49 protein-coding genes (1 of these 49 only partly in view) are annotated in these 56826 nt (G+C 66.7%); 26 read left to right on the top strand and 23 right to left on the bottom strand.

Going from position 1 to position 56826, the window contains the following annotated elements:
• Positions 1-1021 precede the first annotated feature (1021 nt).
• The gene (locus ACYUME_RS23165) at positions 1022-2638 is read right to left on the bottom strand and encodes a diguanylate cyclase (protein WP_460417080.1); all 1617 of its coding nucleotides are present in this window, start codon (positions 2636-2638) and stop codon (positions 1022-1024) included.
• A gap of 250 nt (positions 2639-2888) precedes the next feature.
• Between ACYUME_RS23165 and ACYUME_RS23160 the strand changes: the two genes are divergently transcribed.
• The 5 genes from ACYUME_RS23160 to ACYUME_RS23140 all read left to right on the top strand — a co-directional run bounded on the left by ACYUME_RS23160 (position 2889) and on the right by ACYUME_RS23140 (position 7911).
• On the top strand, positions 2889-3956 hold the full coding sequence (locus ACYUME_RS23160; RefSeq protein ID WP_279882634.1) for a DUF2333 family protein: 1068 nt from the start codon (positions 2889-2891) through the stop codon (positions 3954-3956).
• Position 3957: 1 nt separating this feature from the next.
• Entirely contained in the window at positions 3958-4494 is a 537-nt protein-coding gene (locus ACYUME_RS23155; protein WP_279882632.1) for an NUDIX hydrolase, read from the top strand.
• Positions 4495-4806: 312 nt separating this feature from the next.
• Positions 4807-5178, top strand: a complete 372-nt coding sequence (locus ACYUME_RS23150; RefSeq protein ID WP_050703605.1) for a translation initiation factor Sui1 — start codon at positions 4807-4809, stop codon at positions 5176-5178.
• Between the two features lie 152 nt (positions 5179-5330).
• The gene (gene speA / locus ACYUME_RS23145) at positions 5331-7244 is read left to right on the top strand and encodes an arginine decarboxylase (RefSeq protein WP_279882630.1); all 1914 of its coding nucleotides are present in this window, start codon (positions 5331-5333) and stop codon (positions 7242-7244) included.
• A 211-nt stretch (positions 7245-7455) separates the two neighbouring features.
• Positions 7456-7911, top strand: a complete 456-nt coding sequence (locus ACYUME_RS23140; RefSeq protein ID WP_460417078.1) for an REP-associated tyrosine transposase — start codon at positions 7456-7458, stop codon at positions 7909-7911.
• A 134-nt stretch (positions 7912-8045) separates the two neighbouring features.
• Here ACYUME_RS23140 and ACYUME_RS23135 read toward each other — a convergent pair whose 3' ends face one another.
• Positions 8046-9383 (bottom strand): MATE family efflux transporter, encoded by a 1338-nt coding sequence (locus ACYUME_RS23135; RefSeq protein ID WP_460417076.1) that lies wholly within the window; start codon positions 9381-9383, stop codon positions 8046-8048.
• Positions 9384-9616: 233 nt separating this feature from the next.
• Between ACYUME_RS23135 and ACYUME_RS23130 the strand changes: the two genes are divergently transcribed.
• A complete protein-coding gene (locus ACYUME_RS23130) occupies positions 9617-14521 on the top strand; it encodes an alpha-2-macroglobulin family protein (protein ID WP_460417075.1) in 4905 nt (1634 codons plus the stop codon).
• Between the two features lie 148 nt (positions 14522-14669).
• Here the strand turns inward: ACYUME_RS23130 and ACYUME_RS23125 are convergent, their stop codons facing one another.
• Positions 14670-14963 (bottom strand): hypothetical protein, encoded by a 294-nt coding sequence (locus ACYUME_RS23125; protein WP_460417074.1) that lies wholly within the window; start codon positions 14961-14963, stop codon positions 14670-14672.
• 68 nt (positions 14964-15031) lie between these two features.
• Between ACYUME_RS23125 and pbpC the strand changes: the two genes are divergently transcribed.
• The 3 genes from pbpC (at position 15032) to ACYUME_RS23110 (ending at position 21514) form a co-directional block, all read left to right on the top strand.
• The gene (gene pbpC / locus ACYUME_RS23120; protein ID WP_279884582.1) at positions 15032-17380 is read left to right on the top strand and encodes a peptidoglycan glycosyltransferase PbpC; all 2349 of its coding nucleotides are present in this window, start codon (positions 15032-15034) and stop codon (positions 17378-17380) included.
• Positions 17381-18204: 824 nt separating this feature from the next.
• Positions 18205-19752, top strand: a complete 1548-nt coding sequence (locus ACYUME_RS23115; protein ID WP_460417072.1) for a collagen-like triple helix repeat-containing protein — start codon at positions 18205-18207, stop codon at positions 19750-19752.
• 91 nt (positions 19753-19843) lie between these two features.
• Positions 19844-21514, top strand: coding sequence for a ShlB/FhaC/HecB family hemolysin secretion/activation protein (locus ACYUME_RS23110; RefSeq protein ID WP_460417070.1), 1671 nt, complete (start codon positions 19844-19846; stop codon positions 21512-21514).
• A gap of 47 nt (positions 21515-21561) precedes the next feature.
• Here the strand turns inward: ACYUME_RS23110 and ACYUME_RS23105 are convergent, their stop codons facing one another.
• Both ACYUME_RS23105 and ACYUME_RS23100 read right to left on the bottom strand, forming a co-directional pair.
• The gene (locus ACYUME_RS23105) at positions 21562-21969 is read right to left on the bottom strand and encodes a response regulator (RefSeq protein ID WP_279884577.1); all 408 of its coding nucleotides are present in this window, start codon (positions 21967-21969) and stop codon (positions 21562-21564) included.
• A gap of 47 nt (positions 21970-22016) precedes the next feature.
• A complete protein-coding gene (locus ACYUME_RS23100) occupies positions 22017-22199 on the bottom strand; it encodes a Flp family type IVb pilin (protein ID WP_279884575.1) in 183 nt (60 codons plus the stop codon).
• 288 nt (positions 22200-22487) lie between these two features.
• Here ACYUME_RS23100 and cpaB point away from each other — a divergent pair, with 288 nt between their 5' ends.
• Genes cpaB through ACYUME_RS23060 form a run of 8 tightly spaced genes read left to right on the top strand, consistent with a single transcriptional unit; the run spans position 22488 to position 29966 of the window.
• Positions 22488-23435, top strand: a complete 948-nt coding sequence (gene cpaB, locus ACYUME_RS23095) for a Flp pilus assembly protein CpaB (RefSeq protein ID WP_279884573.1) — start codon at positions 22488-22490, stop codon at positions 23433-23435.
• A 19-nt stretch (positions 23436-23454) separates the two neighbouring features.
• Positions 23455-24744: a type II and III secretion system protein family protein gene (locus tag ACYUME_RS23090; protein WP_460417068.1), complete on the top strand. Its 1290-nt coding sequence runs from the start codon at positions 23455-23457 to the stop codon at positions 24742-24744.
• Positions 24741-25931 (top strand): pilus assembly protein, encoded by a 1191-nt coding sequence (locus ACYUME_RS23085; protein ID WP_279884569.1) that lies wholly within the window; start codon positions 24741-24743, stop codon positions 25929-25931. The genes ACYUME_RS23090 and ACYUME_RS23085 overlap by 4 nt, the downstream gene beginning before the upstream one ends.
• Positions 25928-27184 carry a CpaF family protein gene (locus ACYUME_RS23080; RefSeq protein ID WP_460417066.1) on the top strand — a complete coding sequence of 419 codons (1257 nt, stop codon included), beginning with the start codon at positions 25928-25930 and terminating at the stop codon, positions 27182-27184. The genes ACYUME_RS23085 and ACYUME_RS23080 overlap by 4 nt, the downstream gene beginning before the upstream one ends.
• On the top strand, positions 27181-28062 hold the full coding sequence (locus ACYUME_RS23075; RefSeq protein WP_460417064.1) for a type II secretion system F family protein: 882 nt from the start codon (positions 27181-27183) through the stop codon (positions 28060-28062). Before ACYUME_RS23080 ends, ACYUME_RS23075 begins: the two co-directional genes overlap by 4 nt.
• Positions 28063-28064: 2 nt before the next feature.
• A complete protein-coding gene (locus ACYUME_RS23070) occupies positions 28065-28952 on the top strand; it encodes a type II secretion system F family protein (protein WP_460417062.1) in 888 nt (295 codons plus the stop codon).
• 38 nt (positions 28953-28990) lie between these two features.
• Positions 28991-29692, top strand: coding sequence for a tetratricopeptide repeat protein (locus ACYUME_RS23065; RefSeq protein ID WP_460417061.1), 702 nt, complete (start codon positions 28991-28993; stop codon positions 29690-29692).
• A 13-nt stretch (positions 29693-29705) separates the two neighbouring features.
• Complete coding sequence (locus ACYUME_RS23060; RefSeq protein ID WP_460417059.1) at positions 29706-29966, top strand: DUF3613 domain-containing protein; 261 nt, start codon at positions 29706-29708, stop codon at positions 29964-29966.
• Positions 29967-30138: 172 nt separating this feature from the next.
• Here the strand turns inward: ACYUME_RS23060 and ACYUME_RS23055 are convergent, their stop codons facing one another.
• Both ACYUME_RS23055 and ACYUME_RS23050 read right to left on the bottom strand, forming a co-directional pair.
• Positions 30139-30921 carry a response regulator gene (locus ACYUME_RS23055; protein ID WP_460417057.1) on the bottom strand — a complete coding sequence of 261 codons (783 nt, stop codon included), beginning with the start codon at positions 30919-30921 and terminating at the stop codon, positions 30139-30141.
• 113 nt (positions 30922-31034) lie between these two features.
• Positions 31035-31505 (bottom strand): A24 family peptidase, encoded by a 471-nt coding sequence (locus ACYUME_RS23050; RefSeq protein WP_279884554.1) that lies wholly within the window; start codon positions 31503-31505, stop codon positions 31035-31037.
• A gap of 75 nt (positions 31506-31580) precedes the next feature.
• Here ACYUME_RS23050 and ACYUME_RS23045 point away from each other — a divergent pair, with 75 nt between their 5' ends.
• A complete protein-coding gene (locus ACYUME_RS23045) occupies positions 31581-32024 on the top strand; it encodes a TadE/TadG family type IV pilus assembly protein (RefSeq protein WP_460417054.1) in 444 nt (147 codons plus the stop codon).
• The gene (locus ACYUME_RS23040; protein WP_460417052.1) at positions 32021-34651 is read left to right on the top strand and encodes a PAS domain-containing sensor histidine kinase; all 2631 of its coding nucleotides are present in this window, start codon (positions 32021-32023) and stop codon (positions 34649-34651) included. Before ACYUME_RS23045 ends, ACYUME_RS23040 begins: the two co-directional genes overlap by 4 nt.
• Here the strand turns inward: ACYUME_RS23040 and ACYUME_RS23035 are convergent.
• The 7 genes from ACYUME_RS23035 to ACYUME_RS23005 all read right to left on the bottom strand — a co-directional run bounded on the left by ACYUME_RS23035 (position 34636) and on the right by ACYUME_RS23005 (position 41409).
• Complete coding sequence (locus tag ACYUME_RS23035; RefSeq protein ID WP_460417050.1) at positions 34636-36585, bottom strand: pilus assembly protein TadG-related protein; 1950 nt, start codon at positions 36583-36585, stop codon at positions 34636-34638. The two genes, ACYUME_RS23040 and ACYUME_RS23035, sit on opposite strands and share 16 nt — an antisense overlap.
• Positions 36586-36854: 269 nt before the next feature.
• Positions 36855-37415: a DUF4136 domain-containing protein gene (locus ACYUME_RS23030; protein ID WP_279884545.1), complete on the bottom strand. Its 561-nt coding sequence runs from the start codon at positions 37413-37415 to the stop codon at positions 36855-36857.
• Between the two features lie 19 nt (positions 37416-37434).
• Positions 37435-38067, bottom strand: coding sequence for a DUF4136 domain-containing protein (locus tag ACYUME_RS23025; protein WP_279884543.1), 633 nt, complete (start codon positions 38065-38067; stop codon positions 37435-37437).
• A 20-nt stretch (positions 38068-38087) separates the two neighbouring features.
• Positions 38088-38837, bottom strand: coding sequence for a methyltransferase (locus tag ACYUME_RS23020; RefSeq protein WP_279884541.1), 750 nt, complete (start codon positions 38835-38837; stop codon positions 38088-38090).
• A complete protein-coding gene (locus tag ACYUME_RS23015; protein WP_279884540.1) occupies positions 38834-39139 on the bottom strand; it encodes a MazG-like family protein in 306 nt (101 codons plus the stop codon). The genes ACYUME_RS23020 and ACYUME_RS23015 overlap by 4 nt, the downstream gene beginning before the upstream one ends.
• Before the next feature lie 63 nt (positions 39140-39202).
• Positions 39203-40054, bottom strand: a complete 852-nt coding sequence (locus tag ACYUME_RS23010) for a MaoC family dehydratase (protein WP_460417047.1) — start codon at positions 40052-40054, stop codon at positions 39203-39205.
• Between the two features lie 2 nt (positions 40055-40056).
• Entirely contained in the window at positions 40057-41409 is a 1353-nt protein-coding gene (locus ACYUME_RS23005; protein WP_460417046.1) for a 3-oxoacyl-ACP reductase, read from the bottom strand.
• Positions 41410-41524: 115 nt separating this feature from the next.
• Between ACYUME_RS23005 and ACYUME_RS23000 the strand changes: the two genes are divergently transcribed.
• Entirely contained in the window at positions 41525-42802 is a 1278-nt protein-coding gene (locus ACYUME_RS23000; RefSeq protein WP_279884534.1) for an acetyl-CoA C-acetyltransferase, read from the top strand.
• A 112-nt stretch (positions 42803-42914) separates the two neighbouring features.
• Positions 42915-43691, top strand: coding sequence for an AraC family transcriptional regulator (locus ACYUME_RS22995; protein ID WP_460417045.1), 777 nt, complete (start codon positions 42915-42917; stop codon positions 43689-43691).
• 15 nt (positions 43692-43706) lie between these two features.
• Here ACYUME_RS22995 and cueR read toward each other — a convergent pair whose 3' ends face one another.
• The 3 genes from cueR to ACYUME_RS22980 are packed head-to-tail and all read right to left on the bottom strand — an operon-like array spanning position 43707 to position 46939.
• Positions 43707-44111 (bottom strand): Cu(I)-responsive transcriptional regulator, encoded by a 405-nt coding sequence (gene cueR / locus ACYUME_RS22990; protein ID WP_279884528.1) that lies wholly within the window; start codon positions 44109-44111, stop codon positions 43707-43709.
• Complete coding sequence (locus ACYUME_RS22985; RefSeq protein ID WP_460417043.1) at positions 44108-46507, bottom strand: heavy metal translocating P-type ATPase; 2400 nt, start codon at positions 46505-46507, stop codon at positions 44108-44110. The genes cueR and ACYUME_RS22985 overlap by 4 nt, the downstream gene beginning before the upstream one ends.
• 54 nt (positions 46508-46561) lie before the next feature.
• The gene (locus ACYUME_RS22980) at positions 46562-46939 is read right to left on the bottom strand and encodes a hypothetical protein (RefSeq protein WP_460417041.1); all 378 of its coding nucleotides are present in this window, start codon (positions 46937-46939) and stop codon (positions 46562-46564) included.
• Positions 46940-47085: 146 nt separating this feature from the next.
• Here ACYUME_RS22980 and ACYUME_RS22975 point away from each other — a divergent pair, with 146 nt between their 5' ends.
• A complete protein-coding gene (locus tag ACYUME_RS22975; RefSeq protein WP_460417039.1) occupies positions 47086-47283 on the top strand; it encodes a heavy-metal-associated domain-containing protein in 198 nt (65 codons plus the stop codon).
• 215 nt (positions 47284-47498) lie between these two features.
• Positions 47499-48680 carry a multidrug effflux MFS transporter gene (locus ACYUME_RS22970; protein WP_279884520.1) on the top strand — a complete coding sequence of 394 codons (1182 nt, stop codon included), beginning with the start codon at positions 47499-47501 and terminating at the stop codon, positions 48678-48680.
• Here ACYUME_RS22970 and ACYUME_RS22965 read toward each other — a convergent pair.
• On the bottom strand, positions 48631-48828 hold the full coding sequence (locus ACYUME_RS22965) for a hypothetical protein (protein ID WP_279884518.1): 198 nt from the start codon (positions 48826-48828) through the stop codon (positions 48631-48633). The two genes, ACYUME_RS22970 and ACYUME_RS22965, sit on opposite strands and share 50 nt — an antisense overlap.
• Positions 48829-49223: 395 nt before the next feature.
• On the opposite strand from ACYUME_RS22965, the gene ACYUME_RS22960 reads away from it, so the two are divergent.
• Entirely contained in the window at positions 49224-49934 is a 711-nt protein-coding gene (locus tag ACYUME_RS22960) for an ArsR/SmtB family transcription factor (protein ID WP_279884515.1), read from the top strand.
• Here ACYUME_RS22960 and ACYUME_RS22955 read toward each other — a convergent pair.
• The 5 genes from ACYUME_RS22955 to ACYUME_RS22935 form a co-directional block, all read right to left on the bottom strand.
• Positions 49931-50881 (bottom strand): adenosine deaminase, encoded by a 951-nt coding sequence (locus ACYUME_RS22955; protein WP_460417036.1) that lies wholly within the window; start codon positions 50879-50881, stop codon positions 49931-49933. The two genes, ACYUME_RS22960 and ACYUME_RS22955, sit on opposite strands and share 4 nt — an antisense overlap.
• Before the next feature lie 86 nt (positions 50882-50967).
• On the bottom strand, positions 50968-51654 hold the full coding sequence (locus ACYUME_RS22950; protein ID WP_460417035.1) for an SDR family oxidoreductase: 687 nt from the start codon (positions 51652-51654) through the stop codon (positions 50968-50970).
• Between the two features lie 447 nt (positions 51655-52101).
• Positions 52102-52686 (bottom strand): IMPACT family protein, encoded by a 585-nt coding sequence (locus ACYUME_RS22945; protein ID WP_279884508.1) that lies wholly within the window; start codon positions 52684-52686, stop codon positions 52102-52104.
• A 9-nt stretch (positions 52687-52695) separates the two neighbouring features.
• Positions 52696-53358 carry a TetR/AcrR family transcriptional regulator gene (locus tag ACYUME_RS22940; protein WP_279884505.1) on the bottom strand — a complete coding sequence of 221 codons (663 nt, stop codon included), beginning with the start codon at positions 53356-53358 and terminating at the stop codon, positions 52696-52698.
• Positions 53359-53443: 85 nt separating this feature from the next.
• Positions 53444-54361 (bottom strand): LysR family transcriptional regulator, encoded by a 918-nt coding sequence (locus ACYUME_RS22935; protein WP_279884503.1) that lies wholly within the window; start codon positions 54359-54361, stop codon positions 53444-53446.
• Positions 54362-54480: 119 nt separating this feature from the next.
• Between ACYUME_RS22935 and aptA the strand changes: the two genes are divergently transcribed.
• Both aptA and ACYUME_RS22925 read left to right on the top strand, forming a co-directional pair.
• Positions 54481-55827 carry an omega-aminotransferase AptA gene (gene aptA / locus ACYUME_RS22930; RefSeq protein ID WP_050703640.1) on the top strand — a complete coding sequence of 449 codons (1347 nt, stop codon included), beginning with the start codon at positions 54481-54483 and terminating at the stop codon, positions 55825-55827.
• Positions 55828-55897: 70 nt separating this feature from the next.
• Positions 55898-56826, top strand: partial view of a CoA-acylating methylmalonate-semialdehyde dehydrogenase gene (locus ACYUME_RS22925; protein ID WP_279884499.1) — the 5' portion only. Its footprint extends 565 nt past the window's final position; 929 of the gene's 1494 nt are visible here — the first part of the coding sequence; the start codon lies at positions 55898-55900; its stop codon lies beyond the right edge, outside the window.

The following is a 56826-nucleotide window of genomic DNA, read 5'->3' as shown; positions in this document are numbered from 1 at the left end:
CAGTTCGCCGGGGTAGCGCCCGAGCAGGCTGTGCAGCTCGCGCTTCAGGCCCACGGCGATGTCTTCCTGCTGGCTGCTGGCCTGGGATTCCAGACCCATCATCGCGGCGAAGTCGTCGGCGTTGGATTCGGCGGCGCGGGTCACCCCCAGCAATGGCAGGCTGTCGATGGCCTGGGCCTGGGCGGCGATCAGTTGCAGTTCGCGCTGCACCTCGTCGGCCAGCTCGGCGCGCCCGCTGCTGACCAGCTTGTCGCGAGCCAGGGACAGCCGACCCAGGTGCAGGGAGGCCTCCAGCAGCGGCGCCAGGTAGCGGCCGGCGTCGCTGCTGGCGCTGTCGCGGGCGTAGCCAACCAGTTGCTCGAGGTTCGCTCCCAGCTCCCGCTCGGCCTGCAGCAGCAGGACCTGGGGATCGCCGGCCAGCTTGCCGGCGGCGAGCAGTTCGTTGGCGGTGAAGCCTTGCAGGTTGTCCAGGCTCGGACGCAACTTGGCCGACAGGTCCTCGGGCCAGTCGGCCAGGGCGGCCTGCAGCTGCTTGTTGGCCTCCATGGCCGCGGCATGGCGCAGGGCATCGCCGCTGCCCAGGTACGCCTGGATATTGCGCGCGGTGTCGTTCTGGAACTGCTGGGACAGGCCCAGATAGCGCTCCATCAGTTGGTAGGGACGTTCCAGGGCGCGTTGCGACCACCACAGGGTCGCGCCCAGGGCGATACACACGGTCACCAGCAACAGGGTGTTGAAATTGGTCAGCCACTTCAGGCGCATAGCCGCGAACTTCCTGCGGAGGGGGAGTGGAGAGGTCGGGGCCTGAAGTTATTGCGATTTTGTGACGAGGTGATGACGCCGGAGGGTTGGCGCCATAAAAAAGTGGCACAGTGCCGGTATTGTTTGATGGTTGCTCTCTGTAGGAGCGGCCTTGCCGAGGCGTCGGACCGGTCGGAAAGGGCTGCGCAAGGCCGCTCCTACAGGGTCGAGTTAAATCAGTGGATTACGAGTTTTCCATTAGAGCGGCCCATGTCGGCGGCTACGGCTCGACCCTGACCACGCAGTTACGCCCGGCATGCTTGGCCCGGTACAGCGCCTCGTCGGCGGCGCTGGCCATGGTCAGCGCATCGAGGCTGTCGTCCAGCTGCACCACACCGCCGCTGAAGGTGCACTGCAGGTCGTGGGGCTGGGCCGGGTAGTGGATTTCGGCGAAGCGCCTGCGGATTTCGTCCAGCACCTTGTGCGCGGCCTCGAGCCCGGTGCCGGGCATGACGATGGCGAATTCCTCGCCGCCGTAGCGGCCGATGAAGTCGGTCTTGCGCAGGCGTTGCTTGAGGAACAGCGCCAGGCTCTTGATCACCCGGTCGCCCATGGGGTGCCCGTGGCGGTCGTTGATCTTCTTGAAATGGTCGATGTCGAGCATGGCGAAACTCAATGGCTGCGCTTCGCGGCGGGCGCGGAAACTGCAGTCTTCGAGCAGTTGCAGGATATGGGTGTGGTTATACAGCCCGGTAAGGCTGTCGCGGACCATCCGCGCCTTGAGGTGGCGGGCGCGGGCGGCGCGGTTGCGCACGGTGGTCACCAGGTGCCGCGAGCGGATCGGCTTGGTGAGAAAGTCGTCGCCGCCTTCGCTCATGGCATCGAGCTGCTTGTCCAGGTCGTCCTCGGCCGACAGGTAGATGATCGGCACGCTGACATAGCGATCGTTGTGGCGGATCACCTTGGCCAGCTCCGGACCCGTGCACTCGGGCATGTACAGGTCGAGAATGATCAGGTCGGGCTGGAAGTCGGCCAGCTCGCTCATGGTGCGGATCGGCTCGGTCAGGGTGCGGGTAATGATCCCGGCGCCGTTGAGCAGGCGTTCGGTGTGCAGGGCCTGGGCGCGGGAGTCGTCGATCACCAGCACGCGGAACGGGTCGTACTGGGTGGCGCTGGTCAGCAGTTCGAGCTTCTCCAGCAGGCTCGAGGCGTCCAGGGTGCCGGTGAGAAACTCCTGGCCGCCGGCGCGCACGGCGGCCAGGCGGGTCGGGGTGTCGGTTTCGTGCAGGCTGAAGAACAGCAGCGGTACCGGCTGTTCCAGCCCCCGCTGGGCCTGGGCCGCCAGTTGCAGGCCGATGCCGGGGCCGGTGAAGTCGACATCCATGACGATGGCCGAAGGCAGGCGTTCGCTCATCGAAGCCTGGAATGCGTCGGCGCTGAACAGCGCCTGCACCGTCAGGCCGAAGAACTCCAACTGCTGGGCCAGGCGCTCGGCGCGGTCGTGGTCCTGCAGGACGATGTACACCGGCTTGCGCAGCGGTGGCAGGGGCACGTTGTCGAGCTGGTCGCCCTTGCGCAGGCCGGTGCGCGAGAGACGCTGCATCAGGCGGTTGAGCTCGCTGATCAGTTCAGAGTTGAGCCGGGCACTGTTGGCCTCGATGGCGCGCAAGGTCTGGCCGATGGCCGTCGACAGGCTGCGGTGCTCGGGCTGCTCGAACCGCTCGGCATAGCGCTGCAGGCGTAGATTGGCTTCGCACAGCTCGCCCAGGTCGCCGCTGGACCATTGGCCGCGCTGCAGGCGCTGCCAGATCTCGAGCATCTGCCGGGCCTGGTGGATCACCCGCTGGGCAAAGTGCTGCTTGAGGCGTTCGTGGCTCGGCTCGGCTGGCTGGGTCATGTCCTGACTACTTATAGGTGGGCGGGGCGCAGGTTCAATGATGGCTCTATGCTAGCACCGCTTTTCCGACAAGCGAGTGCCTCGGGTCAACAAAGTGTTCAAGGCCCGTTATTCAGTTGCCGACCCGTTGGTCGCTTATACGAATGGCGGTGTCTGCTTTATAGTGCTGCCACCTGGGTTTGTCGTGGCACCCTGGCCGAGGCCTGCGGTCCAAGCCCTGAACCGTTCGTGACTGATTAAGGACACTGCCATGCTGGATTGGAAAAACCGTGAGGCCAAGGCCGAGCCCCGTGAGCGGGTCGATACCCGTGGCGCCGCCACCCGTAGCTACCTTGGCGGCTTGTGGAGCCGCGCCCTGGGCACGCTGATCGGCCTTTACCTGCTGGTGTGCATTGGCCTGGGCTGGTACTGGAGCCAGGAGCCGGATCTGTTCCCGGTGCAGCAGAACGCCCAGGCTGCCGCCGAGCGCAACGGCCAGCAGATGGTGGTCGGCTACACCACCGTCGAGACCCTCAAGACCGTGGCCGGAACCCTGCTCGACAAGCCGGGCGGCTACATTTCCAATGACCGCTTCCCGCCAGGGCTGTGGATGGACAACATGCCGAGCTGGGAATACGGCGTGCTGGTCCAGGTGCGCGACCTGTCCCGCGCCCTGCGCAAGGACTTCGCCCGCTCCCAGTCGCAATCGACCGAGGACGCCGACCTGGCCAAGGCCGAGCCGCGCTTCAACTTCGACAACAAGAGCTGGATCCTGCCGTCGAGCGAGTCGGAGTTCGAGGAGGGCATCAAGTCGCTGAACCGTTACCAGACCCGTCTGGCCAAGGGCGACCAGGGCGCGATCTTCTACACCCGCGCCGACAACCTGAACAACTGGCTGGGCGATGTCGCCACCCGTCTGGGCTCGCTGTCGCAGCGCCTGTCGGCCAGCGTAGGCCGGGTCAAGCTGAACAACACCCTGAAGACCGAGACCGTGGCCCCGGGCCAGGCGCCGCAGGTCGACGAGGAAGTGGTCGAGACTCCGTGGCTGCAGATCGACAACGTGTTCTACGAGGCCCGTGGCCAGGCCTGGGCGTTGTCGCACCTGCTGCGCGCCATCGAGGTGGACTTTGCCGACGTGCTGGCGAAAAAGAACGCCACGGTCAGCGTGCGGCAGATCATCCGCGAGCTGGAAGCCTCGCAGGAAGCGCTGTGGAGCCCGATGGTGCTCAATGGCAGCGGCTTTGGCATGTGGGCCAACCACTCGCTGGTGATGGCCAACTACATTTCCCGAGCCAACGCCGCGGTCATCGACCTGCGCCAACTGCTGTCCCAGGGCTGAGATGCCGGTCAATCCTGCCGAGGTCGCGCACCGCGCGGCCTCCGACGCCGAGCTGGTGGCCTGGGTCGACGAGCATGATCAACTGCTCGGCGCCCTGCCACGGGCCGAGCTGCGCGAGCGAGGCCTGATCGGGCGCTGCACCTTCATCTTGCTGTTCAACGGCGCGGGCGAGCTGTGCGTGCACCGTCGGACCCTGAGCAAGGCGCTGTATCCCGGTTACTGGGACGTGGCGGCGGGGGGCATGGTCGGGGTGCAGGAGTCCTACGCCGATTCGGCGGCGAGGGAGCTTGCCGAGGAACTGGGGGTGAGCGGTGTCGAGCTGCGCTTCCACGAGACGTTCTACTTCGAGCAGCCGGGCAACCGCTTGTGGTGCGCGGTGTATTCGGCGGTGTGGGACGGGCCGTTGCGCTTGCAGCCCGAGGAGGTTATCGAGGCGCGGTTCATCAGTTTGCAGATAATCGAGCAAGAGAGCGTGAAGAAACCGTATTGCCCGGACTCGCTGGTGGCGTTGCAGCGGTACAGGAACAGTCTGATTTAGCGGTGTTGCCTCTTGGGGCGCTTTGCGCCCCTTTCGCGACACAAGGCCGCTCCTACAGGGGATCGCGTTCTCCTGTAGGAGCGGCCTTGTGTCGCGAAAGGGCTGCGCAGCAGCCCCAAGCATCTGAAGGTCGCAAAACTTTCGTAAAATGGCGCAATCCTGTACTTAGCAACAGCCAGATTTATCGTTACACTGCGCGCCCTTTTCGGGCTGTCGCATGACCTTGCGGCAGTAGCGCCGCCCCTGCCAGAGTGGGGCTTCGCGGTCGGCTCCCGCCGACCAGTTTTTTGTCCTCGGCACAGAGGAACAAAAGTGGCCAAGAAAGCTTCTTCCTTCGCCGCCCTTGGCGGTCTCGTATATTCCACCGATGCCGGTCGGCACTGTCCCGACTGTGGCCAGCCGGTGGACGCCTGCATCTGCAAGCAGCAGGTCATCCCCGAAGGCGATGGCATTGCCCGTGTGCGTCGTGAAAGCAAAGGTCGCGGCGGCAAGACCGTGACCACCATCACCGGCGTGCCGCTGCCCCTCGAACAGCTCAAGGAGCTCGCCAGCACGCTCAAGCGTCGTTGCGGCACCGGCGGCGCGCTCAAGGACGGGGTCATCGAGATTCAGGGCGACCACGTCGAACTGTTGCTCGGCGAGCTGATCAAACAGGGCTTCAAGGCGAAAAAATCCGGCGGCTGAGGCTGTCGTGCGACTTTTCGCCCAGCGCTTTCTAAACTCGATGCCGTGGCCAGGGTCTATCCGGGGGCACGGACGATTCGTCATTTTCAGCTTCTACACTGCGCCCGCCACCTGACGGGGCAGTGTCTTGGACTTATCTATAGGGGACTTGAATGTCCGTACGACGCACACGCAAAGACGATGGTAGCCAATGGACCGTGGCCGACAGCCGCAGTGTTTATGGCATCCGCCATTGGGGCGCTGGTTATTTCGCCATCAATGAAGCCGGGCGCGTCGAAGTGCGCCCCAACGGCCCGGACAGCGCGCCGATCGACCTGTTCGAGCAAGTCCAGGAGCTGCGCCAGAGCGGCCTGTCGCTGCCGCTGCTGGTTCGTTTCCCGGACATCCTGCAGGACCGCGTGCGCCAGCTGACCGGCGCCTTCGATGCCAACATCGCGCGCCTGGAGTACCAGAATCAGTACACCGCGCTGTACCCGATCAAGGTCAACCAGCAGGAGGCGGTGGTCGAGAACATCATCGCCACCCAGAACGTCTCCATCGGCCTGGAAGCCGGCTCCAAGCCCGAGCTGCTGGCGGTGCTGGCGCTGGCGCCGAAGGGCGGCACCATCGTCTGCAACGGTTACAAGGACCGCGAGTTCATTCGCCTGGCGCTGATGGGCCAGAAGCTCGGTCACAACGTGTTCATCGTCATCGAGAAGGAATCCGAGGTCGCCCTGGTGATCGAGGAAGCCGCGGAGCTGAAGGTCAAGCCACAGGTCGGCCTGCGCGTGCGCCTGTCGTCGCTGGCCTCGAGCAAGTGGGCCGACACCGGCGGCGAGAAGTCCAAGTTCGGCCTGTCCGCCGCCCAGCTGATCTCGGTGGTGCAGCGCTTCCGTGATGCGGGCCTGGACCAGGGCATCCGCCTGCTGCACTTCCACATGGGCTCGCAGATCGCCAACCTGGCCGACTACCAGCACGGTTTCAAGGAAGCCATCCGCTACTACGGCGAACTGCGCGCGCTGGGCCTGCCAGTCGATCACATCGACGTCGGCGGCGGCCTGGGCGTTGACTACGACGGTACCCATTCGCGCAACGCCAGCTCGATCAACTACGACATGGACGACTACGCCGGCGTGGTGGTCGGGATGCTCAAGGAGTTCTGCGACGCGCAGGGCCTGCCGCACCCGCACATCTTCTCCGAGAGCGGCCGCTCGCTGACCGCGCACCACGCCATGCTGGTGATCCAGGTGACCGACGTCGAAAGCCACAACGACGAGATGCCGACCATCGAGAACAAGGAGTCGCTGCCCGAGACCGTGCAGTGGCTGGCCGACCTGCTCGGCCCCACCGACATCGAGATGGTCACCGAGACCTACTGGCGCGCCACCCACTACATGGGCGACGTGGCCGCGCAGTATGCCGACGGTAAGCTGACCCTGGCCGAAAAAGCCCTGGCCGAGCAGTGCTACTTCGCCGTGTGCCGTCGCCTGCACAACTCGCTCAAGGCCCGCCAGCGCTCGCACCGCCAGGTGCTGGACGAGCTGAACGACAAGCTGGCCGACAAGTACATCTGCAACTTCTCGGTGTTCCAGAGCCTGCCGGACACCTGGGCCATCGGCCAGGTGCTGCCGATCATCCCGCTGCACCGCCTGGACGAAGAGCCGCTGCGCCGCGCCGTGCTGCAGGACCTGACCTGCGACTCCGACGGCAAGATCAACCAGTACGTCGACGAGCAGAGCATCGAGACCAGCATGCCGGTGCACGCGGTCAAGGAAGGCGAGGACTACCTGCTGGGCGTGTTCCTGGTGGGCGCGTACCAGGAAATCCTCGGCGACATGCACAACCTGTTCGGTGACACCGACTCGGTGAACATCTACCAGAACGCCGACGGCAGCGTGTACCACGCCGGCATCGAGACCCACGACACCATCGAGGACATGCTGCGCTACGTGCACCTGTCGCCGGAGGAGTTGATGACCCACTACCGCGACAAGGTGGCCAGCGCCCGGATCAGCGCGCGCGAGCGCACGCAGTTCCTTGATGCGCTGCGCTTGGGCTTGACCCGGTCTTCGTACCTGTCTTCGTAATCCCCGGGGCCGCTTTGCGGCCCATCGCGACACAAGGCCGCTCCTACAGGCGATCGCGCAATAATTGCCATACGCGATCCCCCTGTAGGAGCGGCCTTGTGTCGCGATCTGAGGGCGCAGCCCTCACCGCGTCATACCCGGTAATGATCCGCTTACGCCATCCCTCATCGAGACACCTATCCTGCGAATGCAATGTTCAAAGGAAGTCGACATGGACCGTCACGGCAATCATCGCCTGCGCCAAGGGCGCTTTTCAGAGTCAGGCAGGCTTTATCTGCTAACTACCGCTACCCGCCAGCGTAGCCCACTGTTTCAGAATCTTTGGTTTGCGCGAGCGGCCATCCATCAATTGCGTCTGAATGATCATGAAGGTAGCTGCCGTACATTGGCTTGGGTTCTGATGCCAGACCATCTGCACTGGTTGATCGAGCTTGGGCCTACCAGCCTCGACAAACTCATGTGTGCCTTCAAGTCGCGAAGCAGCTGTGCTCTTTACCGTAAAGGTGCCGAGCGACAGCACATCTGGCAGCCTGGATTTTACGACCGGGCATTGCGCAAGGACGAGGATGTCAGGGCTGCTGCCCGTTACATCATCGCCAACCCGATTCGGGCTGGACTGGTTAGACGAGCCGGCGAGTACCCACATTGGGATTGTGTGTGGCTGTGAGCCCGCAGGTGAGGGCTTCGCCCTCATTTCGCGACACAAGGCCGCTCCTACAGGCGATCGCGCAATAATTGCCATACGCGATCCCCCTGTAGGAGCGGCCTTGTGTCGCGAAGGGCCGCGCAGCGGCCCCGGCGTCACTGAATCCAGCGCTGCTTCTTCTGCAACCGCCACCCCACCCATCCCAGCGTCACCGCCCGCAGCGCCATGAACAGCAAAAAGGCCAGCCACAACCCATGGTTGCCCAACCCGCTCAACCCCAGCGCAAAGGGCAGGGCGATCAGCACCGACACCAGCATCGCATTGCGCATCTCCCGCGCCCGCGTGGCGCCGATGAACAGCCCATCGAGCAGATAACTCCACACCGCCACCAATGGCAGCACCGCCAGATACGGCAGGAACGGATATGCCGCCTCGCGCACGCTGGCGATGTCGGTCTGCAGGTCGATGAACAGGTGACCACCCAGCACGAACAGCACCGCGAACCCCAGGCTGACGATCAGCGACCAGCCACAGGCCACCACCAGCGCTCGTTTCAGGGTACGGCGATCACGGGCGCCGATGGCATGCCCGCACAGTGCCTCGACCGCATGCGCCAGGCCATCGAGGGCATAGGCGGTGAGCATCAGCCCGTTGAGCAGCAGGGCATTGGCCGCCACCGTCGCCTCGCCCAACCGCGCGCCTTGCACGGTCAGCAGCAGGAACACCAGCTGCAGCGCCAGGCTGCGCAGGAAGATATCGCGGTTCACCGCCAGCAAGGGTCGCCAGGCCTGCCAGCGCTTCAGCACGGCCCAGGCGATGTGCCCGGGATAGGCGCGCAGCGCCGGGCGGGTGAGGGCCAGGCCGAGCAGGGCGGCGCTCCATTCGGCGATCACCGAGGCCCGCGCCGAGCCGACCACGCCCCAGTCCAGGCCGAGCACGAACCACAGGTTCAAGGCGATGTTCAGCAGGTTGGTGGTCAGCAGGATCGCCAGCGGCGCCCGGGCGTTCTGCGTGCCGAGGAACCAGCCGACCAGGGCGTAGCTGGCCAGCGCCGCCGGCAGGCCGAGCAGGCGCGTGTGGAAGAACGCCTCGGTGGAGGCATGCAGTGCCTCGCTGGGCTGCATCGCGTGCAGCGCCAGCTGGCTGAAGGGCAGGGCGAGCAGGCCGATCAGCAGAGCGAAGGCCAGTGCCAGCAACAGCCCCTGCACCAGCACCTGACGCAGCGCGGCGCCGTCGGCGCGGCCGGCCGCCTGGGCGGCGAAACCGGTGGAGCCCATGCGCAGGAAGCCCATCAGCCCAACCATGAAGGTGAACAGCGTGGCGCCCACCGCCACCGCGCCCAGCTGGTGAGCGTGGGGCAGGTGGCCGATCACCGTGCTGTCGACCAGCGCCACCAGCGGCACCGAGATGTTGGACAGGATCATCGGCGCGGCCAGGGCCCAGACCTTGTGGTGGGTGGGGCGGTCGCGCCAGGCGGTGGACAGTGAAGACATGCGGGCTCCAGCGGGGATGCAAATTGGGCCATCGCGGGGCAAGCCCGCTCCCACGCAAGTGCACTTCATCACGTGGGAGCGGGCTTGCCCCGCGATGGTCGAACGGATTGTACCGCCCCGGCAACCAATCGGCGCGAACACGGTCTCACTTGCCGCGCATCGCCAGGTAAGCCCCTCGGCGTTGCGCTATAGTTGCCCCCCTCACGTACACGCTGCCGAAGAGTTCTCTCTCAATGCTCAACAAAGGATTGTTGCTGGCCTGCGCGCTGGCCCTGCTCAGTGCCTGTGACTCGTCCACGCCGGACAAGCCATCGGCCCCCGCCGACGCCGCCACCGCCGTCGCGCCCGCCGAAACCAAGGCAGCCAAGCGTGAAGACCCGGCGCTGCTCGCCAAGCGCTACGCCGGCCGCGAGCTGACCGTGCTGGACGTCTCGGAAGTCCAGCTCGACGGCGCCAGCACCCTGTCGGTCAGCGTCTCCGCGCCGCTGGACGCCAACCAGGACTTCGCCGCCAAGCTGCACCTGGTCGACACCGTCAAGGGCAAGGTCGACGGTGCCTGGGAGCTCTCCGACAACCAGATGGAGCTGCGCCTGCGCCACCTGGAGCCGCAGCGCAAGATGGTCCTGACCATCGACAAGGGCCTGCTCTCGGTCAACGGCAATCAGCTTGAGGCCGAATCGGTCAGCCGCTTCGAGACCCGCGACATGCAGCCCACCGTGGGCTTCGCCAGCCGTGGTTCGCTGCTGCCCACGCGCCTGGCCGAAGGCCTGCCGGTGATCGCGCTGAACGTCGACAAGGTCGATGTCGAGTTCTTCCGCATCAAGCCGGACATGCTCTCCAGCTTCCTGGTCAACTGGGGCCGCAACTCAAGCCTCTACTACTACCAGTCCAAGGAAACCCTGGAGATGGCCGAGCTGGTCTACAGCGGCCGCTTCGACCTCAACCCCGCGCGCAACACCCGCGAGACCGTGCTGCTGCCGATCGCCGGGATCAAGCCGCTGCAGGAGCCGGGCGTGTACCTGGCGGTGATGCGCGCCTCGGGTACCTATGACTATTCGCAGCCGGCGACCCTGTTCACCCTGAGCGACATCGGCGTTTCCGCCCACCGTTACCGCGACCGCCTGGACGTGTTCAGCCAGGCCCTGGAAGGCGGCAAGGCGCTCAAGGACGTCACCCTCGAACTGCACGACGACAAAGGCAAGTTGCTGGCCCAGGCCAAGACCGATGGCGACGGCCATGCCCAGCTGCCGATCACCGCCAAGGCCGACACCCTGATCGCCACCCAGGGCGTGAACACCACCCTGCTGCGCCTGAACACCGCCGCCCTGGACCTGGCCGAGTTCGACATCACCGGCCCCCAGGCCAACCCGCTGCAGTTCTTCATCTTCGGCCCGCGCGACCTGTATCGCCCGGGCGAGACCGTGCTGCTCAACGGCCTGCTGCGCGATCAGGACGGCAAGCCGGTCAAGGCCCAGCCGGTGAATGTGGAAGTGCGCCGCCCGGACGAGCAGGTCAGCCGCAAGTTCGTCTGGGAGGCCGACCAGAACGGCCTGTTCCAGTACCAGCTGCAACTGGCCAGCGAGGCCCCGACCGGCCGCTGGCAACTGCTGCTGGACCTGGGTGGTGGGCGCAAGCAGGTCTACGAATTCCTCGTCGAGGACTTCCTCCCCGAACGCCTGGCGCTGGAACTCAAGGGCAGCAGCACGCCGCTGGCGCCGGAGGAGACCGCCACCATCCAGGTCAATGGACGTTACCTCTACGGCGCGCCGGCCGCCGGCAACCGCCTCAGCGGCCAGGCCTACGTGCGCCCGCTGCGTGAAGCGGTCAAGGCGCTGCCGGGCTACCAGTTCGGCGCGGTCACCGAGACCGACCTGAACCAGGACCTGGAGCTGGACGAAGTCACCCTCGATCAGAACGGCAAGGCCCGCATCGATATCGAAAGCCGCTGGGCCGAGGCCCGTTCGCCGCTGCAACTGACCGTGCAGGCCAGCCTGCAGGAGTCCGGCGGCCGGCCGATCACCCGGCGCCTGGAGCAGCCGATCTGGCCTGCCGAACGCCTGCCGGGCCTGCGCGGCCTGTTCGATGGCGAAGAGACCGACGGCGATGGTCCGGTGGAATTCGAGTTCCTGGTGGCCGACCGCGACGGCAACAAGCTCGCCGCCGACAACCTGAAGGTGCGCCTGATTCGCGAGCGCCGCGACTACTACTGGAACTACTCGCAGAGCGACGGCTGGAGCTACAACTACAACGAGAAATTCCTCACCCAGGCCGAGGAGACCGTCAGCGTGAAGGCCGGCTCCACCGCCAAGCTGAACTTCCAGGTGGAGTGGGGCCCGTACCGCGTCGAGGTGGAAGACCCGCAGACCGGCCTGGTTTCCAGCGCGCGCTTCTGGGCCGGCTACCGCGCCCAGGACAACGCCGAAGGCGGCGCCGTGCGCCCCGACCAGGTCAAGATCGCCCTGGACAAGCCAGCCTACAAGGAAGGCGGCACCGCCAAGGTCACCGTCACCCCGCCGGCCGCCGGCAGCGGCTACCTGATGATCGAGTCCGCCGATGGCCCGTTGTGGTGGCAGGAGATCGAGGTGCCCGCCGAAGGCAAGACCTTCGATGTCGAGCTGGACAAGCAGTGGGCGCGCCACGACCTGTACATCAGCGCCCTGGTGATCCGCCCGGGCGAGCGCAAGGCCAATGCCACGCCGAAACGCGCCGTGGGCGTGCTGCACCTGCCTCTGGACCGCGCCGAGCGCAAGCTGGCCGTGTCGCTGCAGGCGCCGGAGAAGATGCGACCCAAGCAGCCGCTGACGGTCAAGCTCAAGGCGGTCAACGCCGACGGCAGCGTGCCGAAGCAGGTGCATGTGCTGCTATCCGCAGTCGACGTGGGCATCCTCAACATCACCGACTTCAAGACCCCCGACCCGTTCGCCAGCCTGTTCGGTCGCAAGGCCTATGGCGCCGACCAGCTGGACATCTATGGCCAGCTGATCGAAGCCGGCCAGGGCCGCCTGGCCAGCCTGGCCTTCGGTGGCGACGCCGCCATGGCCAAGGGCGGCAAGCGCCCGAACACCACGGTGACCATCGTTGCCCAGCAGAGCCTGCCGGTGACCCTCGACGAGAAAGGCGAAGGCCAGGCCACGGTCGATATTCCCGACTTCAACGGCGAGCTGCGGCTGATGGCCCAAGCCTGGACCGAGGAACACTTCGGCATGGCCGAAGGCAAGACCGTGGTCGCCGCGCCGCTGATCGCCGAACTGTCCGCGCCGCGCTTCCTGGCCGGTGGCGACCGCACCAGCCTGGCGCTGGACCTGGCCAACCTCTCCGGTCGCGCCCAGCAACTGACCGTGCAGCTGGCTGCCGAAGGGCAGTTGAGCCTGGCCGCTGGCGCGTCGCAAACCGTTGCCCTCGCCGAAGGCCAGCGCACCACGCTGATGATCCCGGTGCAGGCCCAGGGCGGCCTTGGCCAGGGCAAGGTGCGCGTGCAGGTCAATGGCCTGCAACTGCCGGGCGAGCCAGCCAACACCTTCGAGCGTGAGTGGACCTTGGGCGTGCGTCCGGCCTACCCGGCGATGCTCAAGCACTACCGCGTGGCCCTCAAGGACCAGCCCTGGAGCCTGCCGGACAGCGACCTGGCCGAGTTCGAAGCGGCGGGCCTTGAAGCCAGCCTGGCGCTGTCGAGCCGCCCGCCGCTGAACCTGGCCGAGCAGATCCGCGCCCTGGAAGCCTACCCTTACGGCTGCCTGGAGCAGACCACCAGTGGCCTGTACCCATCGCTGTACGCTGATGCCGACAGCCTCAAGCGCCTGGGCATCAAGGGCGAACCTGCCGATGTGCGCAAGCGCAAGATCGAGATGGGCATCGAACACCTGCTGGGCATGCAGCGCTACAACGGCAGCTTCGGCCTGTGGAGCTCGGACAGCGAGGAAGAGTATTGGCTGACCGCCTACGTCACCGACTTCCTGCTGCGTGCCCGCGAGCAAGGTTACGGCGTACCGGCCGAAGCGCTGAAGAAGGCCAGCGAGCGCCTGCTGCGCTATGTGCAGGAGCGCAACCTGATCGAAGTCGACTACAGCCAGAACGCCGACCACACCCGCTTCGCCGTGCAGGCCTATGCCGGCCTGGTGCTGGCGCGCAGCCAACAGGCGCCGCTGGGCGCCCTGCGCAGCCTGTTCGAGCGCCGTGCCGACGCCCGCTCCGGCCTGCCGCTGGTGCAGCTGGCGGTGGCGCTGGACAAGATGGGTGACAAACAGCGTTCGCAGCAGGCGCTGCAGGCGGGCCTGTCTGTCACGCGGGGCAAAGGCTGGATGGCCGACTACGGCAGCGCCCTGCGTGACCAGGCGCTGATCCTGGCCCTGCTGCAGGAGAACAACCTGGCCGGCAACCAGGTCGACCAGCGTCTGTTCGGCCTGTCCGACGAGCTGGCCGCCAACCGCTGGCTGTCCACCCAGGAGCGCAACGCGCTGTTCCTCGCCGGCCGTGGCCTGCTGGGCAAGCCGGAAGGCAACTGGAAAGCCCGCCTGGACAGCGCCGGTGAAGTGCGCGAGTTCGACAACAACGACTCGGGCATGAAACTCGAAGGCCCGCTGCTGGCCTCGCCGCTGAGCATTCAGAACCAGGGCGGCGACACCCTGTACCAGCAGTTGACCCTGTCCGGTTACCCGCGTCAGGCCCCGGCCGCCAGCGGCAACGGCATGGAGATCCGTCGCGAGTATCTGGGCATGAACGGCCAGGCGCTGGATGTGCGCAACCTGCGCAGCGGCGACCTGGTGCTGGTGCACCTGGCGCTCAAGGCCCAGGACCAGGTGCCGGACGCCCTGGTGGTGGACTTGCTGCCGGCGGGCCTGGAGCTGGAGAACCAGAACCTGGCGCAGAGCGCTGCCAGCCTGGACAACGCCAGCAGCGCGGTGAAGCAGTGGCGCGAGTCGATGCAGAACGCCAGCGTGGTGCACCAGGAGTACCGCGACGACCGCTACGTGGCGGCGCTCAAGCTCGACAGCTACGGCACCACCCACCTGCTGTACCTGGCCCGTGCGGTGACCCCGGGCAGCTACCGCATCCCGCCGCCGCAGGTGGAGTCGATGTACCGGCCGAACCTGCAGGCGATCGGCGACAGCCAGGGGGAGATGGTGGTGCGCGCCCGCTGAGTTCACGCGCCCCCTGTAGGAGCGGCCTTGTGTCGCGAAAGGGCCGCGTAGCGGCCCCCGATCTTGACGCCAACGCGAGAATCGCCGGGGCTGCTACGCAGCCCTTTCGCGACACAAGGCCGCTCCTACACCGGGCTGTGCAAGGCTTTCAGTGCACCACCCAACTCAACACCCACAACCCCAGCAACGCCCAGATGATCCCGAGGACGATCGACGCCCGCATGAACGCGCGGATCGCCGAGTACAGCAGCATCAGGCCGACGATCAGCGCCAGGATGCTGACCAGCGAGGTGTCCATGCCCAGCGTGCGCGCCAGGCCATCGATGAAATTGCCACCGGCGTTGGCCAGCAGGTTGAACAACCCGCCCAGGCCGTCGACGATGAAACGGATCACCGAACCCAGTACCTGGCCCAGCCACTCGAAAAAACCTTCTACATGCATAGTCGCTTCCTGATCAACGAATCGGCGATTCCCAGCCTTTGGCCATGCTCCGGCCCGGTCGGTTCCCGATGCCAAGCTTAGCGCGCCCGCGTCTGTTCAAGCTGCTGCGGCGTACCGCCATCACCATGACGGCGATCCTGGCCCTGCTGTGGCTGGCCGACCGGATCTGGCCATTGCCCATGCCGGGCGACGATCTGGCGCGGGTGGTGCTGGCCGAGGACGGCACGCCGCTGTGGCGCTTCGCCGACGCCGACGGCGTGTGGCGCTACCCGGTCAGTCCGGACGAGGTTTCGCCGCTCTACCTCGAAGCCTTGCTCGCCTACGAGGACCGCTGGTTCTATCAGCATCCGGGCGTGAACCCCATGGCCCTGGTCCGGGCAGCGTGGCTCAACCTGCGCGGGGGACGGGTGGTGTCTGGCGGCAGTACCCTGTCGATGCAGGTGGCGCGACTGCTCGACCCGCACGACCGTACCCTGGCCGGCAAGCTGCGCCAGCTGTGGCGTACGGCGCAGCTGGAGTGGCACCTGTCCAAGGCCGAGATCCTGCAGCTGTATCTCAACCGGGCGCCGTTCGGCGGCACCTTGCAGGGCGTGGCCGCGGCCAGCTGGGCCTACCTGGGCAAGTCGCCGAAGCACCTGACCCCGGCCGAGGCCGCGCTGCTCGCCGTGCTGCCCCAGGCGCCGAGCCGCCTGCGCCCGGACCGCCATCCCGAGCGTGCCCAGCGCGCCCGGGACAAGGTGCTACAACGCCTGGCCGAGTACCAGGTGTGGCCGGCCCAACGCATCGACGAGGCCCGCGAAGAGCCGCTGCTGCTGGCGCCACGCCAAGAGCCGGCGCTGGCGCCCTTGCTGGCGCGGCGGCTGAACACGCCAGGCAGCCCACCGCTGATCCGCACCACCCTCGACGCCGCCCTGCAACGGCGCCTCGAAGACCTGCTGATGGGCTGGCGTGCCCGCCTGCCCGAACGCACCTCAGCGGCGCTGCTGGTGGTGGAGACCCAGAGCATGGCGGTGCGCGCCTATCTCGGCTCCATCGACCTGGGCGACGAGCGCCGCTTCGGCCACGTGGACATGATCCACGCCCTGCGCTCGCCCGGCTCTACCCTCAAGCCGTTCCTCTACGCCATGGCCATGGACGACGGCCTGATCCACTCCGAATCGCTGCTGCAGGATGTGCCCCGGCGCTATGGCGACTACCGCCCCGGCAACTTCTCCATGGGCTTCAGCGGCCCGGTGTCGGCCAGCTCGGCGCTGGCGCTGTCGCTCAACCTGCCGGCGGTGCAATTGCTCGAGGCCTATGGCCCGAAACGCTTCGCCGCGCAGATGCGCATGGGTGGCATGCCGCTGGTGCTGCCGCCGCTGGCCGAGCCGAACCTGTCGTTGATCCTCGGCGGCGCGGGCAGCCGGCTGGAGGACCTGGTCGGTGGTTATGCGGCGTTCGGTCGTGGCGGCAACAGCGCGAAGATTCGCCTGCAGCCCCAGGACCCGCTGGTGGAGCGCCGCCTGCTGTCGCCGGGCTCGGCGTGGATCACCCGGCGCATTCTCAGCGGCCTGGCCCGCCCGGACCGCGATCCCCACGCCGAACTGGTGCAGCGCCCGCAGCTGGCGTGGAAGACCGGTACCAGCTACGGCTTTCGCGATGCCTGGTCGGTGGGGGTTGGCCCGCGCTACCTGATCGGCGTGTGGATCGGCCGCCCCGATGGCACCCCGGTGCCGGGCCAGTTCGGCCTGGCCTCGGCGGCGCCGCTGATGCTGCAGGTGCATGATCTGCTGAGCAATCGCGACAGCCAGCGCGGCATCGAGGTGCCGGTCGAGCCGGTGCCGGCGTCGGTGGGTGTGGCGGCGATCTGTTGGCCGTTGGGCCAGCCGATGAACCGCCAGGACGCCAACTGCCGCCGCCAGCGTTTCGCCTGGACCCTGGACGGCACCACCCCGCCGACCTTGCTGGCGGCCGACCAGCCTCTGGGGCTGGGTTTGCGCGAGACGGCGTGGCTCAACGACCAGGGGCTGCGTGTCGATGCCGGGTGCCCCGGGGCCAAGGCCCATGATGTCGCCTTGTGGCCGGCCCCGCTGGAACCCTGGCTGCCACGGGCCGAGCGCCGTGCTGCGCGGCTGCCCGCGGTGGATCCGGCCTGCCCGCCACAGCTGGTGGCCAGCGCGCCGCCGCTGTCGATCGTCGGCGTGCGCGCCGGCGACAACCTGCGCCGCCCGGCCACCAGCCACGAGCCGTTGCAGCTGCGGGTGTCGGCCTTGGGCGGCGCGGGGCGACGCTGGTGGTTCCTCAATGGCCAGCCGCTGGGCGAAACCCAGGGCCAGGACAGTCTGCCGGTACGATTCGAACAGGCCGGCAGCATCGAGTTGAGCGCGCTGGATGAAAGCGGCGAGACAGCACGGGTGGCGTTTCAGGTCAGCGAGTGAGTCGAGCTCGCACGCTCTCGAACGCCGAGGCGCCTGCTTCGCGGGTAAACCCGCTCCCACAGGTTCACCTATGCCTCGAGGCCTGCGCCATACCTGTGGGAGCGGGTTTACCCGCGAAAGGGCCCGAGCTGGCATCTGCGAGGGAGTGAGGGTTGTGGGGTGGATCGGGGACAATCTTCAGCATGATGAGTCCTCAATTTGAGATGGAACCATCACCGTTCGCTGTCAAACAAAGGGTGGCAGCTGTACGTGGGTTGACAGACCGGTCAAATAGAGGAAACCCGGCGCACCCGAAGATGCCCCACGCACAGCCGCCATTGCGGAATAGCCATGCGTGCGTATTTGAGTCGGCCTGTCAAAGCCGGTCGCTGATTGCAGCGACTGCCCGAGACTAGAGGCCAACCCAGAGCACCGCAATGGCTTGAAAGGGCTTGGGAGTATGTTTGGGAGATGGACTACAGGGAATGGGAAAAGTCATATAAATCGGCGATCTGTTCGAGGTTGCTGGGGCTGCTTTGCAGCCCTTTCGCGACACAAGGCCGCTCCTACAGACGATCGCGTTCCCCTGTAGGAGCGGCCTTGTGTCGCGAAAGGGGCGCGCAGCGGCCCCAGCATTCTGTCAGCCACCCGTACTAATAATTTATGAATATTCCTTTCGGAACTTCACGTTATCGATTAAGCAAAATCATCATAAAATCATGGACTTATCATCGGTCACAGCCCTCTCCCACAGGTACTAACACCAAGTTGTAATCTACCCGTCTCGCCCCCCTCGGCTTTCACTTCTGGTTGCAAGCACAATAACCAGCAGCGGGAGTCTTTCCATGAACACTCAAGCGTGGGTCAAGACAGCAACGGCGCTGACGATGATCATGTCCCTGGGCCTTGCCGGTTGCAGCAGTGGCGGTGGCGGACATCACAGCGAGGTCGACGGCTCCTCGGCCGGTGGTAGTGCCGGCGCGGGTGCCGGAGGCTCGGACGGAACCGGAGGCACAGGTGGCACTGGCGGTACGGGCGGTGGCTCCACGCCGGGCGATGGCAGTGCGGGTACCGGTGGCGGCACTGGCGGTGGAGGTACAGGCGGCGGCACCACGCCCGGTGGCGGCGATGGCGGCACGGGTGGCGGCACGACGCCCAGCACCCTGGTCACTGGCCAAGTGGTCGATCAGTTGGGTAACACGGTATCCGGCGTCGGTGGCGGGGTGAGCAATCTCGGCCAGGCGATCGGCTCGCTGCCCATCGCCGGCGATACATCGCTCACCGGCGGCGTGGGCGCGCTGGTGTCCTCCACCGGCGACGCGGTGAACACTGTCGGCAGCGGCCTGAGCGATGGGCTGGGGCAGCTTGGCACCGGCAACAATGCGCTGGGCACCACCGTCGGCGTGGTCGGCGCGGCCACCGCCGACCTGGGCACTGGTGTCTCCGGCCTGGGCCAGGGCGTGACCGGGCTGGCCAGCAATGGCCCGGTCGAACAGGTGCCGGTGGTCAACCAGCTGGTCGCCGGGGCCGGGCAGGGCGTCGATCGGGTCGGCCAGGCCGTGACCATGCTCGGCAACACGCTCTCGCCGATCGGCACCAGCGGCCCGCTGGCCGGGGCGACCCAAGGCGCGAGCGATGCGTTGGTGCCGGTGGTCTCGCTGGTGGAAAACACCACGGCCAACGTCTCTCGGCAGACCGGGCTCGCCAGCCCGCTCAACCAGACGCTGAACCAGACCGGCAGTGCCTTGAACCAGGCCGGTCAGCAACTGGCCGGCACGGGCAATCCATTGGGGTCCACGCTCGGGCAGACGGTCGCCAATGCCGGCTCCGCCGCGAGCACCGCCAGCGGGCTGGCGCCTGTCACCGGTGGGCCACGCAGCGGCTTGCTGGAAACCGCGGGCGGCGTGGTCGCCGGTGTTGGCGGCGGCCTGGCCTCGAGCAGCGGCAGCCCGACCGTGAGTGGTATCGGCGCCAGCGCGGTGCAGGCGGGCAACACTGTTGCCAGCCTGGGTCCGGTGCTTGGCGGCAACGGGGTGACCAACACGGCGGCAGGCACGCCTGTCGCGGCGCTGACCCAGCAGGTGGGCAGCGGGCTCAACCCGGTGGTCGCCGGTGTGTCCAGCGTGACCCAGCAGGTCGGCGCCAGTACGGGCGCGGGGGCGCCGGTGGCCGGGCTGTTGAACCAGGTCGGTGGCGCGGTGGCCACGGCCGGCGCGCAACTGACCGGCGCCACGGCCAACCCGGTGGCCAGCCAGCTCGGCGCCACGGTCAGCGCGGTCGGCGGGACGGTCAGCCAGGCCGGCTCCCTGGTCAACGCCAATGGCGCGCAGGGCGCCGGCCTCGGCGGCGCGCTGAGTGGCGTGACGGGTGCCCTGGCAGGCGGGCAGCGCTGAGGCGACGGGCTACGCTCAAGGTGAGCGAGACCGACTGGCGCGCCGTGCGCCGGTCGGTCACCCAGCCACCCGTGGATCATGGAGTGTCCAAATGCGCCGATTGCTGGTGACGCTGCTGGCGCTGTCCGGCGCCTGCCTGGTTCGGGCCGAGCCCCTGCCGAGTTTCCTCAACAGCAACGAGACCGAGCGCCGTCTGCCCACGCCGAACCTGCCAGTGGACGCCTATCGCCCAGGTCCGCCGGGCCTGCGGATGCCCACCGTGGACGCCACGCGCCAACCACCGTTGCTGATGAGCACCCGGGTGGCGGTGCGCAAGGTGCGCTTCGAGGGCGGTACCGTCTACCCCCTGGCTGACTTGCGCGAGCACTTCCAGCCGGTGATCGGGCGCGAGGTGACGCTGGCCGAGCTGATCGAGGTCACCCGCCGCCTCACCCAGCGCTACCAGCAAGACGGCTACCTGCTCTCGTACGCCTACCTGCCGCCTCAGGACTTCGCCGATGGCCGGGTGCGGGTGGTGCTGGTGGAGGGCTATATCCACGACTATCGGATCGAGGGCGATATCGGTTCGGCGCGGGCCTACCTGGAGCGCCTGATGGACCGGCTCAAGGCCGAGCGCCCGCTGACCCGCGAGCGCTTCGAGCGCTACACCAGCCTGGCCGGGCGCATCCCCGGGGTGACCTTCCAGGCCCAGGTGCCGCCGCCGGGCACCACCGATGGCGCGACGCGGCTGATTGCCCAAGTCTCGCGCAAGCCCTTCACCACGACCCTGAGCCTGAACGATGGCAGCCGCGATGATCTGCAGGCATTGCTGGGCGCCAGCAGCAATGCCCAGACCCGTTTCGCCGAGCAACTGAGCGCCAGCGTGCTGGTGCCGCCCGGCGAGGACGAGGAGCACTACTACCGCCTCGACTACAGCCAGTTCCTCGACGCCGAGGGCTCGCAGTTGCTGTTGTCAGCCTCGCGCTACCGCAGCGACCCCAAGGCGCGCATCCGCCTGGACAACGGTATCGACCTGACCCAGCACCGTGAGAACGAACGCTACTCGGTGGGCATCAGCCAGTCGCTGATCGCCTCGCCCAGCGAATGGCTGGAGGTGGTCGGGCGTTTCTACGTGGTCAACGATCGCATCGACTACCAGGTGGTCGGCTATCCACTGCGACTGGACAGCCGTACCGACATTCGCGCGCTGTCCTTCGAGGGGGACTGGCGCAAGGCCGAGGCGCGGCGCCTGCGCATCCTCAGCGCGGGTGTCTACCAGGGCCTCGACCGCCTGGGGGCGAACACCAATGCCGACTACGACCTGGACTTTCTGCGCCTGCGGGTTTCGGGCGTGCAGAGCGACAACTTCACCGACAACTGGCAGGGCGTGGCCTCGGCGGCGGCCTACTGGAGTAACGACAGCCTACCCGACAGCGAGCGTGCGGTGTTCGGCGGGCAGAATTTCGGGCGCGGCTATCCCAGCGACCAGGGTTCGGGGGACAAGGGCTGGGGGCTGGCGTACGAGCTCAACTACAGCTTCCGGCGCGACGACGGCTGGCTCAAGGTCGTGCAGCCTTACCTGGCGCTCGACACGGCGCGGGCGTGGTTCAACGAGCTGGACGTGAGGGACAGCAAGATGTCATCGGCGGCGCTGGGACTGCGGTTTGGCGATATGCGCTACTACAACATCGCGGTCGAGGTCGCCAAGCCGATGTCGGACATCGCCCTGGACAGCTTCAACCGCAGGCCGCGGCTGAACCTGAGTTTCAGTTATCAGTTGTAGGGAGACGCTCCTACAGGGGGGGCGCAAGGCTTGAGGTTATTGCGTCGCTATTTCACTGCCTGCATCAACGGCTTGGGAAACAGGTTCTCCAGCGTCTCGAGCAGGCGGGCGTGGTAGATCGGCTTGCGGAACAGATCGAGCACCTGCAAGCGCAGCAGGTCGCTGACATCGTCCATGTCGGCGTGCCCGGACATGACGATCACCGGCAGGTGCTGGCGCGCGGTGTGCTCGCGCAGACGTCGGACCAGACCCAGCCCGCTCTCCTCGGGCATGCGCAGGTCGGTGATCACCAGGGCGACGTCGGGGTAGCGGGTCAACAACTGCAGGGCCGCCCGCACCGAAGTGGCGGTATGGCAACAGAACCCTTCGTTCTCCAGCAACTCCGCCAGTTCCAGCAGGGCCTCTTCCTCGTCGTCCACCAGCAGAATCTGTTGACGCAAGGAAGAGGTCGGCATGGTCGGCTCCTGGTTGTGGGACTACACGTCATGCAGGCATGGAGGGATCACTGGGTAATCGCGGTCTTGATCTTGTTCATGATGTCGGTCACCTCAGTCGAGATCGGCGTGACGAAGCCGGCCAGCACCACCGCCACCATGGCCGCGATCACCGCGTACTCGATGCCGGAGGCGCCATCCTTGCGCAGGAAGAAGGTTTTCACGTGGAAAATGATCTGTTGCAGCGACATGGCACTTCTCCTTGCGCTCGTAGGGCGCCGGTAGACGGGGCTTGATAAGTGATACCCCTTTGCCATCAGAGCATCGTCAAGCCATGGCGGCCTGCAAATGTAAGAAGGTATTAATCCTAAAGTGTTGATTTTGATTAGCACCTGTAAGCTTTTGTTTTAACGAAGCGTCAATTTCATGGCTCAAAAAAACCAGCGCAGTTAATGGCGAAAGAACCCGTCTCAACTACCGTCCAATAGCGAAATAGTTACTTTTTGCCATCATCGGTCCAAGGCACGGGGAGGGCGCAAATGAGCAGTCGCTTGACCATGATCCTTGCCGCTCTGTTTCTGCTGGCGGCGTTGTTGGCCGGTTACTGGGGCCTGCGCCTGAGCCGCCCGGCGGAGTTGCCAGCGCCGCCTCCAACTGCCCCCGCCGAGGCCGTGGTGCCCACCGCGCCCGTGCCGGTGGCGCCCCCGGAACCCGCGCGTTTCCCCATCGTGGTGCTGCGCCGGGCGGTACCTGCCAATACCCCGTTGAGTGAAGACGATGTGCTCGTGGAGCGCCTGCAGGTCGTGCCTGCCGGGGCGTTCCAGCAGCTCGACCAGGTGCTTGGGCGCAGCAGTGCGCGGCCCCTGGCGGCGGGAAGCTGGCTGGACGAGTCGAGCTTCCAGGCCGGTGGGCCGCTGGCTCGCATGATCCGCCGCCACGAGCGGGCCGTGGCGGTGGCGGTCGACGATGTGATCGGCGCGGGCGGGCAACTGCGGCCAGGTGACTACGTCGATGTGCTGCTGTTCCTGCGTGAGGAGAACAACAATCCGCAGTCTTCGGCCCAGGTGGTGCTGCCGGCGTTGCGCGTGCTCAGCGTCGACCAGCAGACCGGCCTTGGCAACGATGGTCGTCCGGCGCAGACCGCCGAGGAGCAGAAGGCACGCCGCGATCAGCAGGCCCTCAACAGCAATGTCACCCGTACCGTCGGCCTGGCCGTGCCCGAGACCCTGGCCAGCCGGTTGATGCTGGCGGCCCAGGCCGGGACCTTGCGCCTCGCGGTGCGCAGTGCCGACGAGCAATTGCTGGCGGCTTACTGGTCCGGCAAGGACGCCAGTGCGCAGCTGGACTCGGCCAACCGCAGCCTCTATCGCTTCAGCCAGCTGTCGCAGGTGCCGCTGGCCAGCCAGACGGCGGCGGCCGCCGCAGGCGCGCCAGCCATGCAGATCATTCGTGGCGCCCAGAACAGCGACACCAACAAGACCCCCTGACCCGGCAAGGATGCAATCCATGCGTCGTTCTTTGCATGCTTCTCTACGTGGTGCGCTGCTGGCCTCGTGTCTGCTGGGGCTGCTCGTGCCTTGGCCGTCACAGGCCGCGGCCAAGGGCTGCGCGGCGTTCGCCCAGCTGCCGTCGGTGATCGAGATGGACCAGGGCCTGCAGCAGGAACTGCGCCTGCCGGTGACCATCACCCGGGCGGCGGTAGGCGAACCCAAGGTGGCCGATGTGCAGCCCAGTGGCGAGCGCGCGGTGCTGCTGACGGCGGTGGCGCAGGGCAACACCAGCCTGATGCTGTGGACCGACTGCGCCGCGCAGCCGCACCGGGCCATGCTCTTCGTCAAGGGCCGCGCCAGCGCCGACATGGCCGAGACGGCGCAGCTGCCGTCGGCGCAGGAAGACTTGCCGGTGCAGGTGCAGGCCGACATTCGCTTCGTCGAGGTGCGCCGCCTCAAGTACAAGGAGGCCGGGGCGCGCCTGTTCTTCAAGGGCTCGAACAACACCCTGATCGGCTCGCCCAACACCGTGCCCAACACGGTGGTGCGCCCAGGCCATGTGCCCAGCGTGGCCGACAGCGCGAACCCAGGCAACTACATCAATGTGAAGCCTGGCATCCCGCTCGACAACGATGTCTTCAACATCGTCTGGGGTGGTGGCAGCAGCCGTTTCCTGGCGATGATCAATGCCCTGGAGAACAGCGGTTTCGCCTACACCCTGGCGCGTCCCAGCCTCACGGTGCTGAGCGGCCTGACCGCGAGCTTCCTGGCCGGCGGCGAGATTCCCATCCCGGTACCCAGCAGCGGCAGCGACAACGTGTCGATCGAGTACAAGGAGTTCGGTGTGCGCCTGGCCCTGACTCCTACCGTGGTCAGCCGCAACCGCATCACGTTGAAGGTGGCCCCGGAAGTCAGCGAGCTCGACTACAACAACGCGGTGACCATCGCCGGTACCCAGGTGCCCGGCCTGAGCGTGAGGCGCACCGACACCAGTATTTCCCTGGCCGACGGCGAAAGCTTCATCATCAGCGGCCTGATCAGCAGCAATGTGCGCTCGAGCGTGGACAAGATGCCGGGCCTGGGCAACCTGCCGATCATCGGCGCGTTCTTCCGTCAGTCGGCGCTCAATCGCGAGGAGACCGAACTGCTGATGATCGTCACTCCGCACCTGGTCCAGCCGCTGGCCGCCAACGCGCGCCTGCCGGAGCTGCCGGGCGAGGGGCTGCGTACCTACGACCCTAGCTGGGGCCGCCTGTTCTTCATGGAAAACGGCAACTTCGATGGCCGTGGCGGGTTATCCCAATGAGTGAAAGCCTGAACCAGACCTACCTGGCCCTGACCCGCAACGAAGAGGACCTGCACTGGCTGCAAGGCGCCCTGGCACCGCTGGGACAGGTGATCGGCGCCGGCAGCGCGGGCCTCGACGAGTTGCTGGCGCTGGTCGACATGACTTTCAGCAACCTGGTGTTCATCGGCCTGGACCGTGAGCAGCTGATCAGCCAGTGCGCGCTGATCGAGGGCTTGCTGGAGGCCAAGCCGATGCTGGCCATCGTCGCCCTGGGCGATGGCATGGACAACCAGCTGGTGCTGCACGCCATGCGCGCCGGCGCCCGCGACTTCGTCGCCTATGGCTCGCGGGCCAGCGAGGTGGCCGGCCTGGTGCGGCGCCTGGGCAAGCGCTTGCCGACGGTCGCCGGCAGCCCCAGCCTGGGAGGCCTCACCGTGCTCTTCGGGGTCCAGCGCGGCGCCGATGGCGCGTTGCTCACCACCCACCTGGCGCGGGTGGTGCAGGACAGCGGCCAGCAGACGCTGTTGCTCGATCTCGGCCTGCCGCGTGGCGACAGCCTGACCTTGCTGGGGCTGGAGGCCTCGTTCCATTTCGGCGATGCCCTGCGCCACCTGCGCCGCCTCGACGCGACCCTGATCGACAGCGCCTTCACCCGTGACAAGGGTGGCTTGCGCATTCTCGCCTACGCCGACAACGACGAGGCCCTTGAGCAGACCAGCGCCGCCGAGCTGTACATGCTGCTCGGCGCCTTGCGCCAGCACTTCCAGCACATCGTCGTGAACCTCACCGGGCAGGCCGACAGCGAGGCGTTGCGCACCATCGTCAGCCACTGCGACAAGCTGATCGTCTACACCGACCAGAACATCCTCGACTGCCGCCGCAATCTGGACGTGCTCGAGCAATGGCGCGACCGCGGCATCAAGCTCGAACACGCCAGCCTTTTGGTGGACCGCTACCTGCGTCATGTGGCGCCGGATGCCGATGCCCTGGCCAAGCGCTATGGGCTGGCGCTGCTCAACGTCATGCCGTACAGCCCGGAGTTGCGCCTGAACGCCAAGAACCAGGGCCTGAGCCTGTTCGAGCTGGCCCCGCGCGAGAGCCTGACCCAGGCCCTGCGCGGCCTCGGCGAGCGCCTGGCGCGTCGCTCGGAAAACCTCGCGCCGCCGGCCCATGCCTGGCTGCGCCGGCTGTGGGGCAATCGATGAGCAACGAAGAACCCTTTGGCGGGCCGCGCCATGCGGCGAACGATCCGCAGGTGCTCAAGCGCGCCCTGCACCGGCATGTCATCGACGCCATCGAGGACAGTGGTCGCAACCTGCTCGAAGGCGCGCGCCCGGCGCTGGCGCAGTTCGTCCTGGAGCAGGTCGGCGACTATGTCGCGCGCCTGCGCCTGGCGCTGTCGCGCTACGAGATGGAGCGCCTGGGCGAGGAGATCGTCGACGAACTGACCGGCTATGGGCCGCTGGAGGTGCTGCTGCGCGACCCCAGCGTCACCGAGATCCTGGTCAATGGTCCGTACCGGGTGTTCGTCGAGCGTGGCGGTCTGCTGCAGCAGACCGACCTGCGTTTCATCGATGCCCACCACGTCGAGCGGGTGATGCAGCGCATCCTCGCGCCCCTGGGGCGGCGCCTGGACGAGTCGTCGCCGATGGTCGATGCGCGCATACCCGACGGCAGCCGGGTCAATGCGATCATCCCGCCCGTGGCCCTGGACGGGCCGTGCCTGTCGATTCGCAAGTTCCGCCAGGACATGCTCAAGAGCGCCGACCTGCTGGCCACCCGCGCCATCGACCAGGCCATCTACGACTTTCTCGAACGGGCCGTGGGCCGGCGCTGCAATATCCTCGTCAGCGGCGGCACCGGTACCGGCAAGACCACGCTGCTGAATATCCTCAGCCAGATGATCGCCCCCCAGGAGCGCCTGGTGACCATCGAGGATGTCGCCGAGCTGCAACTGCACCACCCGCATGTGGTGCGCCTGGAGACCCGTCCGCCGAACGCCGAGGGCCATGGCGAGATCAAGGCCAGCGAGCTGATCCGCAACGCCCTGCGCATGCGCCCGGATCGCATCATCCTCGGCGAGATCCGCGGCGCCGAGGTGCTCGACGTGATGACCGCGATGAACACCGGCCACGACGGTTCGATGAGCACGGTGCACGCCAACACCGCCCAGGACGCCCTGCTGCGCCTGGAGACCCTGGTCGGCCTGACCGGGCGCCAGGTCGCCGAGAAGACCCTGCGGCAGATGATCTGCGCGGCGCTGGACGTGGTGATCCAACTGACCCGCCTGGCCGATGGCCGGCGTTGCGTCAGCGAAGTGCTGGAGGTGGTCGGGGTACGCGACGACGTGTATGTCACCAACACCTTGTTCCGCCTCGATCGACGCAATGGCGATGCCTTCCTGCGCGAGGCGCCGAACCCTGCGGGCAGCAAGCTGCGTCACGAGGGGGTGCTGTGATGGGACCGCTGCTGCTGGCGCTATCGCCGTTGTGCCTGGGCATGGCGCTGTTGCTGTGGCGCCTGGGCCTGTACAAGCGTGGCGAGGAGCGCGTCTTGCAGCGTCTGGGGCGTGCCTTTCATATGTTGCGTATGGGCAGTGCCCGGCGCGATTGGCTTGACCCGCTGTTGCAGCGCGCGGGCCTGGCCCATGCCGAGTTTGCCCCCAGGCCCTGGCTCGCGGCCTGGCTGGCACTGACGCTGGCGGCCGGGCTGCTGGGGGGCTGGGTGGCGGCGCTGATGGCGTCTCTGGGGCTGCCCCTGCTCGGGCACTTCTACCTGAGCTGGCGCAGCCGGCGCCGGCTGCGCCAGATCATCCAGCAATTGCCTGGCCTGCTCGACTACGGCGTGCGCAGCCTCAAGGCCGGGCGCACGCTCAACGAGGCGGTGCTCGGTGGTATCGACAGCACCCGTGAACCGCTGCGTTCGGCCATGCTGCGGGTGCGCCGCAACGTGCAGTTGGGCGTGCCGCTGGAGGACGCGGTCAGCGAGTTCGCCGAGCTGTATCGCCAGGACGAGCTGCGCATGTTCGCCCTGGGCCTGCGCATCAACCAGCGTCATGGTGGCAACGCCAGCGAGTTGCTGGAGAACCTGATCAAGCTCATTCGCGAGCACGAGCAGGGCGACCGCCAGTTGCGCGCCATGACGGGCGAAACGCGCATCACGGCGCTGATCCTCGGCGCGCTGCCGTTGGCCATGGTCGGTTACTTCCTGCTCGCCAACCCGGGTTACCTGCTGGCCATGTGGCGCGACAGCCATGGGCAGATGCTGCTGCTGTTCGCCTTCGCCCTGCAGGTCGTCGGGTGCCTGGTGCTGTGGCGCATGATGAGGAGTCTGTGAGCATGGCCCTGTTGCTCAGTGCTTTTTGCCTGTTCGCCGCCTTTGCCTTGCTGGCCCTGCAGGCCGCGCGCCAGTTGCGTGCTCGGCAGCGGGTGGCGCGGCGCCTGCAGGGGCGCCTGGCCCGGGACGAGCGGCTGGGCGATTGGCTGCAATGGTTGGGCAGCAGTGCCCTGGGCCGGCGCCTGCAACGCCTGGACGGTGAAACACAGGCGCTGCTCGACAGATTGGGCTGGCGACGCAGCCGGCAACGGGCGCTGTTCGCCGCGATGCAGCTGGGCTTGCCGGTATTGTCAGTGCTGGCGGCGTTGCTGCTGACCCATGGCCTGCCGGCCGAAAACCGTGGGCACTGGAGCGTGCTGGTGCTGTGCGCGCTGGGCGCGGGCTATCTGCTGCCCAAGCGTCTGCTGGCGGCGGCGGCGGCACGGCGCCAGCGCAAGATCGCCCAGGAAGTGAGCCTGCTGATTCCGTTGCTGCGCATCCTCTTCGAAACCGGGCTGGCGGTGGAGCAGGCCTTGCGCGTGCTGGCCCATGAGGGCCGCAGCCTGGTGCCGAACATCAGTGACGAACTGCGCCTGGTGCTGCAGCGTGTCGATTCGGGCCTTGCCCTGGGGCCGGAGCTGGAGAAAACCGCGCGGCTGCTGGCGGTGGACGAGTTCATCGACACCTGCGTGATCCTTCAGCAGCTGCTGGCGCAGGGCAGTGGTTCGATGAAGTCGCTGCTGGCGCTCAAGGAACTGCTCGATGACCGACGTCTGACCGGCCTGCAGGAGCGGGTGTCGAAGATGTCGGCGAAGATGTCAGCGGTGATGATGGTGTTCCTGTTCCCGGCCTTGCTCATCGTGCTGGCCGGGCCTGGCTTTTCCGCGTTGGCGCGGGCCCTGGGGTCATGAACATGGAGCGCAGGTACTGCAGGAGGGGGAGAAATACAATGAAAGCGATCCTGTTGCTAAGCGGTCTGTTGCTGCTCACCGGCTGTGCCGGCCAGCCTCCTGAGGGCCTGGCCCGCCTGCTCGGCGGCAGCAGCTGCGGCAAGCCCGATGCCGACCAGCAACTGAGCCTGGACATGGCCGACCAGATGATCAGCGAAGGCCGTCCGCATGCCGGGCTGGCCCACCTGGAGCAGTTACCCGAGACCCTCGACCAGGTACGCCTGCGCAAGGCCAAGGTGTTGCGCCAGCTCGGGCGCGGCGAGGCCGAGCCACTCTATCGCAGCCTGCTCGGCGGCTGTCTGGCCGCCGAGGGTGAGCACGGCCTGGGGCAACTGGCCTCGGCCCGTGGCGACGACGCGCAGGCGCTGCGCAACTTGCAACGGGCGGTGCGCCTGGCGCCCACCGACGAAAAGGTGCGTAACGACCTGGGGGTGGTGCAGATGAACCTGGGGCATCTCGAGCAGGCGCGCTTCGAGTTCCTGACCGCCATCGAGCTCAAGGACGACAACCCGTTGCCGGCGGTCAACCTGGTGACCTTGTCGCTGGTGCAGGACAACTGGACCCAGGCCGAGGATCTGGTGAATCGCCTGCGTCTGAAGCCGGAGCAGTTCGCCGAGGCCCAGGCCCGGGCACAGCGCATCAGGGCCAGTGGACGGGGGCCGCTGGCGGCGACCGAAAGCTCGGCCGCGGCCATCAACTGATCGGGAGGTGATCATGTTCAAGCACTGGATGGTCCTGGCCTGCGTGATTGCACCGTTGCTGGCCCAGGCCGAGGAACCGCCACGCAAGCCGCGTCCGGAGACGGCCACCGAAGCCCTGCTGCAGGTGCAGGCAAGCAATCGCGAGGCCTCCCGCGTGCGCCAGGTGCAGACCGACAAGGAGCGTGACCAGGCCATGCAGCGCTGGCTGGACAGCTACAAGTACGCGATTCCGGATTTCTATCGCTGGACGAAGATCAACTCATCGAACAACTGAGACGCCAGCGCGGTGTTCGCGCGTGGCTAAAACCGCCCACAACGACCGAGCTTGTCGCAAACCATGCACGATCCTGTGGGAGCGGGTTCACCCGCGAAGCAGGCCGCACGGTGCGTGGCACCGACTACGCCGGTATTCGCGGCTGAAGTTGCTCCCACGGCGATCGGGCATTTCAATGGGTGGTGAAGCGCTGATGCACCGGCGAAGAGCGTGGGGTCAATGCCAGCGCCAGTTGCGTGCGGTTGTGCATGTGGGTCAGGCGTAGCACCTGGGACTCATACAGCTTCACGGTGTTCTCGGTGATGCCCAGCTCGCAGGCGATCTGGTAGTTGGTCTTGCCCTTGCTCACCAGCTTGGCGACCTCCAACTGCCGAGGTGACAGCTTTTCGAACGCGGCTGGCAGCTCCGGCTCGCCTTCCTCGGCATCGGTGGCGCGGCGATGAGTCCCCTGGCCACGGGCCTTTTCCAGGTCCTGGTACAGGTCGTCTATGGACTCGGCCAGTTCCTGCAGGCGCTGGTTGAGGCTGCCCAGCTCGCGAAAGTTGCGGCGCCGTTCCTGCAGCGCCTGTTCCTGGCGACGCACGCCTTCGAGCAGCTCGCCCAGGTCCATGGGCTTCTGGTAGTAGTCGGCGAAGCCCTCGCGCAGGGCGCGGATCACGTCTTGTTTGTCGGCACGACCGGTCAGCATGATCGCCTCGAACATGCGCTGCGGTCCGGCCATCTGCTTGAGCGTGCGCACCAGTTCGATGCCATCGCGCTCGGGCATGTGCAGGTCGCACAGCACCAGGCCGATTGCTTCGTCGGCCTTGTAGCAGTCGATGGCCTGCCCGGTGGAGTGGGCGGGCACGCAACGGTAGCCCTCGCTTTCGAGGAATTCGCACAGTTCTTCGACGATCACTGGCTGGTCGTCGACCACCAGCACTTTCACCTCACTGACAGACTTGTTCACGATCAACTCCCTGTTGTATCGGCTCTGCTCCCGGGCCAGACGCTCTGGCTGCTAGAAAAGTAGTCGCACTTTGCAATTATGTACATCGGTCCAGCTCCAGTATTCGACCATTCGGTCGGTTATTGGATCCATACGGCTGTCAGCAGGAAGCCGGCCAGCACGTAAGGGGCGAAGGGCTGCTTGTCGCCGACCTGTTCGGCCAGCGCTTGCAGGCGTTTCTTCACCTTGGGATTGAGCAGCGTCCACAACCGGCGGCGGCCGAGCAGCCAGGCGAGCACGGTGACCCCCGCGCCGATGAAGGTGCCCAGCACATACTGCGGGCTGGTGGCCAGGGCCAGGGCGCCCATCAGCTTGACGTCGCCGGCGCCGAAGCGACCGAGCATGTAGCCGGGCAGGGTGAGCAGCATGACGATGGCCAGCGCCCAGCCGGCGTCGCTGGCGTCGGCGCCGATCCAGCTGCGCCCGGTGGCGAACAGCCAGGCCAAGGCACAGGCGGCGGCACCCAGGGTGAGGGTGTTGGATATCTGCCGTTCACGGACATCTTGTTCGGTGCACAAGGCAAGCCACATCAGGAGAACAATGCTTTGCATTGGCAAATTGCCATCCCTATTCGTTGAACGGTTCTATGCTTTCAGACAGGTCTCACAGTCAGGGTAGACTCGATCATGAAAGCAGGCCCGGCGGGACAGCAAAAAGGCGCGGTGGCCATCGAATTCGTCGTGGTGTTCATGGTGTTTTTCTCGGTGTTCTACGGGCTGGTCAGCTATGCCTTGCCCATGCTCATGCTGCAGTCGTTCAACCAGGCCAGCAGCGAAGCGGTGCGGCGCTGCGTGGCGGTTGACCCGGCCAGCAAGACCTACGAGCTGGACGTAGAGGGGCTGGCTCGGCAGGTGATCGGCCAGCAGCTGTCGTGGATGCCCGATGCGCTGGGCTTCAACGTGATCACCGACACCAAGGTCACTGTCGGCAGCGACAAAGTGCTGACGGTGCTCATCGACTACCCGCGCAGCCGACTGACGAGCGTGTTGCCAACCCTGGTGCTGCCGGTGATCGGTGATGTGCCGAAGCTGCCCGAGCGCCTGCAGGCGCAGGCGAGCCTGCAACTGTGACGGGCGGCCTGTTCGATCGCTGGCGTTCGGCGCCGGTTGCCGCGCCCGAGACACTGCCCGCCGTGGGGCTGCAACTGTGGCTCGATGACCAGGCCCGGGTGCTGCGTCTGGCCGGTCCGCTGCGCACCTTGCTGGCATTGCCCAGCCGCCCTGGGGCCCGCGTGCACGACTACGTGCAGCGGCATAGCTGGCTGGTGCTCGAAGGCGAGCCGGCCGACTGGCAGGGGCAGCCGCTGGACCTGGACTTCCACACGGTCATGGGCCATGCGCTGCATACCCGTGGCTGGCTGCAGCGCCAGGCGTCTGGCTGGATGCTGCAACTGTTCGACATCGGCGACCTGTTGCGTGAGCAACGCTGGGACCGCCAGCGGCCGTTGCTCGGGGAAATCGGTCACGCCTTGCGTGAATGCGGTAGCGAGCGTCTGGCACAGACCGCCGCTGAGCAGCTGCAAACCCTTGCCGAGCATTGGCAAGCCAGCTCGCTGCGCCTGATGCTGCGTGAGGCCGGCGGCTGGCGGCATTACGCATGCAGCGAGGAGGCATGGCCCTGGCCAGACGACCAGCGCCTGCAAGGCTGGCTGGACGCGCTGCCGGCCCACACGTTGATCGAGGTCCGCGACGACCCCGAGCTGCTGGTCTTGTGCGGCGGTGTGTCGTTGTTCCTCGTGCCTTACCGCCTGGGCCTGGATGCCGAGGCCTGGATACTGTGCGCCGGGGCGCGGCAGGCCCCGCCGGAGGACATCGCGATGGCGTTGGCGCGCACCTTGGCCGAACCCCTGTTGGTCCGTCATCGGCGCCAGCAGTTGCAGCGTCAGGCCCATCACCTTGATGACCTGCAGCGTCAGCTCGGCGCCGGCTGGTGGGAGTGGTCGGCGCAGGGCGACCTGCACCTGGAGCCGGCCTTGGCCCGCGCACTTGGCCTGCCGTGCCAGGCAAGCCTGGGGCAATGGCTGGCACGCCTGCACCCGGCCGACCGCGAGGCGGCGCAACTGGCCTTGAGCCAGGCCCGCGAAGGAGATGCGTTAAGCCTGAGCATACGTTTGCCGGATGCTGACCCGCAGGGCGCCGTGCGCTGGTTCCACTGGGTCGGCCAGGGGCGGGCGGGCGTGCTGCGTGGCTTCCTGCTGGACATCAGTGCGCTCAAGGCACAGGAGCAGCAGGCCGGCGCCGCGCGGGCCCGCCTGGAGAACCTGATCGCCAGCTCGCCGGCGGTGATCTATGTGCAGCGCTATGTCGACGGGGCGCTGCACAGCGACTTCTTCAGCGCCAGCCTGGGGCCGTTGCTTGGCTGGGCCAGCGACGGCGAGCAGGCGCGCCAGCCGGGGCTGGCGGTGCACCCGGACGATCGCCCGTTGTGGCTGGAACGCACGCGCAACCTGCTGCGCGAGGGCCAGGTACGCTGTCGCTATCGCCTGCGCGATCACCTCGGCGGCTACCACTGGATGCACGATGAAGCGCGCCTGTTGCGTGACGACCTGGGGCAGCCGCTGGAGGTGGTCGGCCTGTGGCTGGATGTCAGCGAGGCGACCGAGGCGGCCGAGCGCATGCGCCAGAGCGAGGAGCGCTATCGCGTGCTGGTGGAGGACTCGCCGGCGATGATCTGTCGCTATCGCCCGGACCTGACACTGCTCTTCGCCAACCGGCCACTGGCCGATTACCTGGGGCGCACGCCCGAACAGCTGCAGGGCGCCGACCTGGGCCAGTGGCTGTCGGACAGCCAGCGCGAGGCATTCGTCCAGCGCCTGCGGGCGCTGACTCCGGAGCGCCCGCTAGGCAGCGCGGAGATCTGCCTGCAACTGCCCGGTCGCGAGCATGCCTGGTGGGTGTGGGCCGATCGCGGACTGTTCGACGCCGAGGGCCGGCTGCTGGAGGTCCAGGCGGTGGGACGCGACAACACCGACCTGCGGCGCAGCCAGCAGCAATTGCTGCAGGGCGCCAAGATGGCCACCCTCGGCGAGCTGGCCACGGGGCTGGTGCATGAGATCAGCCAGCCGCTCAACGTCATGCAGATGGCGGTGGGCAACACCCTCAAGCGCCTGGAGAACGGCAGCGCCGATCCGGCCTATCTGGAGGAGAAGCTGCGCCGTATCGATGGCCAGATCGTGCGGGCGGCCCGCCTGGTGGATCATATGCGCGCGTATGGTCGGCGCTCGCCGCTCGAGCGCGAGGGCTTCGCTGCCTGGGCCGCGGTGGAGGGCGCCCGGGCGCTGCTGGAGGAAGGCCTGCGCGGCAAGGGCGTCGAACTGTGCCTGGAGCGGCCCGAGGTGCAGCCACAGGTGTTGGGGCATCAGGATCAGGTGGAGCAGGTGTTGATCAACCTGATGGTCAACGCCCGCGACGCCTTGCTCGAGAAAGGATGCAAACAGCCTTGGATCAGGGTCCGCCAGCTGTTGCAGGAAGAGCGCCTGTGCCTGCTGGTGGAGGACAACGCTGGGGGGATCGACCCACTGTTGCACGAACGCATCTTCGAGCCGTTCTTCACCACCAAGCCAGCCGGTGTCGGCACCGGGCTGGGGCTGTCGGTCAGCCATGGCATCGTCAGCCGCATGGGCGGCAGGCTGAGCGTGGCCAACAGCGAAGTGGGCGCCTGTTTCAGGATCGAGCTGCCGCTTTACAGCATCAGTTGAGCACTGCCGCTGGTGCAGCTCAGGTTGGCGCCGACTTCGGCACTCGCCAGGTCGATGCCCAGCACCTTGAGCAGGCCATTGACCAAGGGATCGACCAGGGGGCTCAGCAGGTTCTTGATCAGCGGCTCGAGGATGTTCCTCACCCCGTCCAGCAACCCGGCGGTGAGCACCAGCACTTGACCGAGGCCACTGTTGCCGATCGGTTGGTAGGCCTCCAGGTGAATCCCGCCCAGCGTATCGGAGAGGCTGCCCACCACCTGCGCCTGGTCGCTGTCCATCGGCTTGAAGTACGGATCCTTCTTGATGTCCGGAAGCTCGTTCTCGCCGTTGAACAGCAGATTCTTTTCCAGCGGCCCGCTGCCCAGTATCCGCGTGTCGATCCGCAGGCCGATCCCGCCGCCGGCAAACGGCACGCGGGTTCCACAGGAGGGCGGCAGGATCAGCAGGCGGCTGCAGACATTGGTGCCTATGTCGATCAGCGGCAACGCCTTGACGTTAGTGGTGCCGTCCTTGAGAAATGCCTGTGGCGAGTCGAACATGCCGACCGCGATCTTGGCCGCCGAGCGCTGAGTGAGCGTGCTAAGGCGTTTGGGCGCGCAACTGTAGTTCTGCGCAGGAGGCGGTTGCAGACGGCTGGTGGCCTCGGCCACTTCCACGCCGATGTCGATATGCACTTTGTTGTCGAGCAGCTTGATATCGCTGACCTTGCACGGAATGCCCAGTGCGCAGGTCAGCGATTGCACGGTGCCCAGCAGGTTCAGGCTGAGCAGGTTGTTGAGCACGTTGGTCAGCGGTGCCGCCAGGTCGAGCACGGCGTTGAGCAGCCCGGCGATGCCCGAGAGCAAGGGCAGGTCGAGCGACACCAGCACGCGCGTCTGGGCAGTGTGGATGCGCAGTTGGTCGGTGCGTGGATCGCCCACCGAGGAGAACTGCTGTGGCTCGACCACCCGCAGATACACCCGCCCGTTGACCAGGCCAAGCAGCGAGATCGGCAGTTCGGCATCCACCCCACGCTCGCCGGTGGCGACCTGGAGCATGGTCTGTATCAGCTGCAGGAGTTGAACGTTGGCGTCCAGTCCGGCCCGCGTGGTTCCGGTCTGGAGGTTGAGCAGCTCGCCCACGGTCATCTGGTCAGGCAGGTCGAGCGCGATATTGAGCAGGTTGCTGGTCACTTCGACGGCGGCGCCGCTTTGCTGCAATACCTTGGCCGCCACCTTCAGCAACTGGGTCGCCGAGGTGTTCAGGTTCAGCAGTTGCTGGAAGTCTCCCACATCCAGTTTCAGGTCGACGGCAAGCGCATCGAGGAAACTGAGCAGGTTGAGCTGGGTGTCGGCCAGACCTTGCCAGCCCAGGACGCTGAGCTGGGTACTGCCCCCCAGGGCCTTGAGCAGCGCGTTGAGGAGGTTGGCCTGCATCGAGGAAATCTTCAGCAGCGTGCTGCGAATGGCCAGCCGCGCCTGGGCCGGTCCGGGGCTCGCGGCGACCGCGCTGGCGCGCAAGGTGGTGGTGCGGGCGATCGCGCCGCCCTGGACCAAGGCGTATACCCCGCCGGCAACGCTGGTGGTCACCACATTGCTGACTTCGACCTTGATCGCTTCGCTGCGCGCGGTGTCGACGATGAAAGTGCGCAAGTTGTCGCTGCCAGTGCGCAGGTAGCCGCAGCTGGCGCTCAGGGGGTTGAGCGGGGCATGGCCGTTACGGGTTGCGGCGGTGCGCGCCAGGGTGGCGGCCTGGGGACCGTTGCCAGTGCAGGAGCCGCCGTGTTGCGCGGCTTCCAGCGCCGCCATGTCGGCGATGCGCTGGAGCTTGCGTTGTTCGAGGTAGAGGCGACCGCTGTCGACCGCCAGGAGCATGAACACCAGGGCCAAGCCCATGGTCAGCGCGGCCATCAGGCCGATCGCGCCGTGTTGGCGCACAGCGGAACGGGAAACCACGGGCACTCCTTTGCCGGCCAGGGCCCGGCAGCGTGGCGGCGGTGCAAGGAGTGTAGTCAAGGTGATGGCAAGTTGCCTTGTCTGCTTTTCCGCCCTTATGGAGCAAACCGTAATTCTTTGATTCGGCTGGAACAGCGTGGGAGCGGGCTTGCCCCGCGATCACCGGCAAAGCCGGTGCCATACATCTCATCGCGGGGCAAGCCCGCTCCCACGCTGTCCGAGTTAAAGCAAAGAATTACATGTTAATTCATGAGGGTGTTTCGCAGGCCTCAATGCGGCGGGTAGTTACCCAGCACCTGGGCCACGGTCTTCTGGATCGCTGCGTTGCGTTCCTGGGGGCTGGGTGGGTAGTTGTTCATGATCTGCTCGGCGCTACCGCGCCACACCAGCTTGCCGTCCCGCCCATCGAACAGGTCGATCTGGATGGTCGCCACCTTGTAGTCGACGCTGCGGGTCTCGTTGTACATCGGCCCGCCCCAGTAGCCGCCCCAATAGCCACCCCAGGCACCGCCGTAATTGGTGGTGATCTGTTGCTGGCGGTCCTCGACGATCAGGTAGGCGCGCACCTTCACATCGGGCCGGGCATTGCCCTGGGCCGGGCGCAGGCCGCGCTGGTCGAGCTGGCCGGCCACCGCCTGGCGGATGCGTTGCTCGGTCAGGTCGCTCTTGATCCGCGGATCGTCCGGACGATAGTGCAGCCCCGGTTCTTGCCAGGCCCAGCTGCGGTAGGCGGCGAAGTCGCGGCTGGCGTCGAAATCCTGCTGCACGTTGTTGCTCGAACAGGCAGTCAGCAGCAGGGCCAGGGACAGTAGAACGAGACGGCGCAACATGATGGTTCTCCGTTGAACGTTAGCTGGGAGGATAGCCGCTCATCGCCTTGCTCACCGATTCGCGCAGCGCGCTTTCGCGCTCGCGCGGCGAGTCCTTGTCGCTGCCGCTTTCGGCGCTGGCGCTCCATACCGGCTGGCCGTTGCGGGCATCGAACAGATCGATGCGCACCACCATCACCTCGACTTCGTAGGTGCGCACGATCGGCACGCTGCCATAGGCGCCATAGCCATTGCGGTAGCCGCCATAGCCGACGCCACCGTAAGGGTAGGGGCCGTAGTAGGGGTCATAGTCGTAATCGCGTACCTGGCGCAGGCGTCGCTCCAGGCGCACATCGGCACTGACCAGCAGGTCGGCCTGGGTATTGCGCGCCGGGCGCAGGCCGTGCTGGTCGAGGGCGCTGCTCACCGCGTCGGCCAGCTGGCCCGGGGTCGCGCTGGCCGGGCCGGCGGGTGTCTGGCCATTGCGCCAGCTCCAGCTGCGATAGCGACCATAGTCACGTGTTGGCGCGGGGTAGGCACTGGCGTCGAAGGTGTTGGCGGCCTGGGGTGGGGCCGGCGGCAGTGGCTTGCCGCTGGCCACGTAGGGATTGGTCCCCTGGCAGCCGGCCAGAACCAGAGACGACAGGGCCAGACAGAGCAGACGATACGGCATGCATCCTCCCGGCAAGCGGGTCAGTGGGGGCGGCAGATCCAGTGCAGGTAGCGGCCCAGGCCGGCGAAGCTGGGGTGACGCCGGTAGGCCAGCTCCATTTCCAGCAGGTCCAGCAGCTCGGCCTTGGCCTGGAACTCCTTGGGCATGTAGTCGTGGAATACCCGTACACCGCTCTCGCTTTCGACCTGCCACAGGCCTTCAAGTTGCGCCTTGAGTTCACGTGGATCAAGTGGTTTTTGCGGGGTCAGGCTCTGCTTTTCGCCGGCCAGGCTGTTGCTGCGCATCTTGCGGAAATGGCCCTTGAGCAGGTTGCGGTAGAGCAGTGCGTCGCGGTTGTAGAAGGCCAGCGACAGCCAGCCACCCGGCGCCGTCAGCTGGTGCAGCACGGGCAGGATGCTTTCTGGCTCGGCCAGCCATTCCAGTACCGCGTGGCACAGCACCAGGTCGTAGGGTTCGGTGAGCTGGCCGAGCAGGTCCTGCCAGGGCGCCTGGATGAACGTTGCCGGTTGGCCAGCCTCGGCGAAGCGGGCGCGGGCGCCGTCGAGCATGGGCGCGGCGGGTTCGGCGAGGGTCAGGTGATGGCCGCGCTGGGCCAGCCACAGGGCCATGTGGCCCAGGCCGGCGCCGATGTCGAGCACTCGCAGCGGGCGCTCGGGCAGCGTTTCGGCCAGGTCGGCCTGAAGCACCGCGAGACGGATGGCGCCCTTGGCGCCGCCGTAGATCTTTTCGGCGAAGCGGCTGGCCAGCTCATCGAAGTGACGGTCGTTCATTTGGCGAAACGCCTCTCGCTGTCGGCCAGCTTGGCTCGAACCACTTCGTTCATGTCCAGCCCCAGTTCGCTGCACAACAGCAGCAGGTAGAGCACGATATCGCCCACCTCCTGGCCGGCGTGGGCGAGTTTGTCGGCGGGCAACTGGCGGGACTCGTCCTCGGTCAGCCACTGGAAGATCTCCACCAGCTCGGCCATTTCGACGCTGGCGGCCATGGCCAGGTTCTTCGGGCTGTGGAAGCCGCGCCAATCGTTGGTGTCGCGGATGCGGTGCAGGCGTTCGGTCAGTTCTTGCAGGTTCATCGGGGTCTCCTCGTGGCGCATAGCTTCCGGCGAGGCTACTTGCAAAGCAAGTGCGCCAGGCGCTCAAAGCGAGCGCCAGCTCCCGACCATGTGCACCAGTGCGCCATGTCCATCCAGCCGCAAGGCGCCCTCCGGCCCCGCCTCGCTGGCGCTCAGCACCACCTCCGATGGCAGGCGCACCGGTTTTTGGAAGTCCACCGTGAACACGTACCCCGCTTTTGGCAGGTGCCCTTGTAGCGCCGCCAGGGCCATGGCCGTGCTCCACATGCCGTGGGCGATGGCCCTGGGGAAGCCGAACAGGCGCGCGCTGAGGCGGCTCAGGTGAATCGGGTTGTAGTCGCCGCAGACCCTGGCGTAGCGCCGACCGATGTCGCTGTCGGCATACCAGCGGGTGGCCTCCGGCAACACCAGGGGCTGCGGTGCTGGCGCGTCGCTACCCTGCGCGTCGAGCTTCAGGCCGCGCACCAGCATGCGGCTGGTTTCGCGCCAGAGCAGGCCAAGCCCGTCCTCGGCCTCGGTCACCAGGTCGAAGGTGCCGCCTTTTTCATGCGGCTGCAGGTTGTCGGCGTATACCGCGAAGCGCAGGCCGTCGATAGCGCCCAAGGGGCGCAGCACCTGCAGGCTGTTGTGCAGGTGTACCAGCCCCAGCAATGGGAAGGGGAAGTCGTCGGCGGTGAGCAGCTGCAGTTGTAGGCTGAAGGCCATGACATGCGGGTAGGTGCCCGGCAACCGGCCATCGTCGGCGAAGTGGCAGAGCCGACGGTAGGCCGCCAGGTTGCCGGCATCGACGCGCAGGAAGCAGCGCAGCCCCTGTTCCGGCAGCTGGCTGCCACGGATCTTGCGCTTGCCGAGGGCGCGCAGGTAGAGGCTCAGGCGCGAGTCGGGGTGGTGCAGGTCGTGCCAGGGTCGGCTCATGCTTAGGCTCCCATCAAGGCCTGGCCGCAGACGCGCAGGGCCTGGCCGTTGATCGCCCCGGAGCCTGGCTGGCTGAGCCAGGCGATGGCTTCGGCGACATCCTGTGGCAGGCCGCCCTGGCCCAGTGAGCTCAGGCGCCGGCCGGCCTCGCGCAGGCCCATGGGCATGGCCGCGGTCATGTGCGTTTCGATGAAGCCCGGTGCCACGGCATTGATGCTGGCGCCCTGGGTGGCCAGCCGTGGCGCCCAGGCCTGGGCGAAGCCGATCAGCCCGGCCTTGCTGGCGGCGTAGTTGGATTGCCCACGGTTGCCGGCGATTCCGCTGACCGAGGCGAGCAGGGTGACACGGGCGTCGTCGTGCAGCTTGCCGGCGTCGAACAGTGCCTGGGTCAGCACCTGGGGGGCCTTGAGGTTGACGGCCAGCACGGCGTCCCAGTACTCCGGGGTCATGTTGGCCAGGGTCTTGTCGCGGGTGATGCCGGCGTTGTGCACGACGATATCGAGGCCTTCGGGCAGCGCCTCGACCAGCTGCGCGGCGGCATCGGCGGCGCAGATGTCCAGGGCCAGGGCGCGACCGCCCAGGCGTGCGGCGAGGGCGTCGAGGTCGCGTTGCGCCTGGGGCACGTCGAGCAAGGTCACTTCGGCGCCATCGCGGGCCAGGGTTTCGGCGATGGCCGCGCCGATGCCGCGCGCGGCACCGGTGACCAGGGCGCGGCGCCCGGCCAGCGGGCGGGTCCAGTCGGCGACCTGGGCGGCGCAGGGCGACAAGCGCAGGACCTGGCCAGTAACGAACGCGCTCTTGGGCGACAGCAGGAAGCGCAGCGCGCCTTCGAGCTGGTCCTCGGCGCCGGCGCCGACATACAGCAGGTTGGCCGTTGCGCCGTTGCGCAGCTCCTTGGCCAGCGAGCGGCTGAACCCTTCCAGGGCGCGCTGGGCGACGCTGGCCTGTGGGTCGTCGAGGCTTTCCGGGGCGCGACCGAGAATCACCACATGGGCACAGTAGGCCAGGCTGCGCAGCAGCGGTTGGAAGAATTCGCGCAGCTGTCTGAGCGCGTCGCTGTCGCACAGGTGGCTGGCATCGAACACCACCGCCTTGAGCTTCGGCCCCAGCCCCGCGACCCAGGCGGGCAGCTCGAGCCCGTCGCTGTCGAAGCCGTAGCAGTCCGCGGTCAGGCGCGGGGCGATCGCCGCCACCTGGCCTGCGAGCGGCCCACCGCCGAGCACCAGCGCGCCCTCGATGGGCCGCAGTCGTCCGGGCTGCCAGCGCTCCAGCGGCACCGGGCGCGGCAGGCCGAGGGCGTCGACCAGCTTGCGGCCGAGGGTGGAGTTGGCAAAGCCCAGATAGCGATCGCTCATGTACGGTTCTCCCTGAAGGCAAGCATGCAAGTGTGGACCAAGTTTGTGTCTGGGGCGTTCGAATGCGTCAAAAGAACCTAGTCTTAGGGATCAAATTGTTTCAGGAGGAACAGGCATGCATTCAACCAGTCGGGTCGCGATCCTGGGTGGCAACCGGATTCCCTTCGCCCGCTCCAACGGTGCCTATGCCAAGGCCAGCAACCAGGCAATGCTCACCGCGGCCCTCGAAGGGCTGGTGGAGCGCTACCGCCTGCACGGGCTGCGCCTGGGGGAAGTGGTCGCGGGCGCGGTGCTCAAGCATTCACGCGACATGAACCTGACCCGCGAATGCGTGCTCGGCTCGCGGCTGTCGCCGCAGACGCCGGCCTACGACATCCAGCAGGCCTGCGGCACGGGGCTGGAGGCGGCGTTGCTGGTGGCCAACAAGATCGCCCTGGGGCAGATCGACAGCGGTATCGCCGGGGGCGTCGATACCACCTCGGACGCACCCATCGCGGTCAGCGAGGGGCTGCGGCAGATCCTGCTGCAGGCCAATCGCGGCAAGAGCCTGGGCGAGCGCCTGAAGCCGTTCCTCAAGCTGCGCCCTGGCCTGCTCAAGCCCGAGCTGCCGCGCAATGGCGAACCGCGCACCGGGCTGTCCATGGGCGAGCACTGCGAGCGCATGGCGCAGACCTGGCAGATCGAACGTGCCGACCAGGACGAGTTGGCGTTGCTCAGCCACCAGCATCTGGCGGCGTCCTATCGCGAGGGCTGGCAGGATGACCTGCTGACGCCCTACCTGGGGCTGACCCGTGACAACAACCTGCGCCCGGACCTTACCCTCGAGCAGTTGGCCAAGCTCACGCCGGTATTCGACCGCAGTGGCCTGGGCACGCTTACCCCGGGCAACTCCACGCCTTTGACCGACGGCGCTTCGCTGGTGCTGCTGGGCAACGACGCCTGGGCCGCGGAGCATGACTTGCCGGTGCTGGCCTATCTGGTCGATGGCGAAACGGCGGCGGTCGACTTCGTTCATGGCCAGGAGGGCCTGCTGATGGCGCCGGTGTACGCGGTACCGCGGTTGCTGGCGCGCAACGGCCTGACCCTGCAGGACTTCGACTACTACGAGATCCACGAAGCCTTCGCCGCCCAGGTGCTGTGCACGCTGAAGGCCTGGGAGGACGCGGACTACTGCCGCACGCGCCTGGGGCTCGACGCGCCGCTGGGGGCGATCGATCGCGGCAAGCTGAACGTGAAGGGCAGCTCGCTGGCCGCGGGGCATCCGTTCGCGGCGACCGGGGGGCGGATATTGGCGAACATGGCCAAGTTGCTGAGCGAGCGGGGCAAGGGGCGCGGGCTGATCTCGATCTGCGCGGCGGGCGGGCAAGGGGTGGCGGCGATCGTCGAGCGTTGAGGCAGTGGGTGCCTCGGGACGCCGAACCGCCAGGAGCACCGGCGAAGTCCGCTTCCACCTGTAGCCTGCGATGGCTGGTACCCTTGTCCGACCCGAGACACCAGGCCTCATCATGTCGATCACCGGACCGCGTCCCATTCCTGCGCTGGAGCACCTGCCCAGGCCGCTCTACGCCCGCGCCGAAAGTCTTGGCGCCGGCTCCTGGACCACCCGCCACCGGCATGACTGGGTACAGTTCTCCTACGCCATCAGCGGTGTGCTGGGCGTCTATACCAGCGAGGGCAGCTACTTCGCGCCGCCGCAGTGGGGGGTATGGATTCCGGCCGGCACCGAGCACGAGGTGGTGACCTCGATGCAGGCCGAGATGCGTAGCCTGTATGTGCGGCGCGACGCTTGCCCCTGGGCGCTGGCTGAATGTCGGGTGCTGGAGGTCACGCCGCTGGCGCGGGAGCTGATCAAGCAGTTCTGCACGTTCGCGGTGGCCTACCCGGAGGGCGACAGCGCCGAGGCGCGGTTGGTCGCGGTGTTGCTGGATCAGCTGCGGACCCTGCCGCAAGTGGGGTTCTCGCTGCCGCTGCCGCGCCACCCAGGGCTGCTGGCCCTGTGCAATCAGCTGATCGCCGAGCCCGACCAGCCACAGACCCTGCGGCAGTGGGCGCTGTCGCTGGACGTGTCGGAGAAGACCCTGATGCGTCTGTTCCAGCGCGAGACCGGGTTGAGCTTTCGCAACTGGCGCCAGCGCATGCGCCTGCTGTCGTCGCTGGCGCTGCTGGAGGCGGGGGAAAGTGTCACCCAGGCGGCGCTGGGCTGTGGCTATGACTCGACCTCGGCGTATATCGCGGCGTTCAAGCAGCTGTTCGGGGCGACGCCCGGGGAGCTGAGGCTGTAATCGCTGGCTGCCACTTCAGTGGCAGCACCCTCCACCATTGGCCAGGTCCTTGAGGATCGGGCAGTCGGGCCGGTCATCGCCCTGGCAGTGGGCCACCAGCTCACTCAGGGTATCGCGCAGGCTGACCAGCTCCTCGATGCGCCGGTTCAGTTCGTCGATATGCTGCATGGCCAGCGCCTTCACATCGGCGCTGGCACGCTGGCGATCCTGCCAGAGCGTCAGCAGCCTGGCCACTTCCTCGAGGGAAAACCCCAGGTCGCGGGAGCGCTTGATGAACGCCAGGCTGTGCAGGTCTTCCTGCCGATACAGGCGATAGCCGCTGTCACTGCGCTGGGCCGGGCGCAGCAGCCCGATGGATTCGTAGTAGCGGATCATCTTGGCGCTGAGCCCGCTGCGGCGGGCGGCCTGGCCGATGTTCATGGGGCCTCCTGGTCACGGCTGGTGGGTTTCCAGGTCTTCAGCCACAGGGCGTTGCTCACCACGCTGACGCTGGACAGGGCCATCGCGGCGCCGGCCAGTACCGGGTTGAGATAGCCGAGGGCGGCGAGCGGTATGCCGACCAGGTTGTAGATGAAGGCCCAGAACAGGTTCTGGCGAATCTTGGCGTAGGTCTTGCGGCTGATCTCCAGCGCCGCGGGGACCAGGCGCGGGTCGCCGCGCATCAGGGTGATGCCGGCGGCCTGCATGGCCACGTCGGTGCCGCTGCCCATGGCGATGCCGATGTCAGCGGCGGCCAGGGCCGGGGCGTCGTTGATGCCGTCGCCGACCATGGCCACCACGCCACCGCGCTTGAGCGCCGCGACCGTCGCGGCCTTGTCCGCGGGGAGCACCTCGGCGTGCACGTCATCGATGCCGAGAGCCTCGGCCACCACCTTGGCGCTGCCACGGTTGTCGCCGGTCAGCAGATGGCTGCTGATCCCTCGGGCGTGCAAGGCGGCGATGGCCTGGTCGGCGCCGGGCTTGAGGCTGTCGCCGAAGGCGAACAGGCCCAGCACGCGGGGCTGGTTGCCGCGCTCGATCAGCCAGGACAGGGTGCGGCCTTCGGCCTCCCAGGCCTGAGCGCTGCTGGCCAGGTCGCCTGGCGCCAGGTGGTTTTCGTCGAGCAGGCGACGGTTGCCCAAGGCCAGTTCGCGTCCTTCGACCTGCCCGGCGATGCCACGGCCAGTGAGGGATTGGCTGTCGGTCACCGGCGGTACGTCCAGGCCCTGTTCGGCACAGGCATCGAGCACCGCCCTGGCCAGCGGATGCTCGCTGCCCCGCTGCAGGGCGCCGGCCATGCGCAGCAGCGCCTGGAGGTCGCCGTCGCTGGCCTGGCTGTGGACGATGCGTGGGCTGCCGGAGGTCAGGGTGCCGGTCTTGTCGAACACCACGCTGTTGACCGCATGGGCGCGTTCCAGCGCTTCGGCGTCCTTGATCAGGATGCCGTGGCGGGCGGCGACGCCGGTGCCGGCCATGATCGCGGCGGGCGTGGCAAGGCCCAGGGCGCAGGGGCAGGCGATCACCAGCACGGCGACGGCGTTGATCAGCGCTGTTTCCAGCGGCGCGCCGGCCAGCCACCAACCGACCAGGGTGAGCAGCGCCACGACCAGCACGGCCGGGACGAAGACTTGGCTGACCCGGTCGACCAGTTTCTGGATCGGCGCCTTGGCCGCCTGGGCATCCTCGACCAGGCGGATGATGCGGGCGAGCACGGTTTCGGTGCCCAGCGCCAGGGTTTTCACCAGCAGTCGGCCTTCGCCGTTGATGGCGCCGCCGGTCACCGCGTCGCCAGGCTGCTTGGGCACTGGCAGGCTTTCGCCGCTGATCAGGGCTTCATCGGCGTGGCTGCTGCCTTCGAGCACCTCGCCATCGACCGGGAAACGCTCGCCGGGTTTGACCAGCACCTGGTCGCCCAGGCGCAGCTGGCTGATGGCGACCTCTTCCTCGTGACCGTCGACCAGCCGCACGGCGCGTTCGGGGCGTAGCGCCTCCAGGGCCCGGATGGCGCTGGCGGTCTGGCGTTTGGCGCGGCTTTCCAGGTACTTGCCCAGCAGCACCAGGGCGATTACCACCGCCGAGGCCTCGAAATACAGGTGGGGCTCCATGCCTGCCGGCGCATGGGCCCACTGGTACAGGCTCAGGCCGTAGCCTGCGCTGGTGCCCAGGGCGACCAGCAGGTCCATGTTGCCCGCGCCGGCGCGCACGGCTTTCCAGGCGGCGACATAGAAGCGCGCGCCGAGAATGAATTGCACCGGCGTGGCGAGGGCGAACTGTGCCCAGGCCGGCAGCATCCAGTGCAGGCCGAACGGCTGCACCAGCATCGGCAGGACCAGAGGCAGGGCCAGCAGCAGCGCCGCCGCGACGGCCAGCCGTTCGTTGCGCAGTCGCCGCTGGGCCTGGCGCTGGTCGTCATGGGCGGTGCGCGGCAGGGCGGCGCTGTAGCCGGCCTGTTCGACCGCGGCGATCAGCACGCCGTCATCGACGGCTTCGAGCACTTCGAGGTGGGCGCGCTCGCTGGCCAGGTTGACGCTGACCTGCTCGACCCCCGCCAGCTTGCCGAGGGCGCGTTCGATACGCCCGGCGCAGCTGGCGCAGGTCATGCCGCCGATCTGCAGTTCCAGGGTTCGGGTGGGGACGCTGTAGCCGGCCCCGCGCACGGCATCGACCAGTGCCGGCAGGCTGTCGGCCGGGGCCTGGACCCGAGCCTGCTCGGTGGCGAGGTTGACGCTGACGTGTTCGGTACCGGTGACCTTGCGCAGGGCGCGCTCGACCCGACCTGCGCAACTGGCGCAGGTCATGCCGGCGATCGGCAGGTCGAAGGTGGTGGATGCGGGCATGGCTCTCTCCTCCGTGGACAGGCCTTCAGCATCAACCTTGCCATGCGGGCAAGGTCAATAGCCCAGGCCGGCTCTCTTGAGCACCAGGCCATTCTGTCCCATGGCAACGCGGTATTTATTGATCTGGCCCGCCTGCAGTGTCAGGCGCGTGCTGCGCTGATCCTCGACACCGGGCGCGCAACCGGGAACCTGCCCGGGCAGCAGGCGCAGGCGCACATCGACCGGGCCCGGCGGCAGGTTGAACGAAGTCGACTGTTCCTGGAACAGCCGCCCGGACAACTGATCGTTGAGGTAGATGCCGATTTCGCAGCTGGTGGCCACCTCCAGGCGTTCCCGGGAAATGATCAGCACGCTGTAGTCCGAATTGCCCTCGGCGCTGGCCGGAGGCACCACGGCCAGCAATCCTGCGAGGCCCAATACTGCCCTGATCATGAAAAATCTCCTGCTTGCCAGAATCGTCAAAGGCGCAGCTTGGCCGAGGTGCGCGGGGATTTCCAGCCCGGCCGATCCGGGCGGAACTTGACCTTGCCCCGATGGCAAGGCTGAGACTGCGCGAAACCCACAAGGAGGCAACCTCGATGCAAGTGTTCAATGTACAAGGCATGACCTGCGGCCACTGTGTGAAGGGCGTGACCCGGGCCGTGCAGGAGCAGGATGCGGCGGCGCGGGTGGAGGTCGATCTGGCGGCGCGGCAGGTGAGGGTGCAAAGCGCTCTGGCGGCGGAGCAGATCCTGGCGGCGATCCGTGAAGAGGGCTATCAGGCCGAGGTGGCCTGAATCCCTTTTGCCCCGGTGCTTCAATCCTGTGGGAGCGGGTTTACCCGCGAAGCAACCTCCGCGGTGACTGGCGGCGGTTCGGCGCCCCGACAAGCCCGCTCCCACTGGGTGATTTTCTGCAGCACACGCAGGATCAATTATTGCAAAGGTTTTCAACGCCCGGCGATCCGGTGCAGGTAGACTAGCGTACTTGCTTAGCCTGCTATGGATTCTCCATGAACTTGCGAACCTTGCTGATTCTCGGCGCCCTGAGTGCGTTCGGGCCCTTGGCGATCGACTTCTATCTGCCCGCTTTCCCGGCCATGGCCCAGGCCTTCGCCACTGATGAAAAGCACGTGCAGACCACGTTGGCCGCCTACTTCCTCGGCCTGTCCCTGGGCCAACTCGCCTACGGGCCGGTAGCCGACCGCTTCGGCCGGCGTATTCCACTGCTGTTCGGTGTCGCACTGTTCACCCTGGCTTCGCTGGCTTGCGCCTATGCACCGAATCTCGACAGCTTGATCCTGGCGCGCTTCGTCCAGGCCCTCGGGGGGTGCGCCGGCATGGTGCTGGCACGGGCCATCGTCAGCGACAAGTGTGACGCGGTGGCTTCGGCCAAGGTGTTTTCGCAATTGATGCTGGTGATGGGGCTGGCGCCAATTCTTGCGCCGATGCTCGGTGGCGTGCTGGTGAACGTGGCCGGTTGGCAGTCGATTTTCCTGGCTCTGAGTCTGTTCAGCGCGGCCTGTCTGTTGGCGGTCGGCCTCGGCTTGCCGGAAAGCCTGCCGCCGCACGTCCCGCGTCAGCCGCTTTCTGGTGCGTTGCGCCAGTACCTGCGCCTGTTCGGTGATCGGGTGTTCGTCGGCCATGCGCTTACCGGAGGCCTCGCCATCGCCGGCATGTTTGCCTATATCGCTGGTTCACCGTTCGTCTTCATCAAGTTGTACGGCGTGCCTGCCGAGCACTATGGCTGGCTGTTCGGCACCAATGCGGCCGGGTTCATCCTGATGGCCCAGGTCAATGCGCGGCTGCTGGCCAAACGTGGTCCGGCCTGGCTGTTGGCGCGAGCGGTGTGGTTGTACCTGGCGGCGGCGCTGGCGCTGCTGCTGGTCGCGGCGTTGCGCCCGGCGCCATTGTGGCCGCTGCTGGTGCCGCTGTTCGTGTGCATCGCCAGCCTTGGCTGCATCGTCCCCAACGCCGCGGCTTGCGCCATGAGCGGGCAGGGCGCCCGCGCCGGCAGCGCATCGGCCTTGATGGGTTGCCTGCAGTTCAGCGTCGCTGCGGGCGCGGCGGCGCTGGTCGGGGTGCTGCATGACGGCAGCGCGGTGCCCATGGCCTTGGTGATCAGCCTGTGCGGCGCACTGGTGGTCAGTGTCGCAGTGCTGACCCGGCGCTTGCAGGCCAAGCGGCCTGAGTGAGCGGATGAGGCGCGTTGAGGCGTGTTTCCAGCAGGGCGACGAACGCCCGCGCCTCGGCTTCGTTGCGAAAGCTCACGACATGCTGGTCAAGTTGGACCTGCCAGGGACAGGCGGGATTGCGGTTCGACGCACTGACGACAATCTTCATCGTGATCCACCTCCAGTGAGTGGGAGCCGGTAAAGTCTAGCGCTGCTCTCGATGCTCGCCATGATCGGGATCAGCCTCCTGACTGACGGTCATGGCGGTTACGGCATGGGAAGCTTTCTGTTTTGCATGGCGTAGTTTTTGACCCGGACTGTCGGTCTTGTCAGTTCGCCAGGCGATTCGAGCCTCGCCGACCGCGATCTAGCCGCTGTAGTTCGGGAGGCGGTGCCCTTGGATGGCGATCTGGCCGCTGCTCATGGCAGTGCTGCAACGGCGTCCTACACGGTTCGCTGCCTACGCAGCCAGCGACGTCGAGCGGCTTATACTCCCAGCGCATCCAATGCCAGCGAGCAACGTTTCCCGCTGGCAGTCGCGAGTCATCAGGGAGCTTCAGTTTCATGAGTGCAGTCCGTAGCATCAGTCAGGTCGCCGGCCTGATGGCCGATCCCAAGCGCAGCGCCATGTTGTGGGCATTGATCGATGGTACTCCGCGTGCGGCGGACGAATTGGCGAGGATGACCGGCCTCAGCACCTCTTCGGCTTGCGCGCATCTGTCGTTGTTGTCGACAGCGGGGCTGCTCAAGCTCGAGACGCGTGCGCGCAAACGCTATTACCGTCTGGCCACGCCGCAGGTGAGCGCGGCGGTGGAGGCGCTTGCCAGCGTCCAGGTCGAACACCGCCCAGCCGCCCAGCGGGCCACGCCGATACAGATCCCGTCTTCGATGCGCAGGGCGCGTCTGTGCGGTGATCACCTGGGTGGGGAAATCGCCACGGCGCTGTTCCAGCGGCTGCTGGTCGCCGGCTGGTTGGTGGGGAGCGAGCAGCAGATGTCTGTGAGCCAGGAGGGCAAGGCCCGGTTGGAGGCGCTGGGGGTCTACATCGATGCGCTGGCGCCGGTCGCCAGGCCAGGTTGCCTGACGTGCCGCTGCAGTGAGTGGAGCGACCAGGGGGCGCACCTTGGCGGCCCCCTGGGGCAAGCGCTGCTCAGGTTGTTCCTGCAGTCGGGCTGGATCCGCGAACAGGAAGGCAATCGAGCGATACAGCTCACGTCGCTCGGTGTCCAGCAGATCAACGGCATCGCCCGGGTGCCGGCCCGGCAGGCCGGTTAGCGCGTCAGGCGCGCGTCCAGGCTGTTCTGTGCCAGGCGACGCGCCTGATCCTGGGTCATGCCCAGATGTTCGTGCAGCGCGTGGAAGTTTTCGGTGACGTAGCCCCCGAAGTAGGCCGGATCATCGGAGTTGACCGTGACCTTCACGCCGCGCTCGAGCATGTCGAGGATGTTGTGCTGGCTCATGTGGTCGAACACGCACAGCTTGGTATTGGACAGCGGGCAGACGGTCAGTGGGATCTGCTCGTCGATGATGCGCTGCATCAGGCGCTCGTCCTCGATGGCGCGCACGCCGTGGTCGATGCGCTGGATCTTCAGCAGGTCGAGGGCCTCCCAGATGTACTCGGGCGGGCCTTCCTCGCCGGCATGGGCCACGGTCAGGAAGCCTTCGCTGCGGGCGCGGTCGAAGACGCGTTGGAACTTGCTCGGCGGATGGCCTTTCTCCGAGCTGTCCAGGCCGACAGCGACGAAGGCATCGCGGAACGGCAGGGCCTGGTCCAGGGTTTTCTGCGCTTCGTCTTCACTCAGGTGGCGCAGGAAGCTGAGGATCAGGCCGCTGCCGATGCCAAGCTGCTCGCGGCCATCCTTCAGGGCCCGGTTGATGCCATCGAGCACCACCTCGAACGGGATGCCCCGGTCGGTGTGGGTCTGCGGGTCGAAGAACGGCTCGGTGTGGATGACGTTCTGCGCCTTGCAGCGCTGCAGGTAGGCCCAGGTCAGGTCGTAGAAATCCTGCTCGGTGCGCAGGACATCGGCGCCCTGGTAGTAGAGGTCGAGGAACTCCTGCAGGTTGTTGAAGGCATAGGCGCTGCGCAGGGTCTCGACGTCCGCCCAGGGCAGGGCGATCTTGTTGCGCTCGGCCAGGGCGAACAGCAGTTCGGGCTCCAGCGAGCCCTCCAGGTGCATGTGCAGTTCCGCCTTGGGCAAGGCGTTCAGCCATTCATACATGTGTGCAATCTCGATCAGGTACGGTTGGCCGCCATTCTACAGGGCCTGGCCGGGCAATGCGCCCATCCAGGTCCGTATCGCCTGGGTTACCAGATGAGCGCCTCGCCCTTGTAGTTGATGAAGCGCAGGCCGCCGTTGCCGCTCTGGGCCTTGACCTGCTCGAGCATGCCGCGGGTGCTGGTGAGCACGTCGATCTCGGCGTTCTCGCCGCCCATGTCGGTCTTTACCCAGCCCGGGTGCATGGCCAGCACGGCCAGGTCGGGACGCTGCAGGTCGACCACGAAGCTGTTGATCATCGAGTTGAGCGCGGCCTTGCTGGCCTTGTACAGGCAGACTTCGCCCCCGTCAGGGATGGTCACGCTGCCCAGGATCGAGCTCATGAACGCCAGTACGCCGCTGCCTTCGCGCACCTGGCCGGCCAGGCGTCGGGCCACGCGGATCGGCGCCACGGCGTTGGTCATGAACAGGTCGCCGATCTGCTGCACCTGCACGCTTTCCAGGTCCTGCGGTAGCGGGCCCATCACCCCGGCGTTGACGAACACCAGGTCGAACACTTCACCTTGCAGGCGTTGCTTCAGCCCATCGAGTTGGGCGGTGTCGTTCATCTCCAGGCGCTCGATACGCACCCCGGACACATCGCCCAGGGCGCCCGGTTGTTGCGGATCACGCACGGTGGCGACGACGTTCCAGCCATCTTCGCGCAGGCGTTGCACCAGGCCCAGGCCGAGGCCCCGGGAAGCGCCGATGATCAGGGCGGTCTTGTTGGCGGTCATAGCAATACTCCATATCAAGGGCCAGGCGAGCGGTGGCGTGCACAGGTTTCGCTCGCCGAGCGACAACGTGGCGGTTGCCCTCCACAGGGGAAGGCCTGGGTGACGAGCATAAACCAGGTGCCGGCCAGTTGCCCTGGCACTGCTGGTCAAAAAATGATCGATAGTCCGGAGAGCCGGTGGGGCTGGGGCCCGGCGGGGTGGTTCACGGGTTATCCACAGGCTGCTCCACAGTAATTGTGTGCAAGCGTGGCAGCCTGAAAATGCCCGTTTCAGGGAACGCAGGCGCTGATGACTGGGGATAACTCACGGGCTTTCAGTGACTTGTGTCTGTGTCATACAAATGTGATCAAAATATGATCAATGCGCTGCGGGCCTTGCCGTACAAGGCCTGCAGTGGAATGCCCCAAGCTTATCCACAGGCAGGCCCACAGTACTTGTGGGCAACGCTCAGGCCCGTTCCAGCAAGATGCGCCCGCGGCTCAGGTCGGCGAGCTGCTGCTGCAGCACTTCGAGATGGCTATCACCCAGGGCGATGCGCAGATCGACGCCGTTGGCGGTGAACTGCTCGTCCAGCACCAGGCCGTCGACTTCGCCCAGGCGCAGCTTGACCAGCGCCAGTTCGCTGAAGGTGCAGCTGCAGGCGAACTCGCTGCGCTGCACCAGCAAGCGCTTGGGTGCCTGCTGCAGGCATTTGTTGGCGCCGCCGCCATAGGCCCGTGCCAGGCCACCGGTGCCCAGCTGGATGCCGCCGTACCAGCGGATCACCAGGACCACCACCTGGTCGCAGTCCTGGGCCTCGATGGCGGCAAGGATCGGGCGCCCAGCGGTGCCGCCAGGCTCGCCGTCGTCGCTGCTGCGATACTGGCCGCCGAGCTTCCAGGCCCAGCAGTTGTGGGTGGCCGCCAGGTCGCTGTGGCGTTCGATGAAGGCCATGGCCTCGGCCGGGCTGCTGATCGGGCCGGCGAGGGTGATGAAGCGGCTCTTGCGGATTTCCTCGCGGAACTCGCAGAGCTCGAGCAGGGTAGAAGGCATAAGTCCGGGTCAGGCGGGCGTGCTGATGCCGCAGCCTTTGAGAATGATGTGGATAAGGTTGTTGCTGGCGTCTTCCATGTCCTGCTTGGTCAGCCGGCTGCGGCCGGTCACCTGGCAGATCTGGGTGGCGAAGTCGGCGTAGTGCTGGGTGCTGCCCCAGAGCAGGAAGATCAGGTGCACAGGGTCCACCCGATCCATCTTGCCGGCGTCGATCCAGGCCTGGAACACTGCGGCACGGCCGCGGAACCATTCGCGGTAGTCGGCGCTGAAGTACTCGCTCAGGCATTCGCCGCCGCTGATCACTTCCATGGCGAAGATTCGCGAGGCCTGCGGGTTGCGCCGGGAGAACTCCATCTTGGTGCGGATGTACTGGCTGAGCGCCTCGGCCGGGTCGTCCTCCACGCTCAGGGCGTTGAAGGTGCTGTCCCACAGCTCGATGATGTTGCTCAGCACGGCGATGTACAGGCCCAGCTTGTTGGTGAAGTAGTAATGCAGGTTGGCCTTGGGCAGCCCAGCCTTGAGCGCGATGGTGTTCATGCTCGTGCCCTTGTAGCCGTGGCGGGCGAATTCGTCTTCGGCGGCCTGGATGATGGCCTGCTCGTTCTTCTGGCGGATGCGGCCGGCGGGCTTGCCCGAGGCGGGGGAGCGATGCGCAGGGACTTCTAGGGTCATGGACGATTCCGGGCGGGTCGTTACGAATGTCCGACAGATTACCTGCCTGCGCCGAAGTGACAAGCATTTGCGTCAGAGATACGTATCAGCGTGTCGCAGCCAGACTCTCGAGGAAGCTTTCCAGCACCAGGTTCGGTCGTCGCCCCTTGCGCGTTACCCAGCTCAGGCCCAGGTCGTAGAAGCGTTGCGCGGGTTTGAGTGCGCGCAGCCGGCCCTGTTGCACCCAGAAGCTCGCATAGTGGTCAGGCAGGTAGCCGATGTAGCGCCCGGTCAGGATGAGGAAGGCCATGCCCTCGCGGTCCGAGGCGCTGGCGGTGCAGTGCAGCGCCTGATAGTGGGCCTGGATGTCGGCGGGCAGGCGGAAGGTCGGGGCGATGGCATCCTGGCTGTTCAGACGTGTTTCGTCGATCTGTTGGTCGTCGGCGTAGAACAAGGGGTGGCCGACGGCGCAATAGAGCAGCGAGCGCTCGCTGTACAGCGGCTGGTAATCGAGCCCGGACAGCGGACTGGTCTGGGGAACCACGCCGACATGCAGGCTGCCGTCGAGCACACCCTGCTCGACCTGGCTCGGGGCAATCATGCGGATCTGGATGCGCACGTCCGGGCCGCGGTCCTTGAGTTCGGCCAGGGCATGGGTGATGCGCATGTGCGGCAGGGTGACCAGGTTGTCGGTCAGGCCGATGTTCAACTCGCCGCGCAGATGCTGGTGCAGGCCGTTGACCTCGGTGCGGAAGGTCTCCAGGGCACTGAGCAGCTGCAGTGCCGAGTGATAGACCTCGCGCCCTTCCTCGGTCAGCGAGAAGCCGGCGCGACCACGCTGGCACAGACGCAGGCCCAGGCGTTGCTCGAGGTCGTTCATCTGCTGGCTGATCGCCGAGCGGCCGATCCCCAGTACGTTCTCCGCCGCCGAGAAACCGCCGCACTCCACGACGCTGCGGTAGATCTTCAACAGGCGGATGTCGAAATCGCTGACCTGGGCGAGGGGATCGGGGCGTCGGCTCATTAGTTTAGTTATCCGCTGACTGAAGATTAGAAATGCTGGGTTTTTCGAACTTTATCGCCGTGACAATTTAGCTGCAACAACACCCATCGTTGCCTAATCGTCTTCCGAGGAATCGCCCGATGAACATGCCCGAAACCGCCCAGGCCGGTCTGGCCAGCCAGCTCAAGCTGGACGCCCACTGGATGCCATACACCGCCAACCGCAACTTCCAGCGCGACCCGCGGCTGATCGTGGCGGCCGAAGGCAACTACCTGGTCGACGACAAGGGCCGCAAGGTGTTCGACGCGCTGTCGGGCCTGTGGACCTGCGGTGCCGGGCATACCCGCAAGGAAATCAGCGAAGCGGTGGCCCGCCAGGTCGCCACGCTCGACTATTCGCCTGCCTTCCAGTTCGGCCACCCGCTGTCGTTCCAGCTGGCCGAGAAGATCGTCGACCTGGTGCCGGGCGACCTGAACCACGTGTTCTTCACCAACTCCGGTTCCGAGTGCGCCGATACCGCGCTGAAGATGGTCCGTGCCTACTGGCGCCTGAAGGGCCAGGCCACCAAGACCAAGATCATCGGCCGGGCCCGTGGCTACCACGGTGTGAACATCGCCGGCACCAGCCTCGGCGGGGTCAACGGCAACCGCAAGCTGTTCGGTCAACTGCTGGATGTCGACCACCTGCCTCATACCGTGCTGCCGGCCAACGTCTTCAGCAAGGGCATGCCAGAGGAGGGCGGGATCGCCTTGGCCGACGAAATGCTCAAGCTGATCGAGCTGCATGATGCCTCGAACATCGCCGCGGTGATCGTCGAGCCTCTGGCCGGCTCCGCGGGTGTGCTGCCGCCGCCGAAGGGCTACCTCAAGCGCCTGCGCGAGATCTGCAGCCAGCACAACATCCTGCTGATCTTCGACGAAGTGATCACCGGTTTCGGCCGCATGGGCGCGATGACCGGCGCCGAAGCCTTCGGCGTCACCCCGGATCTGATGTGCATCGCCAAGCAGGTCACCAACGGCGCCATCCCGATGGGCGCGGTGATCGCCACCAGCGAGATCTACCAGACCTTCATGAACCAGCCGACGCCCGAGTACGCGGTGGAGTTCCCCCACGGCTACACCTACTCGGCGCACCCGGTCGCCTGCGCCGCCGGTATCGCCGCGCTGGACCTGCTGCAGAAGGAAAGCCTGGTGCAGTCCGCCGCCGAGCTGGCGCCGCACTTCGAGAAGCTGCTGCACGGCATCAAGGGCACCAAGAACGTGGTCGACATCCGCAACTACGGCCTGGCCGGTGCCATCCAGATCGCCGCGCGTGACGGTGACGCCATCGTCCGTCCGTACGAGGCGGCGATGAAGCTGTGGCAAGCCGGCTTCTATGTGCGCTTCGGTGGCGACACCCTGCAGTTCGGGCCGACCTTCAACACCCAGCCGCAGGAACTGGATCGCCTGTTCGACGCGGTGGGCGAAGCCCTGAACAAGGTCGACTGACTTTTCCGAATTCGACGTCGGGCGCGTGATTGCCACGCGCCTGCTTCCACCTTCTTTATCTGGAGTTCTCATGAGCATTGTTCAGCACCTGATCCACGGCGAGCTGGTCACCAAGGGCGAGCGCACCGCCGATGTCTTCAACCCGTCCACCGGCCAGGCCGTGCGCAAGGTCGAGCTGGCCAGCCGCGCTACCGTCCAGCAGGCCATCGACTCGGCCAAGGCCGCCTTCCCGGCCTGGCGCAACACCCCGCCGGCCAAGCGCGCCCAGGTGATGTTCCGCTTCAAGCAGCTGCTTGAGCAGAACGAGGCGAAGATCTCGCAGATGATCAGCGAGGAGCATGGCAAGACCGTGGAAGATGCCGCCGGCGAACTCAAGCGAGGTATCGAGAACGTCGAATTCGCCTGCGCCGCCCCTGAGCTGCTCAAGGGCGAGTACAGCCGCAACGTCGGCCCGAACATCGACGCCTGGTCCGATTTCCAGCCGCTGGGCATCGTCGCTGGCATCACCCCGTTCAACTTCCCGGCCATGGTGCCGCTGTGGATGTATCCGCTGGCCATTGCCTGTGGCAACGCGTTCATCCTCAAACCGTCCGAGCGCGACCCGAGCTCGACGTTGTACATCGCCCAGCTGCTGCTGGAAGCAGGGCTGCCGAAGGGCATCCTCAACGTCGTGCATGGCGACAAGGAAGCGGTCGATGCGCTGATCGAGGCGCCAGAGGTCAAGGCCCTGAGCTTCGTCGGTTCGACCCCGATCGCCGAGTACATCTATGCCGAGGGCACCAAGCGCGGCAAGCGTGTTCAGGCCCTGGGCGGCGCGAAGAACCACGCGGTGCTGATGCCTGACGCCGACCTGGACAATGCCGTCAGCGCGCTGATGGGCGCGGCCTACGGTTCCTGTGGCGAGCGCTGCATGGCCATCTCGGTGGCGGTGTGCGTCGGCGACCAGGTGGCCGATGCGCTGATCGCCAAGCTGGAACCGCAGATCAAGGCGCTGAAGAT

It is taken from the genome of Pseudomonas sp. microsymbiont 2, from assembly GCF_054788395.1.
This window is presented reverse-complemented; position numbering and strand designations above follow the sequence as displayed.

Coding starts and splice junctions, on each gene's coding strand:
- ACYUME_RS23165 (WP_460417080.1), bottom strand. CDS start 2,638: ATGACCCAGCCAGCCGAGCCGAGCCACGAACGCCTCAAGCAGCACTTT.
- ACYUME_RS23160 (WP_279882634.1), top strand. CDS start 2,889: ATGCTGGATTGGAAAAACCGTGAGGCCAAGGCCGAGCCCCGTGAGCGG.
- ACYUME_RS23155 (WP_279882632.1), top strand. CDS start 3,958: ATGCCGGTCAATCCTGCCGAGGTCGCGCACCGCGCGGCCTCCGACGCC.
- speA (WP_279882630.1), top strand. CDS start 5,331: ATGTCCGTACGACGCACACGCAAAGACGATGGTAGCCAATGGACCGTG.
- ACYUME_RS23140 (WP_460417078.1), top strand. CDS start 7,456: ATGGACCGTCACGGCAATCATCGCCTGCGCCAAGGGCGCTTTTCAGAG.
- ACYUME_RS23135 (WP_460417076.1), bottom strand. CDS start 9,383: ATGTCTTCACTGTCCACCGCCTGGCGCGACCGCCCCACCCACCACAAG.
- ACYUME_RS23130 (WP_460417075.1), top strand. CDS start 9,617: ATGCTCAACAAAGGATTGTTGCTGGCCTGCGCGCTGGCCCTGCTCAGT.
- ACYUME_RS23125 (WP_460417074.1), bottom strand. CDS start 14,963: ATGCATGTAGAAGGTTTTTTCGAGTGGCTGGGCCAGGTACTGGGTTCG.
- pbpC (WP_279884582.1), top strand. CDS start 15,032: ATGCCAAGCTTAGCGCGCCCGCGTCTGTTCAAGCTGCTGCGGCGTACC.
- ACYUME_RS23115 (WP_460417072.1), top strand. CDS start 18,205: ATGAACACTCAAGCGTGGGTCAAGACAGCAACGGCGCTGACGATGATC.
- ACYUME_RS23110 (WP_460417070.1), top strand. CDS start 19,844: ATGCGCCGATTGCTGGTGACGCTGCTGGCGCTGTCCGGCGCCTGCCTG.
- ACYUME_RS23105 (WP_279884577.1), bottom strand. CDS start 21,969: ATGCCGACCTCTTCCTTGCGTCAACAGATTCTGCTGGTGGACGACGAG.
- ACYUME_RS23100 (WP_279884575.1), bottom strand. CDS start 22,199: ATGTCGCTGCAACAGATCATTTTCCACGTGAAAACCTTCTTCCTGCGC.
- cpaB (WP_279884573.1), top strand. CDS start 22,488: ATGAGCAGTCGCTTGACCATGATCCTTGCCGCTCTGTTTCTGCTGGCG.
- ACYUME_RS23090 (WP_460417068.1), top strand. CDS start 23,455: ATGCGTCGTTCTTTGCATGCTTCTCTACGTGGTGCGCTGCTGGCCTCG.
- ACYUME_RS23085 (WP_279884569.1), top strand. CDS start 24,741: ATGAGTGAAAGCCTGAACCAGACCTACCTGGCCCTGACCCGCAACGAA.
- ACYUME_RS23080 (WP_460417066.1), top strand. CDS start 25,928: ATGAGCAACGAAGAACCCTTTGGCGGGCCGCGCCATGCGGCGAACGAT.
- ACYUME_RS23070 (WP_460417062.1), top strand. CDS start 28,065: ATGGCCCTGTTGCTCAGTGCTTTTTGCCTGTTCGCCGCCTTTGCCTTG.
- ACYUME_RS23065 (WP_460417061.1), top strand. CDS start 28,991: ATGAAAGCGATCCTGTTGCTAAGCGGTCTGTTGCTGCTCACCGGCTGT.
- ACYUME_RS23060 (WP_460417059.1), top strand. CDS start 29,706: ATGTTCAAGCACTGGATGGTCCTGGCCTGCGTGATTGCACCGTTGCTG.
- ACYUME_RS23050 (WP_279884554.1), bottom strand. CDS start 31,505: ATGCAAAGCATTGTTCTCCTGATGTGGCTTGCCTTGTGCACCGAACAA.
- ACYUME_RS23045 (WP_460417054.1), top strand. CDS start 31,581: ATGAAAGCAGGCCCGGCGGGACAGCAAAAAGGCGCGGTGGCCATCGAA.
- ACYUME_RS23030 (WP_279884545.1), bottom strand. CDS start 37,415: ATGTTGCGCCGTCTCGTTCTACTGTCCCTGGCCCTGCTGCTGACTGCC.
- ACYUME_RS23025 (WP_279884543.1), bottom strand. CDS start 38,067: ATGCCGTATCGTCTGCTCTGTCTGGCCCTGTCGTCTCTGGTTCTGGCC.
- ACYUME_RS23020 (WP_279884541.1), bottom strand. CDS start 38,837: ATGAACGACCGTCACTTCGATGAGCTGGCCAGCCGCTTCGCCGAAAAG.
- ACYUME_RS23015 (WP_279884540.1), bottom strand. CDS start 39,139: ATGAACCTGCAAGAACTGACCGAACGCCTGCACCGCATCCGCGACACC.
- ACYUME_RS23010 (WP_460417047.1), bottom strand. CDS start 40,054: ATGAGCCGACCCTGGCACGACCTGCACCACCCCGACTCGCGCCTGAGC.
- ACYUME_RS23005 (WP_460417046.1), bottom strand. CDS start 41,409: ATGAGCGATCGCTATCTGGGCTTTGCCAACTCCACCCTCGGCCGCAAG.
- ACYUME_RS23000 (WP_279884534.1), top strand. CDS start 41,525: ATGCATTCAACCAGTCGGGTCGCGATCCTGGGTGGCAACCGGATTCCC.
- ACYUME_RS22995 (WP_460417045.1), top strand. CDS start 42,915: ATGTCGATCACCGGACCGCGTCCCATTCCTGCGCTGGAGCACCTGCCC.
- cueR (WP_279884528.1), bottom strand. CDS start 44,111: ATGAACATCGGCCAGGCCGCCCGCCGCAGCGGGCTCAGCGCCAAGATG.
- ACYUME_RS22985 (WP_460417043.1), bottom strand. CDS start 46,507: ATGCCCGCATCCACCACCTTCGACCTGCCGATCGCCGGCATGACCTGC.
- ACYUME_RS22980 (WP_460417041.1), bottom strand. CDS start 46,939: ATGATCAGGGCAGTATTGGGCCTCGCAGGATTGCTGGCCGTGGTGCCT.
- ACYUME_RS22975 (WP_460417039.1), top strand. CDS start 47,086: ATGCAAGTGTTCAATGTACAAGGCATGACCTGCGGCCACTGTGTGAAG.
- ACYUME_RS22970 (WP_279884520.1), top strand. CDS start 47,499: ATGAACTTGCGAACCTTGCTGATTCTCGGCGCCCTGAGTGCGTTCGGG.
- ACYUME_RS22965 (WP_279884518.1), bottom strand. CDS start 48,828: ATGAAGATTGTCGTCAGTGCGTCGAACCGCAATCCCGCCTGTCCCTGG.
- ACYUME_RS22960 (WP_279884515.1), top strand. CDS start 49,224: ATGAGTGCAGTCCGTAGCATCAGTCAGGTCGCCGGCCTGATGGCCGAT.
- ACYUME_RS22955 (WP_460417036.1), bottom strand. CDS start 50,881: ATGTATGAATGGCTGAACGCCTTGCCCAAGGCGGAACTGCACATGCAC.
- ACYUME_RS22950 (WP_460417035.1), bottom strand. CDS start 51,654: ATGACCGCCAACAAGACCGCCCTGATCATCGGCGCTTCCCGGGGCCTC.
- ACYUME_RS22945 (WP_279884508.1), bottom strand. CDS start 52,686: ATGCCTTCTACCCTGCTCGAGCTCTGCGAGTTCCGCGAGGAAATCCGC.
- ACYUME_RS22940 (WP_279884505.1), bottom strand. CDS start 53,358: ATGACCCTAGAAGTCCCTGCGCATCGCTCCCCCGCCTCGGGCAAGCCC.
- ACYUME_RS22935 (WP_279884503.1), bottom strand. CDS start 54,361: ATGAGCCGACGCCCCGATCCCCTCGCCCAGGTCAGCGATTTCGACATC.
- aptA (WP_050703640.1), top strand. CDS start 54,481: ATGAACATGCCCGAAACCGCCCAGGCCGGTCTGGCCAGCCAGCTCAAG.